This window comes from Thioalkalivibrio sp. ALE21 (assembly GCF_003208255.1).
Taxonomy (GTDB): Bacteria; Pseudomonadota; Gammaproteobacteria; order Ectothiorhodospirales; family Ectothiorhodospiraceae; genus Thioalkalivibrio; species Thioalkalivibrio halophilus.
Window position 1 is genome coordinate 1 of record NZ_QKMA01000015.1, and the last position, 57671, is coordinate 57671.

Annotated in this window: 50 protein-coding genes (1 of these 50 running past the window's edge); 38 read left to right on the top strand and 12 right to left on the bottom strand. The window is 65.4% G+C overall.

Features of this window, described 5'->3' with window-relative positions:
- Both D893_RS13825 and D893_RS13830 read left to right on the top strand, forming a co-directional pair.
- Positions 1-264 (top strand): integrase core domain-containing protein (locus tag D893_RS13825; protein ID WP_168409945.1); only part of this gene is annotated, 264 nt, incomplete at its 5' end.
- Between the two features lie 32 nt (positions 265-296).
- The gene (locus tag D893_RS13830) at positions 297-662 is read left to right on the top strand and encodes an integrase core domain-containing protein (RefSeq protein ID WP_168409946.1); all 366 of its coding nucleotides are present in this window, start codon (positions 297-299) and stop codon (positions 660-662) included.
- 182 nt (positions 663-844) lie between these two features.
- Here D893_RS13830 and D893_RS11015 read toward each other — a convergent pair whose 3' ends face one another.
- The 9 genes from D893_RS11015 to flgA all read right to left on the bottom strand — a co-directional run bounded on the left by D893_RS11015 (position 845) and on the right by flgA (position 16628).
- Positions 845-3616 (bottom strand): phospholipase D-like domain-containing anti-phage protein, encoded by a 2772-nt coding sequence (locus D893_RS11015; protein ID WP_110619822.1) that lies wholly within the window; start codon positions 3614-3616, stop codon positions 845-847.
- 3 nt (positions 3617-3619) lie between these two features.
- Complete coding sequence (locus D893_RS11020; RefSeq protein WP_110619823.1) at positions 3620-6631, bottom strand: anti-phage-associated DUF1156 domain-containing protein; 3012 nt, start codon at positions 6629-6631, stop codon at positions 3620-3622.
- 2 nt (positions 6632-6633) lie between these two features.
- Positions 6634-7278, bottom strand: coding sequence for an anti-phage-associated DUF3780 domain-containing protein (locus tag D893_RS11025; protein ID WP_246863918.1), 645 nt, complete (start codon positions 7276-7278; stop codon positions 6634-6636).
- Positions 7279-7288: 10 nt separating this feature from the next.
- Positions 7289-10408, bottom strand: coding sequence for an anti-phage-associated DUF499 domain-containing protein (locus D893_RS11030; protein ID WP_110619825.1), 3120 nt, complete (start codon positions 10406-10408; stop codon positions 7289-7291).
- A gap of 2436 nt (positions 10409-12844) precedes the next feature.
- Positions 12845-14029: a site-specific integrase gene (locus D893_RS11040; RefSeq protein WP_019568720.1), complete on the bottom strand. Its 1185-nt coding sequence runs from the start codon at positions 14027-14029 to the stop codon at positions 12845-12847.
- Between the two features lie 237 nt (positions 14030-14266).
- Positions 14267-14983, bottom strand: coding sequence for a flagellar brake protein (locus D893_RS11045; RefSeq protein WP_077243475.1), 717 nt, complete (start codon positions 14981-14983; stop codon positions 14267-14269).
- A gap of 79 nt (positions 14984-15062) precedes the next feature.
- Positions 15063-15545, bottom strand: coding sequence for a flagellar protein FlgN (locus D893_RS11050; RefSeq protein WP_018945704.1), 483 nt, complete (start codon positions 15543-15545; stop codon positions 15063-15065).
- Between the two features lie 4 nt (positions 15546-15549).
- A complete protein-coding gene (gene flgM, locus D893_RS11055) occupies positions 15550-15867 on the bottom strand; it encodes a flagellar biosynthesis anti-sigma factor FlgM (RefSeq protein ID WP_018945705.1) in 318 nt (105 codons plus the stop codon).
- Between the two features lie 92 nt (positions 15868-15959).
- Positions 15960-16628, bottom strand: coding sequence for a flagellar basal body P-ring formation chaperone FlgA (gene flgA / locus D893_RS11060; RefSeq protein ID WP_018945706.1), 669 nt, complete (start codon positions 16626-16628; stop codon positions 15960-15962).
- A 222-nt stretch (positions 16629-16850) separates the two neighbouring features.
- Between flgA and D893_RS11065 the strand changes: the two genes are divergently transcribed.
- The 14 genes from D893_RS11065 to D893_RS11130 all read left to right on the top strand — a co-directional run bounded on the left by D893_RS11065 (position 16851) and on the right by D893_RS11130 (position 30478).
- Complete coding sequence (locus tag D893_RS11065) at positions 16851-17780, top strand: chemotaxis protein (RefSeq protein WP_018871225.1); 930 nt, start codon at positions 16851-16853, stop codon at positions 17778-17780.
- A gap of 195 nt (positions 17781-17975) precedes the next feature.
- On the top strand, positions 17976-18791 hold the full coding sequence (locus D893_RS11070; RefSeq protein WP_019022256.1) for a protein-glutamate O-methyltransferase CheR: 816 nt from the start codon (positions 17976-17978) through the stop codon (positions 18789-18791).
- Positions 18792-18978: 187 nt separating this feature from the next.
- Positions 18979-19389: a flagellar basal body rod protein FlgB gene (gene flgB, locus D893_RS11075; RefSeq protein WP_018945708.1), complete on the top strand. Its 411-nt coding sequence runs from the start codon at positions 18979-18981 to the stop codon at positions 19387-19389.
- Between the two features lie 21 nt (positions 19390-19410).
- Positions 19411-19833: a flagellar basal body rod protein FlgC gene (gene flgC / locus D893_RS11080; RefSeq protein ID WP_018871222.1), complete on the top strand. Its 423-nt coding sequence runs from the start codon at positions 19411-19413 to the stop codon at positions 19831-19833.
- A 10-nt stretch (positions 19834-19843) separates the two neighbouring features.
- Positions 19844-20539 (top strand): flagellar hook assembly protein FlgD, encoded by a 696-nt coding sequence (locus D893_RS11085; protein WP_110619826.1) that lies wholly within the window; start codon positions 19844-19846, stop codon positions 20537-20539.
- A 33-nt stretch (positions 20540-20572) separates the two neighbouring features.
- Positions 20573-21817 carry a flagellar hook protein FlgE gene (gene flgE, locus D893_RS11090; RefSeq protein ID WP_110619827.1) on the top strand — a complete coding sequence of 415 codons (1245 nt, stop codon included), beginning with the start codon at positions 20573-20575 and terminating at the stop codon, positions 21815-21817.
- Between the two features lie 35 nt (positions 21818-21852).
- Entirely contained in the window at positions 21853-22593 is a 741-nt protein-coding gene (flgF, locus tag D893_RS11095; RefSeq protein WP_110619828.1) for a flagellar basal-body rod protein FlgF, read from the top strand.
- Positions 22594-22636: 43 nt separating this feature from the next.
- Entirely contained in the window at positions 22637-23425 is a 789-nt protein-coding gene (gene flgG, locus D893_RS11100) for a flagellar basal-body rod protein FlgG (RefSeq protein ID WP_018945711.1), read from the top strand.
- Between the two features lie 82 nt (positions 23426-23507).
- On the top strand, positions 23508-24134 hold the full coding sequence (gene flgH / locus D893_RS11105) for a flagellar basal body L-ring protein FlgH (RefSeq protein WP_246863919.1): 627 nt from the start codon (positions 23508-23510) through the stop codon (positions 24132-24134).
- Between the two features lie 19 nt (positions 24135-24153).
- Entirely contained in the window at positions 24154-25368 is a 1215-nt protein-coding gene (locus D893_RS11110; RefSeq protein ID WP_026288828.1) for a flagellar basal body P-ring protein FlgI, read from the top strand.
- The gene (gene flgJ, locus D893_RS11115) at positions 25368-26450 is read left to right on the top strand and encodes a flagellar assembly peptidoglycan hydrolase FlgJ (protein WP_110619830.1); all 1083 of its coding nucleotides are present in this window, start codon (positions 25368-25370) and stop codon (positions 26448-26450) included. Before D893_RS11110 ends, flgJ begins: the two co-directional genes overlap by 1 nt.
- 59 nt (positions 26451-26509) lie before the next feature.
- On the top strand, positions 26510-28414 hold the full coding sequence (gene flgK / locus D893_RS11120) for a flagellar hook-associated protein FlgK (RefSeq protein ID WP_110619831.1): 1905 nt from the start codon (positions 26510-26512) through the stop codon (positions 28412-28414).
- A gap of 66 nt (positions 28415-28480) precedes the next feature.
- Positions 28481-29725, top strand: a complete 1245-nt coding sequence (gene flgL / locus D893_RS11125; RefSeq protein ID WP_018945716.1) for a flagellar hook-associated protein FlgL — start codon at positions 28481-28483, stop codon at positions 29723-29725.
- A 54-nt stretch (positions 29726-29779) separates the two neighbouring features.
- On the top strand, positions 29780-30478 hold the full coding sequence (locus D893_RS11130) for a hypothetical protein (RefSeq protein WP_018871212.1): 699 nt from the start codon (positions 29780-29782) through the stop codon (positions 30476-30478).
- A gap of 34 nt (positions 30479-30512) precedes the next feature.
- On the opposite strand, the gene D893_RS11135 is transcribed toward D893_RS11130, so the two are convergent.
- Positions 30513-32147, bottom strand: a complete 1635-nt coding sequence (locus tag D893_RS11135) for an alpha-D-glucose phosphate-specific phosphoglucomutase (protein WP_110619832.1) — start codon at positions 32145-32147, stop codon at positions 30513-30515.
- Between the two features lie 115 nt (positions 32148-32262).
- On the opposite strand from D893_RS11135, the gene D893_RS11140 reads away from it, so the two are divergent.
- The gene (locus tag D893_RS11140) at positions 32263-32766 is read left to right on the top strand and encodes a DUF1249 domain-containing protein (protein ID WP_018871210.1); all 504 of its coding nucleotides are present in this window, start codon (positions 32263-32265) and stop codon (positions 32764-32766) included.
- 12 nt (positions 32767-32778) lie between these two features.
- Here the strand turns inward: D893_RS11140 and D893_RS11145 are convergent, their stop codons facing one another.
- Positions 32779-33270 (bottom strand): Lrp/AsnC family transcriptional regulator, encoded by a 492-nt coding sequence (locus tag D893_RS11145; protein WP_110619841.1) that lies wholly within the window; start codon positions 33268-33270, stop codon positions 32779-32781.
- A 155-nt stretch (positions 33271-33425) separates the two neighbouring features.
- Between D893_RS11145 and D893_RS11150 the strand changes: the two genes are divergently transcribed.
- The 4 genes from D893_RS11150 to D893_RS11170 all read left to right on the top strand — a co-directional run bounded on the left by D893_RS11150 (position 33426) and on the right by D893_RS11170 (position 38700).
- Entirely contained in the window at positions 33426-35126 is a 1701-nt protein-coding gene (locus D893_RS11150) for a 2-isopropylmalate synthase (protein WP_077243465.1), read from the top strand.
- Between the two features lie 182 nt (positions 35127-35308).
- Positions 35309-35833 carry a DUF302 domain-containing protein gene (locus D893_RS11155; RefSeq protein WP_077243464.1) on the top strand — a complete coding sequence of 175 codons (525 nt, stop codon included), beginning with the start codon at positions 35309-35311 and terminating at the stop codon, positions 35831-35833.
- A gap of 357 nt (positions 35834-36190) precedes the next feature.
- Positions 36191-37426, top strand: coding sequence for an organoarsenical effux MFS transporter ArsJ (gene arsJ, locus D893_RS11165; RefSeq protein ID WP_077243463.1), 1236 nt, complete (start codon positions 36191-36193; stop codon positions 37424-37426).
- Positions 37427-37518: 92 nt separating this feature from the next.
- On the top strand, positions 37519-38700 hold the full coding sequence (locus D893_RS11170; protein ID WP_110619833.1) for a GGDEF domain-containing protein: 1182 nt from the start codon (positions 37519-37521) through the stop codon (positions 38698-38700).
- Positions 38701-38706: 6 nt separating this feature from the next.
- On the opposite strand, the gene D893_RS11175 is transcribed toward D893_RS11170, so the two are convergent.
- Positions 38707-39597 carry a LysR family transcriptional regulator gene (locus D893_RS11175; protein ID WP_110619834.1) on the bottom strand — a complete coding sequence of 297 codons (891 nt, stop codon included), beginning with the start codon at positions 39595-39597 and terminating at the stop codon, positions 38707-38709.
- 297 nt (positions 39598-39894) lie between these two features.
- Between D893_RS11175 and leuC the strand changes: the two genes are divergently transcribed.
- From leuC to iscR, 17 genes are all read left to right on the top strand, one after another.
- Complete coding sequence (gene leuC, locus D893_RS11180) at positions 39895-41304, top strand: 3-isopropylmalate dehydratase large subunit (protein WP_018945725.1); 1410 nt, start codon at positions 39895-39897, stop codon at positions 41302-41304.
- Between the two features lie 3 nt (positions 41305-41307).
- Complete coding sequence (leuD, locus tag D893_RS11185; RefSeq protein ID WP_077243459.1) at positions 41308-41946, top strand: 3-isopropylmalate dehydratase small subunit; 639 nt, start codon at positions 41308-41310, stop codon at positions 41944-41946.
- A gap of 152 nt (positions 41947-42098) precedes the next feature.
- Complete coding sequence (leuB, locus tag D893_RS11190; RefSeq protein ID WP_208854533.1) at positions 42099-43175, top strand: 3-isopropylmalate dehydrogenase; 1077 nt, start codon at positions 42099-42101, stop codon at positions 43173-43175.
- Between the two features lie 29 nt (positions 43176-43204).
- A complete protein-coding gene (locus D893_RS11195; protein WP_018870826.1) occupies positions 43205-44230 on the top strand; it encodes an aspartate-semialdehyde dehydrogenase in 1026 nt (341 codons plus the stop codon).
- 155 nt (positions 44231-44385) lie between these two features.
- On the top strand, positions 44386-46863 hold the full coding sequence (locus D893_RS11200) for a FimV/HubP family polar landmark protein (RefSeq protein WP_110619835.1): 2478 nt from the start codon (positions 44386-44388) through the stop codon (positions 46861-46863).
- 89 nt (positions 46864-46952) lie between these two features.
- On the top strand, positions 46953-47639 hold the full coding sequence (locus D893_RS11205) for a hypothetical protein (RefSeq protein ID WP_110619836.1): 687 nt from the start codon (positions 46953-46955) through the stop codon (positions 47637-47639).
- A gap of 37 nt (positions 47640-47676) precedes the next feature.
- Entirely contained in the window at positions 47677-48504 is an 828-nt protein-coding gene (truA, locus tag D893_RS11210; protein ID WP_077243455.1) for a tRNA pseudouridine(38-40) synthase TruA, read from the top strand.
- A gap of 57 nt (positions 48505-48561) precedes the next feature.
- Entirely contained in the window at positions 48562-49197 is a 636-nt protein-coding gene (locus D893_RS11215; RefSeq protein WP_077243454.1) for a phosphoribosylanthranilate isomerase, read from the top strand.
- On the top strand, positions 49190-50401 hold the full coding sequence (trpB, locus tag D893_RS11220; RefSeq protein WP_018945732.1) for a tryptophan synthase subunit beta: 1212 nt from the start codon (positions 49190-49192) through the stop codon (positions 50399-50401). Before D893_RS11215 ends, trpB begins: the two co-directional genes overlap by 8 nt.
- Positions 50398-51231 carry a tryptophan synthase subunit alpha gene (gene trpA / locus D893_RS11225; protein ID WP_110619837.1) on the top strand — a complete coding sequence of 278 codons (834 nt, stop codon included), beginning with the start codon at positions 50398-50400 and terminating at the stop codon, positions 51229-51231. Before trpB ends, trpA begins: the two co-directional genes overlap by 4 nt.
- Positions 51232-51263: 32 nt before the next feature.
- Complete coding sequence (accD, locus tag D893_RS11230) at positions 51264-52229, top strand: acetyl-CoA carboxylase, carboxyltransferase subunit beta (protein ID WP_018945734.1); 966 nt, start codon at positions 51264-51266, stop codon at positions 52227-52229.
- Positions 52230-52233: 4 nt separating this feature from the next.
- A complete protein-coding gene (locus tag D893_RS11235; protein ID WP_110619838.1) occupies positions 52234-53592 on the top strand; it encodes a folylpolyglutamate synthase/dihydrofolate synthase family protein in 1359 nt (452 codons plus the stop codon).
- Positions 53568-54224: an SPOR domain-containing protein gene (locus tag D893_RS11240; protein ID WP_110619839.1), complete on the top strand. Its 657-nt coding sequence runs from the start codon at positions 53568-53570 to the stop codon at positions 54222-54224. The genes D893_RS11235 and D893_RS11240 overlap by 25 nt, the downstream gene beginning before the upstream one ends.
- 54 nt (positions 54225-54278) lie before the next feature.
- Positions 54279-54869 carry a CvpA family protein gene (locus D893_RS11245; protein ID WP_077243452.1) on the top strand — a complete coding sequence of 197 codons (591 nt, stop codon included), beginning with the start codon at positions 54279-54281 and terminating at the stop codon, positions 54867-54869.
- A 90-nt stretch (positions 54870-54959) separates the two neighbouring features.
- Positions 54960-56471: an amidophosphoribosyltransferase gene (gene purF / locus D893_RS11250; protein WP_018945738.1), complete on the top strand. Its 1512-nt coding sequence runs from the start codon at positions 54960-54962 to the stop codon at positions 56469-56471.
- Between the two features lie 5 nt (positions 56472-56476).
- Complete coding sequence (locus D893_RS11255; RefSeq protein WP_026288831.1) at positions 56477-57034, top strand: L,D-transpeptidase; 558 nt, start codon at positions 56477-56479, stop codon at positions 57032-57034.
- Between the two features lie 431 nt (positions 57035-57465).
- Positions 57466-57671, top strand: the 5' end (the start) of a protein-coding gene (iscR, locus tag D893_RS11260) for a Fe-S cluster assembly transcriptional regulator IscR (protein ID WP_018936055.1). The gene runs 274 nt beyond the window's last position; the window shows 206 of its 480 coding nt (coding positions 1-206); the start codon lies at positions 57466-57468; its stop codon lies beyond the right edge, outside the window.

The window sequence follows — 57671 nt, forward strand, 5'->3', positions numbered from 1 at the left end:
AAGGGCTTTGCCACTCTCGAACAGGCTCGTGAATGGATGCTCGGCTTCGTGCACTGGTACAACGAGCAGCATCGTCACAGCGCGCTGAACTACGTGACCCCCACCCAGCGCCACAACGGCGAGGCCGCTCGGATCCTGGAACGCCGCCGAGCCACATACGAGCGGGCACGAGACGCCCATCCCGAGCGTTGGTCCGGCCCCATCCGGGACTTCGGTCTGCCAGAGACGGTGACCCTCAACCCGGAGACAGCCGCCAGTTGTTAAAGAACCCTGAACTCCATCAGGCGACATCTGCCTTGACAGATAGCGATCCGGGCCGGTTCGAAAACGCGTCCCACGCCCGTCAGTGGTGCGAGGCGTACTTCGACTGGTACAACTTCCAACATCACCACAGCGGCATCGGCGGCTACACCCCGGAGCAGGTCTTCACCGGACGCTTCGAGCTCGTCCATGCGCAGCGCCAGCAGGCGCTAGACGCCCAATACCGCCGTCACCCCGAGCGCTTCGTCCAGGGCGCCCCAGTCGCCCCACGACCACCCGAGTGGGTGACCATCAACCCGGTAACGCCCGAAGCGGCTGACACCGGTGAGTCGTTAGGCGTGAACTTCCCAACCCTGAGCGCCGCCAGGGCACGGGTAGACAATACGTTATCCTCCGCGTGACGTGTTCAAAACAGGTTGACAGGTTCCGGGATCGTTTCTTGGGAAGTTAGGAGAATCGTTCGATAGTTTTGTAGTGGGCACGAGAACGACGCAACTGCTTAGTGCGTTATTGCGAGTGGTTCAGATCGGGGTTGGTAGAACCTGTTTTTATCCCGTTACGAAACGATTGGCGCGTCGATTCGCTATGACCACGAGTTGCGCATGATATCGTCCAGCTCGGTACGGGACAGGACCGCTGTGCAGTCCCTCCAAGGATCGTCTCCCGCGACTAGCACGCTGTCGTTGTAGCGCAGATCGAACCCGTTTACCTTCTTCCGGTTCTCGATGCGCTTGTCCATCTCCTCCGCTAGCTTTTCCTCGTCCTCGATCCACTCGTCCTCTATCGTGTCGGGAAGGGAACCGAATAGGTCGTAGCGATCCTGCATGCGCTCAGAGAGGCGGTCATAGATCGTTGCGTCCACGGTGTCCTGGTACACCAGGTTGAGCATGTCTACGTTGTCGCGGGTCTGTCCGAATCGCTTGATGCGACCAATTCGCTGTTCCAGCTTGACCGGGTTCCACGGTAGATCGACGTTGATTAACGTGCCGAGCGTTTGCAGGTTGAGCCCCTCGCAAGCCGCGTCTGTGGCGACCATCAGCCGAATCTCGCGGTCCTTGACCATCCGCTTGAGACTTTCTCGATCTGCCGAAGTGGATTGCGAACCTCGAATGAGCTTGCTTTTGCCGGCCCCGGCGTAGAGGCCGATCGGCTCATCCGGGAATAGCTCGGCCACCTGACGGCCGATCCATGCGGCCGTGTCGTAATACTGCGAGAAGATGATGCAGCCTAGGTCGGCCCAGCCCTCGTCTGCAAGGTAGTGGCGCACGGCGGCGACTTTCGGGTCCTCTCCACCCAGAAGGTCGACCTGCTCGATCAGGTACTTCAGGGCATCCCGCTCCTCGTCGGTTGGGATGTCGACCTCACTTTCTCCGTCCTCCAGAAGGTCCTCTTCGAGTTCCTGCCCCTTCAGTAGCTTTTCGGCCGTCGTGCGGGCGGCATGGGGGCTGGAACAGAGCCGTTGGCGCATGAGGTTGGTCATGAACCCGGCTGCCTGCTTTCGCTGTCCGTAAGCCTTCCCGAATCGGTTCGCTGCTTCATAGGCATTGTCGAAGGCGTCGCGAGTGCGCAGCGCGTTGCCCTCGAAAAGCGCGTAATACCCGCTTTCCTGCGTGACCCGGTCAGGGTCGGGGTGGAGGATCACGCCGACCTTCTGAAGCAGGCCCTTCTCCTCCAGGTCCGCACGCTTGCGCAGGACCACATGCCGCACGATCGGGTTGTGTCGCTGGAAGAAAGTGGTGCCTTGGATTCGACGTTCGAGTTCGTCCTCGACCTTCTCCTTGGTGTCGCGATCCAGATCGGCCGCAGACGTGTTGCGGGGTGGCTCAAACTCGTGCAGCTTCATCCCGAAATCCCGCCGAATCTTTTCGTTCATCAGCCGATAATTGGCAAACGGCGAACTGTCCGTAGGTGGGATGGGCGAGCGCAGGTAGGACCAGGCGTCTTCGAAGTCGAGCGGCTGTTCCTGTCCGGTAAGGAGCGGGATCACGCGATCCGGTGTATGCCAGGGGCTTAACTCGGTCCCAAGAACAAACCGGCCCTTGCCCTGGTGCAGAACCCCGAGCTGGCCCCACAGGTCGGCGATCTCCGTCTGCATCGGCGTGGCGGTGCCGAGCAGGACGTTGTCAGCCTGTTGCGCAAACCGGCGGGCGTACTGAAGCAGCACGTTGGCTTCGCCCGCGCCCTTGCCAAGCCCCTGGCGCTCACGGGCCTTGTGCGATTCATCTAACACCACGGTCTCGAATTGGAGGTTCTCCAGTATCTCGCGCTCCCTCGTGGGCTGGGAAAGCAGCCCCGTGGAGACCACCCCGATCCGGAATGGACAACGAGCGATCTCTTCCGGCCCCTTCGGTGAGACGATGTGCCCTTGCGGATCGATCCATGCCTTGTGGAAGGAGCTCCAGCGACCCACCGGAATGCCGAGCTTGTCCAGCAACTCGACCTGCCACTGTTCGGTGAGTGTCGCGGGCGCGAAGATCGCGATAGGCTTGGCCCGGCGTCGTTTCGGGGTGCTCTTGTCCGCGTGAGATTGCAGGGCGAGCACAATGGTGGCCGTCGCCAGCGACAGCGTCTTGCCAAGGCCGACTTCATCGGCCAGCAACAGTCGGACCACCCCGAACCACTCCCGGTGTTTCAGGGCTTCGCTGACGAAGGAGCGCTGCCACGGGCTCAGAGAGAACCCTTCCTGATACATCGGAGACTCGACGACAGCCGCAGGCCCAATGTCCTCGGGGTCCTCGATATCCTCAATCAAGGCCTCGACGCGCTTGGATCGGCGTTGGATTTCCTGAAGTACGACGCGGGGGAGGGGAGTCGATCGCTCCCATAGCCAGTCGAATTCGTCCTGCACCCACTTAACCCCCTCAGACGATTCATCCGACCAGAGGATCTCGTAGTTGCCCTTCCAACCCATGCGGGTCTCATTCATCGAACCGATGAACGCCAATTGGCTGCCGTCCTCGCGCTCGATCACCCCGGCTTTCCCGTGGACCAGGCCACAGACCGTGTTGGGCACCACACGAATTGCATTAGGGTGCGCGTGAAGGAACTCGTCCAGAAGGCGATAGCGATCCTGGTGGAGCAGCGCGTCAAGCCCCGGGTCCTCATGGAGACGGCCGAGCAACGCCGCCTCCCGGTTCTTGGCGACCTGAAGGTCTTCGGCGGCCACATCGGCATTACAGACGATGCGCACCTGCCCGATTCGGGATAGTTGCTCCCCCGCGATCTCGAACAGCGATGAGGTGAAGTACCCCGCGATCCGGTCGTAACGCCGCGCCTGTTGCAGTTCGTTCGTCAGGACCGTCACATCGATTGGGTCCTGGCGGGTGGAGTAGCGCCGGATCGGGGACTCCGTCATGCCTTACCAGCCCTCGTTCCGAATCCGGTTCGCGAGGATCTCTGCCTTTTCTGCTTCCTCGGGGCGCCGTTCAGCGACCATCTTGGCGATGAATTCGGCTACGGCCATCATGTGGGGGCGCTGTGGGATGTAGGTGGCTCCAAGGTTCGACTGCATCTCCGCCAGCACCGTCTTTGGGTCTTTGTCGCCCATCAGCTCCCGGATTGCCAGCAGCACTTCTCCGAGGCGGGTTCCGGCCAGATCGCCGTTCAGCAGCTCCCGGCCCCTGAAATCCTGAGCGCCCTTCAGTCGTGCGCTGTTCGCGGCGGTCGATGCCATCAACGGCTGGTAGTCCACGCGGAACGCCCGGCTGAAGTTCTGGTAGTTGTCCAGCTTGAACTGACCGGTCTCCTCGATCGCCAGCAGCCGCGTGTAGAAACGTTCGATGCCGGACAGGTGCTCCCAGGTGTCCTCGTTGATCACCTTCAACGCTTCGGGAATGAGCGCGTTGTTGGCGATCTCGGCGGCGTACTCGACAATCTCGTCGACGACGTTCTTCTCGCCCCTGCGCCTTGGCTGAAGCGCGAAACTGGTGACTTCCTTGCCATCGATCTTGGTGTAACCCGTGAGCACCTTCAGCGCAGCGGCGTAGCCAGCCATCTGAAGATCGGCGTCATTGAATACACTCTTGCCATGAGCCTTGGCCTGGTCGTTGAGGCGCATCATTTCGGCGACCTGTGCATCGACCTCGTTGCGGATCTTCGGGAAAAGCTGGCGTTTGAAGGTTTCGCCGGAACCCTCGCCACGCTTACGCAGAATCAGGGTCACTGTGCCCTGCACGTAAGCACCCGAGCGTAGGGCGGTGCTCGCTTCTGTCGCGATATACCAGGCCCCGACGACCTGAAGCCCGGCCGCCCAGAAGATCGAGATCATGTCGCCCCAGACACTCGTGTCCTGGTGCGTAAACATAACGCACTGGAGGCCGTTGTCCGGCATGTTATCGGCCATGGCGGAGTAGGACTCGACCATTGATCGGCGGAACTCTTCTCCAGCCCCCTGAATCGCGAGGGCTCGACGGGAATCCCAGTTCCATTCGTTGAACGGAGCGGGCGGGTTCTTGCGGAGCCAAGCGATGAAAAACTCGGTGATTTCGTGGTAGTGGACCGCATCGGCGTACGGCGGGTCGGTAACCCAAAGCTCGCAGTTTTCAGAAAGTTCAGCAGCGGATTTCGTTTCGGACTTCACCCTGTCCGCATGAATTTCTGAGTGTTCGGGCAGTGTGAAGGTAGTGCTGGTTACACCCCACCCGCGAACGCCGTAGTTCATGAGCGTATTGAGGGCCTGGTTGGAGAAGACATGATTGGTGTTTTCGTATCCTGACTGACCAGCCCAATCATTCAGCTTTGAATTGAAGTCCAGAGCCCTCGCCATCCAGACGAGATTATCCGGGGCTTTGGCGTTTTGTTTCCAAAGGGCGAACTGGAGGATCTGCCTCGGATTGAACAACTGATGCCAATACCGCCAGCCGCGCTCACGTATTGGCTGATCCGTGTTGTAGCCGCTCTCAATTGGCATATCTGGAACCAGTCCCTGCGCCTGCCAGTCCACGAGGTTCTCCCGTACGATGCGCTGCACGGTGGCTTCACGCTCCATATCTTCGTCTGTGACCGAGGCGAAGAAGGTCTCAGGTCGTGAGCGGTCGGCGGTGCCAGCCTTTATCCACTGGATGGCATAGAGTCGCTCCTGAAGGATATCGTCTTCCCGGGGCATGAAGTCGTGCAGTTCCCATTGCCGGAGGCGATTGCGGCGAACGCCGTCCTTGTCCTCGTAATCCCCGCGTAGTGTGGGAATTGGCGTCGTGTATCGCTTGCCGCCCAGCTCGTAGTCCAGCTTGCCGTCCCTCGCGGTGCCGTTTGCGGCGGCCTGCATTTCGGCCTTGGATGCCCCGGTAACGACCTCAAGGTCGAAGCGCTTCTGTTGGTTATTCGGAACGAGCTTGGCGACCACCTTACGGTCCTTAGAGATCACCCAGCTTGGCGCCATGGGGACCATCCAGCCGGTTTCCGGACACTTGGTCTCCAGACAATAGAGGTACGCCTTGGCCCGGTCGCCATGTTCGTTGTGCTCGATGCCCAGTTCCGTGATCTCGGCATCGACCGCGTCCGCGACTTCCTGCTGGGTACGCTCGATCTCAGTGCGGCGGGTCTCGTCGGCGCCAATAATGTTGAACGCGCCCCAAGTGAGCATGCAGGCGATGGGATTGAGGTCTGAGGCATGGACGTCACATCCGAGGCGGGCCGCTTCAAACGGGATGGAACCCCCGCCGCAGAACGTGTCGCCCACACGCGGCCGATGCCCGTAGCGCAGCATACCGAGCTGCTCGACCAGTTCTTCGTGGGAATGCGCCTCGATTCCGAAGCGCCCGAGGTGTGCGTTCACCTCCGGCCAGATTGGCCCATAGAGGACGTCCGGATCAACATCCTCCGGGCGCTTGGTCATCGCGACCTTGCTCTCGTAGGGCATGTCGGCCATGGCCTTAGCCAGGATGGAGGCCTTGGCATCCGCATCCAGTCCGCGCTTCCAGCGAATACGCAGGCCGGGGTAATCCTCCAGATCGATGGGGAAAGTCACATCTTCGATGTCTTCCTCGCCCAGGTCCCGACCGGTGACCGTGAAGCCGAAGAAGGCCCGGGGGTTTTGCAGAGCGACCGTTTCAGCGACCTCCATAGGACTCAGCTTGGGTTCTCGGCGCCCGAAGGCCGCATCGTCCATAGCCATCAGCTTCTCAAAGACCGCCAGATCCGCTTCCACATCCTCGGTCACTGGCAGGAGACTCGCCAGAACCACGGCTCGCACCATGATCAGCGGTTTGCGCCCCTTCCAGTAGGAACCCAGCGCTGTGAGGGTCTGGCCGGATCCGGCTTTCCTCTCCTTCTGCGCCTCCGCCGACACCTTCTGCGCCGGGAATGCCCGCTCAATCAGCGCCGGGGCGTCCTTGAGGCTTAGGGGTTCAAGGTTCGCGTGCTTCGCTTCCATGCTCATTCCTTGTCATCCGTAAACAGGCCCAGGGTCGGTTCCGACTTGGCCTTGCTAGAGGTTTTCGCGTCGTCCCCGAAGCGCGCCGAGCGTACGGTGGCCTCGGGGGTATCGCCCAGGGCGTACCGAAGCGCCATGCGCCAGCCGCGCCCCTTGCCGTCCGGGCCGCCGACCGTGGCCGCGACCATGTCAAACAGCCACCAGCGTTCCTCCGGTCGCAGCGCCAGCCAGTTCCGCAGCGCGTAGGGCACATCTTCCGGGGGCATGTCTTCGATGGCCCAGGCCAGTACGCACAACTCCTTCCCGAGCATGCGGTCCACGGGGGTCGTGCCGACCTTCCACTGCGCCGTCGCGAGATTGTGCATCTTCAAGCGTTCGTTGAACGCGCGCTTCACCGCCGCCTGGATCTCGGTCCAGTTGCGGCGCGGGACCGTTACCCGATCCAGCACCTCGTGGCCTCGGTGTTCCACCGCAACGCCCAGATCCTCGGTAATGAGAACGGGCTGACTGTTGCCGCGCGGGATCTCGACCACGAAGTGATGCGGTGCCAGCGTCTTGGGGACCCCGAAACCGGCCGTGTCGTGCGCGTACTGCTTGGTTTTCTTGCTGCGGGGCATCGACTCCACCTTTTCCATTGCAGCGGCCATGACAACCACCTTATTGGCTCACGTTGTCGTGCTTGAGCTGAAGGCCCGCAATTTCCGCGAAGCGCTTGAGGTCCTCGCCCGTGGCGAAGTCCCCGCCGCCGTTGCGAATGAACATCTGAACCTCGGCATCCGAGTCGTTCGTGGCCTTTCGCAAGGACTCGATGGTCGACTCGATGATCGCTGGCGTGACCGCCCGCGAGTTGAAGTTCACCTCAATGGCGTCCTCGCCCTCACCGACTTGAAGCCTTACCTGCGTGAAGCTGACGTTCCGGTCCTTGAAGTCTACGAGCACCTGAAAGACCGACTGGGTCGTATCCAGGCGAACCTTGGAGTTTTGAAGCCGAACGGGTTGGTGGGGGTCGATCTCTGGGCGCCCATCGTTGTCGCCGCTGGGCTGGATCGTGAACTTCTCGGTTTGCTCGGATGCGCCGGCCTTGGCGTAGACCTGAACCAGGACACGACCGTCCTCGATCGGGAACGGACCGGTGTACTCGAACCCCTCGCGCGGGCCAGAACCGTCCGTGGTGTAGTAGAGCGCCGCCTTGGGTGTGGATTGAAGCTCGACCACGCGATGGTCCGGCTTGGTGTGGACTTCGTGCCGGATCTTGATCGGAGCCTTCCAGAGCGTGGCATCACCGGTTTCGTGATTGCCGTCTGGGTCGACTGCCAGGAAGTACAGCGTGGGCTCGGTGGTTCGGAATTCTTCGAGGCTGTCCGCCACAGGATCCTGCTCGGAGACCCCTTCGTCGGTGCAGTAGTGAACCCGAGGTGTATTGCCGGAATGCTTGGGAACAAGCTGAAGAATCAACTCACCGGTTGCCTCGTCCGTGGACTTCGGGGTCACACTGACGCTGGTCTGCTCCTTTGCGAAAGGCCCTTTTTCGATGTAGCCATCGTTACCTTCGCGCCACATACCCCGCGCGAACGCACTGGCCTTGACCTGATCCAGACCTTTGCTCCCCGGAAGCCACGGCCACTCGGGCTTTGCTGCCGCCCGCATGCGGATGTCTTTCCAGGGCTCACGCTTTTGCCCCTCACGCCAGAGCATCGACTCAGCCATCGAGATCACGGAGTCCATCTCGCCATCCAGATCCATAATGAGCTTCTGGTCGCACCGGGTTGAAGCCAGATATTTCTCGATCTGCGCTTCGGGTGCTTGCTCGTCCTTTCCGAACTTCAGCCCATTGTCGATCGTGGCTGGGGCCAAAAACCCCTCTGAACCCGGGTAGTACAAGCGGTTGAACACGCTTTGGATGCTTTGAATGAACCCTTCTTCGGTCGTCTCCTTTAGGTCTCCCGCCTCCCGGATCTGGGCCTCATTGCCTCCTTGGTGGATGTCCTTCTGAATGCGCTCCAGGGCCAGTAGCTCGCGGAAACGCGATTCCGCATCCCCAAGGAGATGACTGTCGTGACTCGTCAGGACCAGGAGGTTGTTCTTGTGCTCCACGCTGTCGAAGAACCGTTGGATGTCCTCCGGCGGCGTACCGCCGTCCGGTTTTGCTACGACCAGCACGCGGTCATGCTTGATAGCATCGGCGATCGCATCTAGGGATGGCATCACCAGTACATTCTGGTAGGCCTGCTTCGACCGGGGTTCCAGAGCGCGCTCCAGCCACTTGCGCAGTTGGTCGTCCACCCAGTCCTGCGGCAGTTTGCCCGAGTCATTCTGTAGCCGTTTGATCAGGTTTTCCGTGTCCTTGAACCGCAGGTTGTCACTGGCATCGGTGTGCAGATACCACGCGGTTTTGCGCAGCTCCGTGATGGCCGCCTTGAACTCGTCGGGTTTTCGCTGCGGGTCGATGAGGTACTCAATGACCTCGTGCTCGTGGAGGCCGGTGTGCCCCTGAACCGACTCGGACAGCGAAGCGGACAGAATCAGATTGGCGACCTGCGTGCCGGCATCGCTGTTGAGCTGATCGTTGATCGCTTCGGCATGCGACGAGCCCTTGTCCGAGATATCCCGGGCTACGGCGTTTCGCAGTCCCTGATTGATGGCGTTCACCTGGGAGAAAACCAGGGAATCGTTGAGATCGAGGTGCTGGGTGCCGATCAGGTAGACATCGTTGGTGTCGCGATTCCAGACCGAGCGCACCAAGCGCGCCGAGAATTCGAGCAGTCCGCGAGTCTCGCGAAAATTGGGGTTGTCCTTGAACAGGGCCGCCAGATGTTTGAAGCGCGGATGGAAAGGATAGGTCGAACGGATCTCTTCCTCGATCTGCACGATCGATCGCGCCGTGAAGTAGCCGCTGTCTTCGGCCTTTCGAACTTGGTCGGCAAACGCCTCGGCTACCTCGCCGATGGTGGATTCATCCGGGAGTTCGATGAACAGCCGCTTTCGGATGATCGCGTAGATTTCATCCCCATTCAGCGCCACCGGCGTAATCGACGTGGCCTGCCGGTTGGTTTCCGACTGAAGGTTCTTCACCAGCCTGCTGATTTGTCCGGAGTTCTCGGTGTAGGTATTTGCGAGGTTCGAGAGAACGACGCAGCAGTTGGGCTTCGCCAGCGCGGCCTCGAAGAGGTTTGCCACGGCACGCGTCACCACATCGGCCAGGGTCCCCGCGCCCATCGCCCGCGTTGAGGCGTACAGGAGGTAGGGCGGAAGCTCGTCCATGAGGATCAGCGCGGGCTCGTCACCCAGTGCCTGAATCCAGTCATCCTTGCCCGGCGCGGCATTGTCTTCCCAGAACGGCTTGAGGACGGAAACGGCCTCGTCGCCCAACTGTTCTGCCAGGCTTCCCCATAGATGCTTTGGATGGGAGTTGCGCCCGTCGAACACGGCGACGCGCGCCGTTACATCACCCACCAGTGATTGCGTCTCGTTGGACAGGATATCGGCGCGATGCTCCGGGTACCGAGCGAGTAGCCCAAGGGCGCTCATGAGGTGGGTTTTACCCCCACCCATGGCCTGCGCCAGCTCGAAGACGGCCTGCCCACTCTGCCCCGCAAGGCGCCGTAGTCCGCCATCCAATAGCGCCTCCATCCCCTGCGTCATGTAGTTGCGCTGGAAGAAGGCAGCGCCACGATCATCGCTGCGGACGGTAGAGGCCAATTCTTCAACCCCCTCCGCGCTCTGGTACTCCATCGTGGCGGGGTGGAGGGTGCACGCGTCTTTAACGGTCTTCAGCATGATATTCCTCGGCTTGAGACTGGGATTCCGGTAATGCGCCGCATTATGCATTATCGGCATCTCAAGCTCCGACCCGACTGGGGCGCGCTCGGTGTCTACCATGCGGCGTCTCCGGTCGTAGCCAACGCGTCAGTTTGCCCCGGGCCGTTGCGGTAGGCGACGCAAGTACCGTGGCAGTGAAGGCTGGCATGGCGCCGCCCCCCGACAATGGCGCTTCCACTCGCCACGTGCTCGCCGGATAACGTCCCAGGCGCCCTGTCGAACTCCACGGAACCCGGGCATCCGCCTGATCGACCAGCAGAATTGCCGCCACAGTTGAGCGCGTTTATCGCGGTCTTTCTCGGTGACGGCCTCTCGGATCCGTCGGCGCCATCGACTTATCGCGAACTGGGTAAGGCGCCATGTCCAGCGTCCGTCTACTCGCACCAGTTCGTAGTCGGGCTCGGTGCCGTCGACCCCCGACGCGATCGTAAGGCGAGTCGGGCGGTCGCCTGCATCGCTCATCTGTTCCACCGCCTGAGCAGCGTGTCCATTCTCCGCCAGTAGCCACCAGCGCGCTCGAACTGAGCCCTTGGGGCACCAGACGACGAGGTACGCATTCCCGACTCCATGTCGCTTTCTACGCTGCCGCCGAACTCTGTCGGCCTCTGTTCCATATTTCTCGTCAAACTTGACCCTCAGATGCTTGACCCTCTCGGCAGGGATTGTCCCGCCGGTCCAGTACCTGTATCCCACCCTGACCAGATCCTGAAGCCGCTGCATCACTACTATTTTACGCGACTGCATGCGCTATGTCCATGTTGTTGTCCTTGGCCGTCCGGTATTGGCGGCCGCACTCGAAGGAGACGTTGTCAACCAGTCGCGGGAGCGAGGAGAACAACGACGACTCCTACTCTCCGTATGCAGGCCTGAATGACACCTCTGTGATCGGATAAGAACTGATTACGCGCAGGACGGTGTGTCTGAAGGTCTAGAGATTCCGATAGCTGTCACGTAACGCCGCATAGGGAGAGTGAATGCCGGGTGTGCCAGCCCCATGAAGTTCGGGGCTGCCACCCCGCTTGCTGTACCAACAAGCATCCAGGCGCCACCTGGATTGCTTGTTCTGCTGTAGCGCAGTGCCCGTAATTGGGCTCGCTGCGATGCGATGGGCGCTCAGCGATGAAATGCGCTGTTCGACCCAATCCCAGGGTGAGTTTGGGCGACGCGGAAACGGGGCTCCTGGTGACAGGAGAAGACCCTGCTAGTCGACGAAAGGCGGTAATCAGTCCGCCCCGTGGGCGGCTCGAGAGAGTCGAACGCGTGCTGCACACGATGGCTTCAGCGATATTGGAAACGGTATTGAGCCGACCAGGTGAAAACTCGGGCCGGCGGCACTTCCTGGCGCAAGCCGGGAAGGTCGATGTATAGCTCAAACGTGTAAATGCACCGCAGGACGGTGCTATGCAGAGCGAGCAGTAGCCATGGGCTGAGGGCCCTGGTTATGTGCGTTGAAGTGATCCGGGAGTAGGGGAGGCGCTTTGGAATCTCGGCCCCCCGAAAACCACGACCGAAAGGCGAGGTGAGGTGCATAGCACCAGTTATCTGGATGACGGAGCACAGTGGCGATTGCTCGTGTAGTAGTGGCTAGCTAACGCGGGAACTCCTAAGCCTCTTCGACTCGGGTGGCACCGATGAGAGGCAAGGAGGGGAGCGGTTCTGAGTAGAGTCAGACGGATGTCGCGATATAACCGAAGCGACTCTGGAGCCAGGATGGCACTCGAAAGGAACCAGCGGAAGCGATGGGTACTTCCCGTCGATTGGTATAGCAAGAGGCATTCAACTGAACGGTTTTGCAGGCTGGCACCTGCAGGTAAACCACGACGCTTGGCGGGCTGGCACCCGCTTAATTCACTATCGGACCAAGAGGAGGTTCATATTCGAACCCGGGCATCATTGCCCGGGTTTTTTCGTTTCGTCAGGACTGCTGTCACTGAGGCCTCAATAGGGGGATGAACCCCAAACCGAGGAGTACTCATGAGAAGCTTGCGTCCAAATGAATCATCGTCACTGCCTGGCACTTCCAACCGCCGCGGGAAACTAGTCGAGCGATTGGCTCGTGCTCAGTTGCTGAGTAGCGGGAGGGCCGATGCGTTCGCGTCACAGCTCAAGGCTCATGGGATCAGTGTCTATGATCGACGCATTCCTAGTGACGACTGGAGGCAGGTCGGCATCCAGATTCAGATCGTTTTGCACCTGGATGATGATGACGACCAGTGGATTTCATCCGAGATCTGGCTACCAGCGGGGAGATATTCCCCGGAAGAGCAACAGCAGTATGCGGACATGATATTCCGGATGTTAGGCGGAATAGCTTGATCCATTCCCCTTCAGCCCCGGCTAGCGCCGGGGTTTTTTCGTGGTCCAAATCGGAATGGTTCCAGGGAGGGGGCGATCTTAGCCACCAGTAGTCAGGTAATCAGACCATTCCTGCATCATCCTTCGCCGTTTTTCGAACAGGTCGCCTCGACGGTAGGCGGCCTCCACCTTGTTTTCGATGACGTGCGCGAGCGCCATCTCGGCGACATCGCGGGGGAAGTTGGAGATTTCCCCCGACCAATCGCGGAAGCTGGATCGGAAGCCGTGAGGTACGTAGTTGCCCTGCTCACCGTGCACCCCGAAACCCTGCCTCCTCATTGCCTGCAGCAGTGCCATGTTGGACATCGGACGACCGGGTCGCGTGCCAGGAAATACATACGGATTACTCTCGATGACTGGCAGGGCCTCGAGAAGCTCCAAAGCAGCACTCGACAGAGGCACTCGGTGCTCTTTGCGAGCTTTCATGCGGGATGCTGGTATGGTCCACACGCGGTCTTGCTTGTTGATTTCTTCCCACTGGGCCTGCAACACCTCTTTGGTACGGACGGCGGTAAGTATCAGAAACCGTAGGGCGGAGGCAGCCATTGCCTCCTGTGCTTCAAGAGTGTGGATGAAGCTCGGGACCTCGTGGTACGGCATTGCCGGGTGGTGCTTCTGTTTTTTCACCCTCGATGGCTTGGGTAGCAGTTTGTCGAGGTGTCCGCGCCAACGCGCGGGATTGGGTTCCTCGCGGTGATTGTGTGCGGCTGCGTAATCCAGGACGTTTTCGATCCTGCCCTGAACGCGTTTGGCCGTTTCAGTCTTGGTCGTCCAGATCGGGGTCAGGATTTCGAGAATGTCTTCAGTAGTTATGGTGTCAACGCGCTTCTTCCCGATCTTCGAGCGCGCGTACTGCTTGAGCGTCCTGACCCACTGTCGTTGGTGTTTCGGGTTCTTCCATCCGCTTCGGTGAGCGCGGATGAAGCTTGCTGCGCATGATTCGAACGTGGGGATCTCCTTGGTGCAAGCAGAGCGGGTAGCGATCGGGTCGACACCATTGCGGGCGAGGGTGCGGTAGGCAGATGCATTTTCGCGGGCGGACGCCAAGGAAACGTCGGGATATGCGCCCAGGCCCATTTCTCGCCGCTTCCCGTTGACCATGAGCCGCAATACCCATTTCTTCGAGCCGCTGGCGGAGGCGACAAGGCGCAGCCCACCACCGTCCTCGTGCTTGCCGGTTGTCGCGGTCTTGACCTGGCGCGCGCTCAACTTGTTCAGAGCCATTTGTTCTTCCTGTGCTGATAGTGGTCCCCCATCTGGTCCCCCATTTAGAATGGATTGGGACAGCCTCTGTTGGACACTATAACACAGTAAGTCACTGAAAAACAGTGCAGTATAGGACCTTATAAGACCCCGTTGGACTATATATCGGCGGACTCACTCTCCGCCAGAACGCAAAAGGCCCGCACGGCAAGTGATGCTCGTGCGGGCCTTTTTTGTGGGCACGCAAGCCGGGGTCAGTCAGTTCATCGCGCGGCGGCGTTCCTCACGCTGATAGAACAGCAGGGCGACGTTGATGGCACGTTCCAGGCGGGCCGACATCTCGATGATCGCGCAGCCGGCATACGAGTGGCCTTTGCGAGTGGAAGGGCGCGAGTTGGCCAGCCTGGCCGCGCCGGAGACCCTTTCCTGCACGTCCGGGAGCATCAAATTGGTGAACTCCAGTCGGCTTCCATAGGGGATGTCCTGCAGCACTTCATTCGGCAGTTCCACGCACATCCCTTCGGCCGAAAGGTCCACCACCGATCCCTCGATCGGTTCTTCGTGCATCTCGCCCTGGATCTGCAGGGTCGGGCGATTGCTCAGGGGGATATGAACGCGGAAGGTTTCCCGACGCTGCAGGTATTGCAGTTCGGCGGGATACGGACATTCGTAGAGATCCCCCGGCGATTCGCTCACGATCTGGCGGACCTCGGTTGTAAACCGCACGGCCACCCCGCGCAGGGTCGCGAATACGCGCAGGGGCTGGCCGGGTCGGATCCGCTGGTGCAGGGAGGGAGGTTGCAGCTGGTCGAGGTAGAGACGCCGCGCGTCGGCATCCAGACGGATCAGCGCCGAGGTGTGCAGCGGGCCGCTTTCTTCCAGGCGGATACTGACCAGGGTCAGGCCATGGTCCAGGTCGCGCAGGATCTGGCCGATGCGTTCCGGGGTGTCGACGGTATAATCGTTGTCATCCATGAGGGCACGTCGCGTCCGAAGTGGGTTCGCGCATCATACACCCTGTGACGGAGTTCACGCCTGTTCGGTCCCGTTCGGGCTAGGCGCGGGTGATGGTCTGGCCGGTGGTACGGCGGTGACGGGCCTTGCCGTAGGGGTCGTAGGTCGTGGCCGGTCCGTTGTCTTCGCCACGCAGGATCTGCATGGACATCTGCACCCGGCGCTGGTTGCGTTCGATCAGCCGGGCGTTGCCCTGGTTGAGTTCGTTGCAGCGTTCGATCGTCGCCCGCAGCGCCTGCCAGCGGTCGTTGAGGTGCTCCCCTCCCTCCAGACGCGCGAACAGCCGTGCTACCCCTTCCGGGGTGAACTCGGCACCGCGGGCTTCGATCCATTGCTGCTGTTTGCGGGTTTCGGTTTCCAGTGCCTGCAGCAGTTCCTGCTTGCGCTGGACCGCGGCCTGCAGCCGATCCGGTTCGCGTGACTCAATGGCCCGGGTTTCCTCCAGCAGGATATCCTCCAGCCGTTGTCCGAGACGGATGGATTCCTCCAGGGAAGGACGAATTCCGGTTTCGTCGGTCACCACCGGATCACCGCAGCAGGCCTTCGATTTCCATCATGCGATCGGCCAGTTCTTCGTTGTCGATCGGGTAGTTCCCCTGAGCGATCGCCTCGCGGATCTCGGCCACCTTCGCCTCGTTGAACGGTGCGGCCTCGCTGGCTTCGCCGCTGCCGTTCATGGCCTGGGCGGCACCGGTCAGGGTGACGGCGTCGCCATTGGCGGCATCGCCATTGCCGGCGCGATCCACCCCGTTGCCGCCGGTGCGGGCGTCGTCGTCACGGCCGCGGACTCCGCCGTTCTGGCTGTCGGGGCGCAGGCCGTTGATGTTGGGGCCTTTGATATCCATGACTTTGTCCTGTCGTTTTACTGGTCTACCGCGTGTATCGGCCGGAATGCCCGAAACTGTAGGGTCAGTTGCGGGATTTCCGTCACATTTTACTACAGGGCGACGCGGACCGTGCCCGATGGCTGGACCTCGCCCTCGATCTCGCGTCCCGAGGACGTGTTGCGCACGCGGATCCAGTCGCCGGCCGTGGCGTCCTCCAGGGCTTCGCCCTGCATGCGGATAGTGACACTGCCGCTGCTGGCGAGGATGGTAACGCGCTGGCCGCGCTGGATCACCTGGCGTTCGTTGACGTGCTGCTGGCCGATGACCTGGCCCTGGCGGATCGCGCGGCGGGTCTGCAGACCGACGACCTCGGATGCGTCCTCGAAATAATGGGTGGCCTGGCGCGACGTCTCGATGCGTTCCATGCGCAGATCGCCCGGTCCCAGGGTCTGCTGGCGCGACAGGTTGCGTCGGGCCACCACCACCTCGGCGTGGCGTTCCACGGCGGCCGGAACGTACACCGACCAGGTCACCGGCCCGGGGCAGCGGATGTTGACCGCGGTATTGCCTCTCGGGCGTCCGCCGGGCGGCAGCGAGGCCTCCAGGGGCTCGTCGCAGCGCTTGAGGCGCAGGCGCTCGTCGACATGACCGAGTTGCACCTCCACATCGTCACCGTTGTGCTCCCCCAGCTGCTGGTGCAGGAACCGTTCCGCGCTGTCACGGATGTTCTGCACCGGCTCGATCTCCGCTTGCGCGCCCGGGGCGAGGAGCGCGAGCATCAGGAGAAGCGCACCCCCGCTGCGGCCCGGGCTGCGGTACGGGAGCAAAGCCTGTAACTTGAGAAGGTGCATGTCCGGTCACCGTTGACCCTGTGTCTTCGTAGCGGGATGCATGCAGATTCCGTGCCATGGTATCCGGGCCTGTCCTGCACGCCCGATGCGTGGTTCAAGCTCCCGCCGGCGCGGCCGTTAGCAGGGAGAACAACCCAGGGGGCGAGAACCGTGAGTCAGTTTATTGACGACGTGAACCAGCGCACGCAGATGGTCGGGCAGAACCGGATGGAGCTTCTGCTGTTCTATCTGGGCGGCACGCAGACCTTCGGGATCAACGTGTTCAAGGTGCGCGAGGTGATTCCGCTGCCGCAGTTGCGCCAGATTCCCGGCTCCGCCGGGGTGGTGCGGGGTGTCACGACCCTGCGGGACAAGACCGTGCCGATCATCGATCTGGCGCGGGCGATGGGCATGCAGTCGACCCGGGCCGGGGCGGACGGGCAGCAGAAGGTTGTGATCACGGAGTTCAACCGCTCGGTGCAGGGCTTCATGGTATCGGCGGTGGATCGGATCGTGAACGTCAACTGGGACCAGGTGAAGTCGCCCCCGCGCGGCACCGGGCGCGAGTCGTTTCTGGTGGCGGTCACCGAACTCGACAACAAGCTGGTGGAGATCATCGACGTGGAGCGCGTGCTGTCGCTGGTCAATCCGCTGCCCACCGAGGTGTCGGAAAGCGTGCGTTCCGCGGTGGCCGAGCAGACACCCGAGCGTCGGGAAATCGTCATCGCCGACGATTCGGTGGTGGCCCGCCGCCAGATCGAAAGCGCCATCCAGGGGCTCGAGTGGCCCTACGTGCTGTGCAAGGACGGGCGTGAAGCCCTGGATTACCTGGAGGAGAAAGCCGCAGAGGGCCCGATCCACGACACGGTCGAGCTGGTGATCTCGGATATCGAAATGCCGCGCATGGACGGTTACACCCTGACGGCAAAGATCCGCGAGAACGAGCGGCTGCGACCGCTGCGGGTGCTGCTGCATTCCTCGCTCAGCGGCGAATTCAATACCGACATGGTGCGTCGGGCCGGTGCGGATGCGTTCCTCTCCAAGTTCAACCCGGACGAACTGGCCAGTGCGGTCCTGGAACAGATCAACAAGACCGCCTGAGATGTCGGTGGTTGCCGGGGGCGAGGGGTTGCCGGCCCGGCCGGGGCGGGTGGCCGGCGCTTGCCGCCCCTTTGCAGGCTGCGGACTCCCGCAAGGCCGCCTCGAAGCCCTATACTGTGGCGGCATGGAATCATCGAACCGAACAACCAGCGGACGGCGGACGGGCCCGGCACGCGTCAAGGCGGAGATGTGTGCGTGATCGATTCCCGTGACTACGAAGAATTCGCGCGCTTTCTCTCCGAGTGCTGTGGCCTGGTGCTGGGGGACAGCCGCCAGTACCTGGTGTCCAGCCGGCTGTCCCGCCTGCTGGATGAATTCGGCTACAAGGACGTGCCGGAGCTGCTGCACGCGCTGCGCAAGGCCCCCAGCCCGAAGCTGCGCACGCGCGTCATCGACGCGATGACCACCAACGAAACCTCCTGGTTTCGCGACGGTTTTCCGTTCGAGATCCTGCGCCACGTGATCCTCCCGGAGCTGGCGTCCACTCGGTCGTCGATCAAGGTCTGGTCGGCCGGGTGTTCCAGTGGCCAGGAGCCCTACAGCATCTCGATGGTGGTCTCGGAATGGGAGGCGTCGCGCCCGCGCCGGGTGGTGCCCGTCAGCATTCTCGGGACGGACCTGTCCGAGGGCGTGCTGGAAGATGCCCGCAAGGGAGTCTATGACGGTCTGAGCATCGTGCGCGGGCTCAGCGAGTCGCGGCGGTCCCGGTTTTTCCAGACCGTGCCCGAGGGGCACAAGATCATCCCCGAAGTGCAGCGCCGCTGCCGGTTTCAGAAACTCAACCTGGTCGACAGCTACGCGGCGCTGGGCAAGTTTGACATCGTGTTCTGCCGCAACGTCCTGATCTATTTCTCGGCCGAGACCAAGCGTCAGGTCCTTGACGGTATAGCGAAGCAGCTCAACCCCGGTGGCTATCTGTTTCTTGGCGCTTCCGAGACGGTCGGGCCCTACAGCAAGGCCTACGAAACCGTGCGCACCGAGTACGGCTCGGTCCTGCGGCTGAAGGGCTGAACCCCTCCACGCCGGGCCTGCAACGGGCCCGGTGCTCGTTTCCCAGCGCGGCGATTCGCCGCGCGGCCGGCCGCGCGCCGGCATCCCTCCCAATCCTTTTCCCTTTTGCCGGCAGCCAATGGCACGGCGATTGCATCGTCGTGGTCAGGCAACGGATGCCCGCCATGTGCGGGCCGGACGGAACGGGATGAGCATATCGCTGGACAAGGCACTCGGGATTCTGCCGGAGTCGGTGAACCTGCGTTCGCAGCGCATGGAGGTTCTGAGCTCGAATATCGCCAATGCCGACACCCCCGGCTACAAGGCGCGCGATCTGGATTTTCGCAGCCAGCTGGAGGCGGCCGACGGGGGCGGTGGCGGGCAGCTGGCGATGAGCCAGACCCGGGCAGGTCATCAGGATCCAGGGACGGCCGCCGCGGGCACCGGGGCCGAGCTCAAATACCGCATTCCTTCACAGCCATCTCTGGACGGCAACACCGTGGATCCGCAGATGGAGCGGGCGGCGTTCGCCGAGAACTCGGTCAAGTACCAGAGCAGTCTCGAATTTCTTAACCGCCGGGTTTCCGGCATTCGCGATGCCTTCCGGGGCAATCGCTGAACCTGACGGGAGGCCACCGCCGTGAGTGATCTGTTCAACCTTTTCAATACCTCGGCCTCGGCGCTGACGGCGCAGTCGGCGCGGCTGAATACGGTGTCCTCGAATCTGGCCAACGCCAATACGGCGGCTGGCAGTGCCGAGGAGGCCTATCGCGGAAAGCATGTCCTGTTTCAGGCGGTGATGGACCAGGCCAACCGCGACGGGACGGCGACACCAGTGCAGGTGGCGGGCATCGAGGAATCGGATGCCGAGCCGCACATGCACTACGAGCCGAACCATCCGAAGGCGAACGAAGAAGGCTACATCTTCCGGCCCGCAGTCAGCGTGGTGGAGGAGATGGCCAACATGATGTCGGCCTCGCGCAATTACGAAGCCAACGTCGAAGTCATGGACACCACCCGCCAGCTGATGCAGCGCACGCTGCAGATGGGCGGACAGGGCTAGGAGAACGCAGATGACCGGACTGACTCCCGACATGCTTGAAGGGGCGGGCATTCGCACCGACCGCCAGGCCCAGCGCGACCGCCAGGAGGCGGAGGGGCCGAGCGAAGAACTGGGACAGGAGGACTTCCTCAAGCTGATGACGACCCAGCTGCAGAACCAGGACCCGTTCGAGCCGATGGAAAACGGGGACTTCATCGCGCAGATGGCGCAATTCTCCAGCGTCACCGGAATCCAGGAGCTGAACGAGTCGTTCGAGGGCTTCGCCCAGTCGATGGGCCAGAACCAGGCGGTGCAGGGCGCCAATCTCGTTGGCAAGGACGTGCTGGTGCCGGTGGAGTTCGGCCAGCTGGATCCCGAGGGCGGCATGAGCGGCGCGTTCGAGCTGGGGGCCTCGGCCGAGTCGGTGGAGGTCGAGATCATGAACGGAGCTGGTGAACGCGTGCGCAGCATGAATCTCGGCGCGATGGGCGCCGGGCTGCAGGACTTCCAGTGGGATGGCCTGACCGACAACGGACAGCGCGCGCCGGCCGGGGTCTACGAGGTACGGGCGACCGCGCGCAGCGGGGAGAGCACCGAATCGCTGGAGACCTTTCTCAACCAGCGCGTGGACAGCGTCTCCATGGGCGGCGAGAAAAACGGCCTGGCACTGAATGTGCAGGGTGTGGGCGAGATCGACTTTTCCGACGTACGCCGGATCTCCGGCTGACGTTCGACCCAAAAACAACCGGAGGAACGGAACATGCCCTTCAACATCGGATTGAGCGGACTGAACTCGGCCCAGGCCGACCTGGACGTGACCGGCGACAACATCTCCAACTCGGGGACCACCGGGTTCAAGAAATCGCGTGCGGAATTCGGGGACGTCTATGCGCAGTCCTTCGGCGGGACCTCGCAGACGGCCACCGGTGCCGGTTCGCGCCTGCTGGCGGTGACCCAGCAGTTTAGCCAGGGGCAGACCGAGTTCACCGAGAACGGTCTGGACCTGGCCATCGACGGCGAGGGCTTTTTCCAGCTCAATGATGACGGCAATACGGTCTATTCGCGCGCCGGCGAGTTTCAGGTCGACCGCGATGGCTTCCTGGTGAACAGTCAGGGCCAGAACCTGCAGGGATACATTGTCGAGGACGGTGATACTGACCCGGCAGATCTGGGAGGTGCTCCGGGCGACCTGCAGCTGCAGACCGGCGAGGGTGCACCTCAGGTGACCTCCGATATCGAGGCCCGGCTGAATCTGCAGTCGGATTCCCCCGTGATCGACGGTGGATTCCAGACCGATGACGGCGTGGCCGTCCCCGACAGCTACAACTTCTCCACGTCGCTGACGGTGTACAACGGCCAGGGGGAATCCCAGGACGCGGAGGTCTATTTCACCAAGACCGATGACAACGAGTGGGAGGCCTATGTCTCCGTCAACGGAGAGGTCGTCAACGAGGGTGATCCCAAGCAGCTGGCGTTCGATGGCAACGGCGAGCTGGATTTCGACGCGATGGATGACGACGACGCGACCTTTACCTTCACTCCCGGCGGCAACTTCGAGGATGACCACGAGATCACCATCGATTTCGCCGGAACGACCCAGTACGGCTCCGATTTCGGGGTCAGCGACCTCAACCAGGACGGGTTTGCCCCGGGCACGCTGACCGATATCGATATCGACAACGAGGGCGTGGTGTTTGCGCGCTACAGCAACGGGCAGTCGGACGTGCTGGGCCAGGTGACGCTGGCCAATTTCGATAACCCGCAGGGTCTGGAACAGCTGGGCAACAACAACTGGGCCGAGACCTTCGCCTCCGGCGGGCCCACCCTGAACGCGCCGGGTTCGGGCGGCACCGGGCAGATCCAGGCCGGGGCCCTGGAGGCCTCCAATGTGGATATTGCGCAGGAGCTGGTGAACCTGATCACGGCCCAACGCAACTTCCAGGCCAACTCCCAGACCATCTCCACGGCCGACACCGTGACCCAGACGATCATCAATATCCGCTAGGGCGGTAACCGGAGGATCCTGCGGGAGGTCAAACCATGGACCGTTTTCTCTACATCGCGATGTCCGGGGCCCGGGAGACCGAGCACGCCCAGTCCGTCAACAACCACAACCTGGCGAATGCCAATACCGATGGCTTCCGTCAGGCGCTGGCAACGGCGGATACCGTCCCGGTTCGCGGACCGGTGTACGACACCCGCGACTACGTGCAGGTGGGGACCGAGGCGGCGGACTTCTCCAAGGGCACGCTGCGCAGTACCGGGCGCGACCTCGACGTGGCGATCAACGGCGATGGCTTCATCGCGGTGCAGGGTCCGGACGGTCAGGAGGGCTACACCCGCGCCGGCAATCTGCAGGTGGACGGCTTCGGTCTTTTGCGCACCGCCGACGGCATGCAGGTGATGGGGGACGGCGGCCCGATCGCGATCCCGCCATCGGAGAAGGTCGAGATCGGCACCGACGGGACCATCAGCGTGCGCCCGCAGGGGGCGCCGGCCGATGCGCTGGCGGCAGTCGAGCGCATCCGCCTGGTCAACCCGGACGTGGAGGACCTCGAGCGCGGGGATGACGGCCTCTTCCGCATGGCGGACGGCGGCGAGGCGCCGGCGGACGCCGACGTGACGCTGACCTCCGGCGCGCTGGAGAGCAGCAACGTGAACACCGTGGAGGCGCTGACCCGCATGATCGAGCTGTCCCGGACCTATGAGACGCAGGTCAAGATGATGGACACCGCCAACACGCTGGAACAGAGCAGCAACCGGCTGCTCGGCATGGGCTGATCCGGGGTATCCCGGAGACACCCCGACTGACAGGAGAAACGCCATGAACCAGGCACTGTGGATTGCCAAGACCGGTCTAGACGCGCAGGACACGCGCATGTCGACCGTGTCCAACAACCTGGCCAACTCGAACACGACCGGCTTCAAGAAGGACCGGGCGGTGTTCGAGGACCTGATTTACCAGACCGTGCGCCAGCCCGGCGCCCAGGCCACCCAGGATCAGCAGCTGCCCTCGGGCCTGCAGATCGGCACCGGCGTGCGCACGGTCAGCACCGAGAAGATGTTCGAACAGGGCAACCTGCAGCAGACCGAGAACTCTCTGGACGTCGCCATCGAGGGCGACGGCTTCTTCCAGGTGCTGATGCCCAACGGTGACGTCGGTTACACCCGCGACGGCAGCTTCCAGGTCAATTCCGACGGCCAGGTGGTGATGTCCAACGGCTATCCGCTGCAGCCGGGCCTGTTTGTCCCGGATGATGCCGAGTCGATCGACATCGGCAAGGATGGCACCGTGACCGCGCGCATTACGGGGCAGGCCGAACCGGTGGACCTGGGGCAGATCCAGCTGGCGGACTTCGTGAACCCCGCGGGCCTGGAGGCGGTGGGCGAGAACATCTTCAAGGAGACCGCGGCTTCCGGCGTGGCGCAGCAGGCCAATCCCGGGCTCAACGGCGTGGGCACGGTGATCCAGGGGTCGCTGGAGACCTCCAACGTGAATATCGCCGAGGAGCTGGTGAACATGATCGAGACCCAGCGGGCCTACGAGGTGAACTCCAAGGCCATCTCCAGTGCCGACCAGGCGCTGCAGTTCATCAACCAGACCATCGGGTGACGCCATGAACGCCATGATTCCCGTCGCCTTCCGCCGCATGGCGGTCCCGCTGGTCTTCCTGCTGCTGGGCGGCTGCGCCAGCATGCCGCACGACGAGCGCCCGGGCGATGCGCCCGAGTATCAGGCGGTGGAACCGCCCGAGCCGGTCTCGCAGGCCGAGAACAACGGCAGTATCTTCCAGGCGTCGCAGTCCCAGGGACTGTTCACCGACACCACTGCCAGCCGGGTGGGAGACGTGCTCACCGTGATCCTGGCCGAAAGTACGGATGCGCAGAAATCCTCCTCGACCAGCACCTCCAAGGACTCCGACCTCGACCTCGGCAATCTGGAGGCGTTCGGCGGCGAGGCCACACGCTCCGGGCGTCCCCTGTTCGGCGCCAGCAACAACAGCTCGCGGGAATTCGATGGCGGGGGCGACTCCAGCCAGAGCAATCAGCTCGAGGGCGAGATCACCGTCACCGTGGCCGAGGTGCTGTCCAACGGCAACCTGGTGGTGCAGGGCGAGAAATGGCTGGGCATCAACCAGGGCGAGGAATACGTGCGGCTGCGCGGCATCGTGCGGCCGCAGGACGTGAGCGCCGACAACACAGTGCTCTCCGGCCAGCTCGCGGACGCCCGCATCTCCTACGGCGGGACCGGCTTCATCGCCGACAGCAACACCCCCGGGTGGATCACCCGGTTCTTCAACAGCCCGATCTGGCCTTTCTAGCATAAGGACGAGGTGACGCATGCAGGCAGGAATCCGACAGGCGATGCGCAGGAGGCTTCGGCAAGTCGCGGTGGCGGCCCTCTCCGCCGGGCTGCTGGTCACCCTCGGGGGCCAGGGTGTCTCCGCGCAGACCGCGATTCAGCAGCAGGCCCAGCAACAGGCCGGGGCCCAGCAGGGTGGCTCCGGCATCGTGGAACGGGTCAAGGATCTGGCCAGTGTGTCCGGGGTGCGCGAGAACCAGCTGATCGGGTACGGCCTGGTGGTGGGACTGGACGGCACCGGTGACCAGACCACGCAGACGCCGTTTACCGTGCAGAGCCTCAACAATATGCTCACCCAGCTCGGTCTGAGCCCGGATGAGGATGCCAACCCCCAGCTGCAGAACACCGCGGCGGTGATGGTCACCGCCGACCTGCCGCCGTTCGCCCGGCCCGGGCAGGACATCGACGTCACCGTGTCGTCCATGGGCAACGCCGACTCCCTGCGCGGCGGTACCCTGCTGATGACCCCGCTGAAGGGGGCCGATGGCGAGACCTACGGCATCGCCCAGGGCAACCTGATCGTCGGCGGTTTTGATGCTGAGGGCGGCGACGGGTCCAGCATTACGGTCAACGTGCCCAGTGTCGGGCGAATCCCAAACGGGGCCACGGTGGAACGCGAGGTGCCCACTGCGTTCGCCGAGGGGGACACCGTGACCCTCAACCTCAATCGCCCGGACTTCACCACGGCCACGCGCCTGACCGAGGCGGTCAACGAGACCTTCGGCGCCGGCACCGCCCGGGCCGAGGACGGCTCGTCGGTCACGGTGCGTGCACCGACCGATCCCAGCCAGCGGGTCAGTTTCGTTGCCGAACTGGAAAACCTGCCGGTGGAACGCGGTGAGGCCCCCGCACGGGTGATCGTCAATTCGCGTACCGGCACCGTTGTGATCGGGTCCAGCGTGCAGGTGTCGCCGGCCGCGGTGTCGCACGGTAGTCTGACCGTGACGATTACCGAGTCACCGGAGGTGGTGCAGCCGCTGCCGCTGGCCCCGGGCGAGACCGCGATCCAGCCGGAGACCGACATCGCGATTGAGGAGGAGAACAACCCGATGTTCCTGTTCGACGCGGGAACCTCGCTGGACGAGATCGTGCGTGCGGTGAACAACGTGGGCGCGGCACCCAGCGACCTGGTGGCCATTCTGCAGGCCCTGCGCGAGGCGGGCTCGCTGCGGGCGGAGCTGGTGGTGATCTGATGATCGGACCGAGCGATCAGGGCCGGATGCAGGCCAGTCAGGCGATGGCCTCCGATCCCTCGGGCCTGCACGATCTCACGCGGGCCGCGCAGGGTGGCAGTCGCGAGGGCATGGAGTCGGTCGCGCGCGAGTTCGAGGCCATGCTGGTCGGCCAGATGCTCAAGCAGATGCGCGAGGCCTCGCTGGGCGACGGGATGTTCGAGAACGAACAGACCGAGATGTACCAGGAGATGTTCGATCAGGAGGTCGCGCGTTCGGCCAGCGAAGGCGAGGGTCTGGGGCTGCGCGAGGTGATCATGCGCGAGCTCGAACAGAACGCGCCCACCGATCCCGAGGTGCTGCACGACCCCGAGCGCCTGGACAACCTGGAGGCACCGCGGCGCAACGATTCGCTGCCGCCGCGCCGCGGCATTGATGACGATGCCGGCACGCAGGTCGATCCCGCCGAGGCCCCCGCCGGAACACGGACCGAGACGCCGGCCGAGGCGCCGGCCGCGGTCCCGCAGGCTTCCGAGGCCGGCCGTCCGGAGCCCGTGGCACGGCCGATTGCCGCCGGCGACTGGCCACCGCGCAGCCCGGAGGAATTCGTGAACCGTCTGGGGCCGCTGGCGGAGGAGGCCGCGGAGGAGCTGGGCGTCGATCCATCGGTACTGCTGGCGCAGAGTGCGCTGGAGACCGGTTGGGGCCAGCACATGCCGAGTCGGGGGGACGGTGACCCCAGCTTCAACCTGTTCGGCATCAAGGCCGACCGCTCCTGGGACGGGGATGCGGTGTCGGTGGGAACGCTGGAATTCCGCGACGGCGTGGCCCAGCGCGAGCAGGCCCGCTTCCGTGCCTACGACGGTCCGGAACGGTCGTTCGCCGATTACGTTGATTTCATCCGCAGTAACCCGCGTTACGAAAAGGCGCTGCAGGCCGGCGACGACGCCACCTACGTGCGCGAACTGCAGGCGGCGGGGTATGCGACCGACCCGGAATACGCGGACAAGATCCTGGACCTGCGCGAGCGGGTCGCGCAGGTGCGCGAACCCGTCCATGCTCAAGTTTCGGCGGGACCCGCCGATAACCCGGCCGAGGGGTAGAACATGCGTAACGGTGACAGACTGATCAATGAACCCCGCGGGTCACGGAGGATGGCGTCATGAGCTCCCTCAATATCGGGACGTCGGGCCTGCTGGCCTATCAACGGGCCATCGGCACCACCAGCAACAACATCGCCAATGCCTCCACCGAGGGGTATTCGCGCCAGGATACCTCGCTGGCCAACCGCCCGCCGCAGTTCCTGGGGGGTAACTTCCAGGGCCAGGGGGTGCAGGTCGACAACGTCCGGCGCATCTCCGACGAGTTCGTGAACCGCCAGCTCACCGACGCGACCACCACCGCCGCCGGCGCCGAGACCCGGGTGCAGATCGCCAATCGCATCGATGACCTGCTCGCGGACGAGTCCTCGGGCCTGCAGCCGGTGCTGGACAGCTATTTTGACGCGGCGCAGGACGTCAGCAGCGATCCGACCTCCAGTTCCGCGCGCGAGGTGTTCCGCACCGAGGCCGAATCGCTGGTGGAACGCCTGGGTTCCATTGACAGCCGCCTGCAGGAGCAGCGCGAGATCGTCAATGGCCAGATCGAGACCGGGGTGCAGGAGGTCAACGACCTCGCCGAGTCACTGGCCGACGTGAACCGCGCAATCGTCTCCGGGTCCACCCAGGCCTCCCCCAACGACCTGCTCGACCAGCGTGACCGCCTGGTCAACGAACTGGCCGAAAAGGTGGACGTGCGTACCGTGGAACAAGATGACGGCGCGCTGAACGTGTTCGTCGGCAATGGCCAGTCGCTGGTGCTCGGCGGGGATGCGCGCGAGCTGCGCGCCGAGGCCCTGTCGGGAGACCCCGACCAGCTGGATATCGGCGTGCCCAGCGGTGACGGCACCGCCAGTATCTCGCGGTTCATCCAGGGCGGCGAGCTGGGGGCCCTGCTGGAGACGCGCGGCGGCCTGATCGACGAGGCGCAGAACACCCTCGGCCAGATCGCGCATTCCCTGGGTGAAAGCTTCAACCATCAGAACCAGCTGGGTCTGGACCTCAACGGTGAGCAGGGCGGGCCGATCTTCTCGCTGGGTGAGCCACAGGTGTGGGGTGCGGGGGATCCGAAGCCCGGTGCCAATCCCGAGGTGAGCATCGAGGACGCCTCGGCCCTGACCACCGACGACTATCGCCTGCTGCGTGATGACGAAGGGGAATACGAAGTTCGGCGCGCCTCGGACAACCGGGTTCTGGACGACTTCGAGATCGAGGATGAGGTCCTGCGGATCGATGGGCTGGCGGTGGATCTGTCGGAGCTGGAAGATCAAGACATCACCGGGGAATGGCTGATCCAGCCCACGCGTACCGGCGTCGGGCAGATGGATGTGCTGATGGAGGATGGCGACGAACTGGCGGCTGCGGCGGCCCTGCGGGCCGAGGAGGGCGCGGAAAACGTCGGCTCGGCGCAGGTGAGCGAGATCGCCGCGACGGACCCGGACCCCGATGGTGAGGCGTTTGACGGCAGTATCGACGGGCTGGAGATCACCTTCGACGGGGACGAGTTCGTGCGCTCGGACGGCGAGGAGCTGGAGACCGAGGAGGTGGACGACGGGGTCTATCGCCTCACCGGTGACGGCTGGGAAATGGAGATCCGCGGCACCCCTGAGGAAGACGACAGCTTCCAGGTCTTCACCAACGAGAATCGTGAAGGCGACAACCGCAACATGAAGGCGATGAACGAGCTCGCCGAGGCGGATCAGGTTGAAGGACGCCGCAATTTCGGCGACGCCTACAACAGCCTGATCGCCAGCGTTGGCACGCAGACCCGCCAGGCGCAGGTGGCCGAGGAATCGGCCAGCGCCCAGCTGGACCAGGCGCGTGAGCAGCGCGAGTCGGTATCCGGCGTGAACCTGGACGAAGAGGCGGCGGACCTGCTGCGCTATCAGCAGGCCTACCAGGCCTCGGCGCAGGTGATCCAGATCGGCAACAGCCTGTTCGACAGTCTGCTGGGCGCGGTGCGCGGCTGATGGGCCCGCATCCGAACGACGGTGTACAGAAGTTGACGGGATGCCGCGGCATCCGGGGATGAAACGATGCGCATATCGACCACCCAGATCTTCCAGACCGGGATCGACCAGATCCAGCGCAACCAGTCCGAGATGAACCGGACGTCGCTGCAGCTGGGCTCCGGTGAGCGGATCCTCAGGCCCTCCGATGACCCCAGCGGCGCGACCCAGACCAACCAGTTCGAACGCATCATCAGCGCCACCGAGCAGTACCAGCGCAACATCGACAACGCGCAGCCGCGCCTGAAACAGCAGGAGTCGCTGCTGCAGTCGGGCACCGATGCCCTGCAGCGGGCGCGCGAACTGGTGGTGGCCGGCAACAATGACAGCCAGACCGACGAGACCCGGCGCTACCAGGCGAACGAGCTGCGCCAGCTGCGCGACGAGCTGTTCGAGATCGCCAATACCCGCGATCCCAACGGCGAGTACATCTTTGCCGGGACCAATTCGCTGGAGCAGCCGTTCAAGCAGGACGGCGAGGGCACGGTCCGCTACGAGGGTGCTCAGGGCACCGGCAGCGTGCGTGAGGTCGAGATCTCGCCGACCCGCTCGGTGCCGGTCGGCGACACCGGTGCGGACGTGTTCATGAACGTCGCGGAGAATGACGGCCGCGCCACCGCCGAGGTGGCCAACCGCGAGAATGACAGCTCGCTGGTGATCGACAAGGCCGAGGTGTACGACGTTCGCGAGCTGGACCGCGAGGAGTACACCATCGAGTTCGCGGAGAATGCCGATGGCGAGATGGCCTACAGCGTGCGGGATGCGGATGGAAACACCGTCGACGGACCCGACGGAGAGCCACTGGACGGGCAGCCGTTTGTGTCCGGGGAATCCATCGATTTTGCCGGGCGGTCGGTGACCCTCAGCGGGGATCCTCAGGCCGGTGACGAGGTGCTCTCGCGTCCGGCGGGCAACAAGGACATCTTCTCCACCCTGGATGACATCATCGGCGCACTGGAGGACGGCACCGGTACGCGGGAGAACCGGGCCAGCCTGGCGACCGCCACCAACACCGCCCTGGCTGACCTGGATGCCTCGCTGGAAAACTTCAACGAGACCCGGGCCGACGTGGGCTCACGGCTGAAGACCATGGACGACCAGACCGAGCTCAACGAGGACCGCCTGCTGGATCTGGAAACCGCGGCCTCCGATATCCGCGACCTCGACTATGCCGAGGCCATCAGTCGCTTCAACCAGCAGCAGGTCGCGCTGCAGGCGGCGCAGCAGACCTACAGCGAGACCAGCCGGCTGTCGCTGTTCGATTTCATTTGACGCGCCGCGACCCGGCGGCGACGATGCCGGCGGACCTACACCGAGACCCCTGACATGGCCCAACGCGATTCCACCGGCAAGGGTGTGGCCGGTTCTACCGGGCGCCCGCCGCGCTACCTGCTGATCCTGCTCGGCCTGGCGATCATCTGGGCCGGATTCTGGGGCTGGGTGCAGCTGCAGTCGGGCGAGCCGAAGTCCGTGGAACTGGATGTCGAGGAGCAGCAGGCACTGGACGACAAGCTGCAGGCCCTGGAGCGCACGCGGGAACCGGCCGTGCCGCGTCCGGACGCCGAACGCGGCGGGGCGATCGTGGAACTGGACGACCCGGACGCCGAGCCGCTGATCCCCGAACTCTACGAGGAAGACGACGCCGCGCGCCGGATCGCGTTTTCCGAACGCGAACTCAACGCGCTGATCGCGCGCGATCCGGATCTGGCCAATCGCGTGTCGGTGCGCCTGACCCCGGGGCAGGTCAGCACCCGGGTACGGGTGGATGTCCCCGCCGAGGTCCCGCTGCTGGGCGGACGCACCCTGAACGTCAATTCCGGGGTGCACTTCGAGACCACCGAGGACGAGGGCGTGCGCGCGCGCCTGGTCGGGGTCAGTGTGGCCGGAATCCCGCTCCCGGATGCCTGGCTGGGCGGGCTGAAGGACGAAGACCTGCTGGCCCTGGAACCCTTCCGGGGCCTGCAGGCGGGGATCGAGTCGGTGGAAGTGGACGAGGGGGCGATGACCCTGCAGCTCGCCCCCTGACCCTTCCGGCCCGGACGGATCAGGCCCTGAAGGGTCAGGTGATGACGTCGGGGCTCCGGCGGCCGGTCAGCCCGGGGATATCGCCCAGTTCGCCGGCGGCGTCGATCAGCGGCCGCAGCACTTCCTGAGGATCCAGGTCGAGCCGCTCCGGGGCGGTTTCGTGCTGTTCGATGTACAGGCGCAGCGTTGCTCCCTCGGTGCCGGTGCCCGACAGCCGGAAGACGATGCGCGCACCGCTCTCGAACATCACCCGCAGGCCCTGACCTTCGGCCACTGATCCGTCCACCGGGTCGGTGTAGGCGAAATCGTCGGCGGCCCGGACCGTCTGTCCGGCGAGCGACTGTCCCGGCAGGGTGGCCAGCCGGTCGCGCACGCGATCCATCACCGCCTCGGCGTGTTCACTGCGGATCCCCTCGTAATCGTGCCGGGTGTAGTAGTGCCGGCCGAAACGCTCCCAGTGCTCGCGCACGATGGTCTCCACCGACTGCCGGCGCACGGCGAGCAGGTTAAGCCAGAACAGGACCGCCCACAGGCCGTCCTTCTCGCGCACGTGGTCGGAGCTGGTGCCGAAGCTCTCCTCGCCGCACAGGCGGATCCGCCCGTCGTCCAGCAGGTTGCCGAAGAACTTCCAGCCGGTGGGGGTCTCGTAGCAGGGGATGCCGAGGGCCTCGGCGACGGTGTCCACCGCCTGACTGGTGGGCATGCTGCGGGCGACGCCGCGCAGACCATCGGCGAAGGCCGGAATGTGGTGGGCGTTGGCCGCCATCACCGCGAGGCTGTCGGACGGCGTGACGAAAAAATGCCGCCCGAGGATCAGGTTGCGGTCCCCGTCGCCGTCGGAGGCGGCACCGAAGTCCGGGGCGTCGCGGCCGAACATGGCTTCGCGCAGCAGCCGCGCATGGGTCAGGTTGGGATCCGGGTGTCCGCCGCCGAAATCGCCCAGTGGTTCCGCGCGCAGGATGCTCTCCGGCGCAGCCCCCAGACGGTCCACCAGCAGGGCCTCGGCATACGGGCCGGTCACCGCGTGCATGGCGTCGAAGCGCAGGCGGAAGTCGCCGGCCAGCAGTTCACGGATCGCGTGGAAATCGAACAGCTGATCCATCAGGTCGGCGTAAGCGGCGACCGGGTCGACCACTTCCACGTCCATGCCGTTCAGGGCGGTCGCATGCAGGTGGTCCAGATCCGCGTGCACCGCTTCCTTGAGGATGCGGTAATGGGTGATGGCCTGGCTGCGGGCGTGGATGGCGTCGGTGACCGCGGGCGGAGCCGGTCCGCCCGCTGCGGTGTTGAACTTGATGCCGAAGTCGCCTTCCGGTCCCCCGGGGTTATGCGAGGCGGACAGGATCAGGGCCCCGGTGGCACCGCGGCTGCGGATGAGGTGGCTGGCGGCCGGCGTGGACAGCAGCCCGCCGCGCCCGACCACCACCCGGCCGACGCCGTTGGCGGCGGCCATGCGCAGGATGGTCTGGATCGCCTCGCGGTTGTGGAAACGGCCGTCCCCGCCCAGCACCAGTTCGGCCCCTTCCAGCGCGGGCTGGCTGTCGAATACGGCCTGGACGAAGTTCTCCAGGTAATGCGGCTGGCGGAAGCGGCTGACGCGCTTGCGCAGACCCGACGTGCCTGGCTTCTGGTCTTCGAACGGATGGGTGGTGACGACGCTGATGTCCATGTGCTGCGTGACTCCCCTGACTTTATCCCGACGGTAGCAGAAACGTACGGGGGTGTCCGCTCTGAGCGCCGGGATGCCGGACGGTGGCGGCGCAGGGCTGTTAGACTCCGCCGCCATGTTGCTGGACAGCCGTACCCCCGCGTACCTCCAGCCGCGGCCCGTCACCTTCGCCGCGTTGATGGAGCTCTACGAGGACAACTATCTGCAGTTGCGCCGCCTGTGTCCCGATCCCGCCGCCGTGGGCGGACGGGCCGTATCGCGCGTGGACGGGGCCCTCGATCTTCATCTGGAGGTGCTGGAGCGCACCCGTTACACCACCACGCTGCGCCTGACCTACCGCTTCGGCGAAGGCGACCGGGTGCGCGAGCAGCCGGACGTGCGGGTGCGCATGTTCCACGACGCCCGCCAGGCCGAGGTGCTGGGGCGCTACTGCCGCAGTACCGGGGAAGACCGCATGATCGATACCCTCGCGGGTCAGCCGGGCCTGGGCTGTCGCTGGCGGCACAACCGCTTCCTGTACAAGTGGCTGCGCTACTGCCTGCGCCAGGGGCATCGTTTTGTCGCCGACGGCTCGGCGGCCCCGGCCGCGCCGGTCAGTGGCGAGACCCCGGAGGTCTGAGCGCCGCCCGGATCATCCCGGGGAATAGTCCAGCGGGAGCGCGGTGCGGTCCAGCACCCGGCGCAGCACGAAGCTGGAGTGCACGCTGTCCACCCCCTCCAGCCTTGTGATGCGCCGCAGCAGGAATTCCTGATAGGCATCCATGTCCGGGACCACCACCTGCAGCATGTAGTCGGCTGCCTGGCCGGTGATCAGGTAGCAGCGCTGGACCTCGGGGTAGGTGGCCACCGTCTCCTCGAAATGGGCGAAACGTTCCGGGGTGTGCCGATCCATGCCGATATGGATCAGCGCGGTCAGCTCCAGGCCCAGGCGCCGACGATCCAGCAGCGCGACACGCTGCAGGATGATCCCCGCATTCTCCAGCGCGCGTACCCGACGCAGGCAGGGTGACGGACTGAGCCCCACGCGCTCGGCCAGCGCCTGGTTGGAGATGCCGGCGTCCTCCTGCAGGATCTCGAGGATGTGGCGGTCGTAGCGATCGAGGCGGTGCAGTTCGTTTTCCATGAGCCGAATCTTGCGCGCACGGGCCATCCGGCGCAATCTCGTGGCGAAAAGAAAGCGGCATGGGGGTAATTCGCAATTCCCTGCGGCGAACTCTGCGTTATTCTGTTGTCCCAAGAAGAAAGCCGTAAGTATCCGGATTCAGGAGACCGATCGTCATGAGTTTCGATCACACCAAGTACGCCCCCTTCCCGCCGATCGACAAGGCGGACCGGCGCTGGCCGGCGCAGCGCACGACCGCGGCCCCGCGTTTCTGCGCGGTGGACCTGCGCGATGGCAACCAGGCGCTGGTGCACCCGATGAGCGTGGAGCAGAAGATGCGCTTCTTCGAGGTGCTCGTGGACATCGGGCTCAAGGAGATCGAGATCGGCTTCCCGGCCGCTTCGCAGATCGACTTCGACTTCACCCGCCGACTGGTGGACGAGCAGCGCATCCCCGAGGGCGTGTACGTACAGGTGCTGACCCAGGCGCGCGAGGATCTGATCGCGCGGACCTTCGAGGCCCTGGAGGGCGCGCCGCGCGCGGTGGTCCATGTGTACAACTCCACCAACCCGGCGCAGCGCGAGCAGGTCTTCCGCATGGACCGCGACGGCATCCGTGGCATCGCCGAGAACGGCGCGCGCTGGGTGCGCGACTACGCCGCGAAGTACCCGCAGACCGACTGGATCTTCCAGTACTCGCCGGAGAGCTTCTCCACCACCGAGCTGGACTACGCGGTCGAGGTGGTCGACGCGGTGACCGCGATCTGGCGCCCGGATCGGGGCCAGAAGGTGGTCATCAACCTGCCGGCCACGGTGGAGTCGGCCACGCCCAACGTGTTCGCCGACCAGGTGGAGTGGTTCTGCGACCACGTGCAGCACCGCGAACATATCTGCGTGTCGCTGCATACGCACAATGACCGCGGCACCGGCGTGGCCGCGGCCGAGCTGGGCCTGCTGGCCGGGGCGGACCGCCTGGAGGGCACACTGTTCGGCAATGGCGAGCGCACCGGCAACATGGACCTGGTCACCGTCGGCATGAACCTGTATTCGCAGGGCATCGACCCGACCATCGACCTGTCCGACATGGAGCGGTTGATGGAGGTGTACAAGGAATGCACCGACATGCCGATCCATCCGCGCCATCCGTGGGCGGGCGAGCTGGTCTACACCGCGTTCTCCGGCAGCCATCAGGACGCGATCCGCAAGGGTCTGGCGCATTACCGCGAGCATGGTGGCCACTGGAACGTGCCCTACCTGCCGATCGACCCGGGCGACCTGGGCCGGCGTTACGAGGAAGTGGTGCGCATCAACTCGCAGTCCGGCAAGGGCGGGGTGACCCACGTGCTGGAGCGCGACTACGGCATCGAGCTGCCGCGCTGGCTGGCGGTGGAGTTTGCCCGCATCGTGCAGCAGGACGCCGAGGCCTCCGGCGAGGAAGTGACCTCGCAGCGCATCCACGAGCTGTTCGAGAAGCACTACCTGGCGCCGGTGCCGGGCTGGGATCTGGTGCGCTACGAAATGGAGAAGGAAGGCCCGGTGGTGCGCCTGGATGCCACCGTGGGCCCGCCCGGACAGGAGACCCGCCTGAACGGGGCCGGCCACGGCGCGGTGGAGGCGCTGGCCGAGGCGCTGCACGCCAGCCGCGGCGTGGAGGTGCGCGTCAGCCACTTCGACGAGCACGCGGTGGAGGCCGGGACCGAGGCGCGCGCGATGGCCGCGGTGGATGTCTCGGTGGACGGCGAGCGCTCGGTGGGCGTGGCCCTGGGGGAGGACACCACGGCCGCGACCCTGCAGGCGGTCCTGAACGCCGCCGGCCGGCGCCTGGGTCACGAGGCCCCGCGCATTCCGGATGCGGTTATGGCCGCGGCCAGCGCCTGACCCCCCCCCCCCCCGCCGCAGACGGCCCGAGCGATCGTGGTGCCGCGGTCGCAGGGGCTTCATGGCAAACCCCGTGTCGCACGAGCGGCACGGGGTTTTTTGGTGGTCTGGCGCCCGTGTTCCGGTGAGTGGTCTACCTTCGATAAAGCGGCCGGGGGCCGCGCAACGGCGGGAGGTGGAACATGAAACGGTGGATTCTGTTTTTGCTGCTGCTGGGCTGGACTCCGAGCCTGATGGCTTCGGCGCCGGATGCGGCGCCGGAACCGGAACTCGATCGCGAAACGCTTCAGCAGATGGTACGGCACAGCGCCGAGGTGTTCCGGATCGAGGACGGGGTGAGCGTCGAGGAGGCGGTGGAGTCAATGCAGCTGCGGGCCAATCTGCGCAACTTTCAGGAAGTGGCGAACCTGCCGCTTTCCGAGCAGGTGACGGCCATGGGCGGCGAGGGCAACTACATGCGCATACTGGCGTTCTGTGATGCCCTGATCGCGAATCAAATGGTGCAGCACGACATCATCTTTGCCAGTTTCCTGCCGTGTCGCATCGCGGTGGTGGAGGACGACGAGGGCCAGGGCTGGATCGTGACCACCAACATGGACATGATGATGCATGCCACGGATCTGCCCGAGGATCTGGAAGAAGTTGCCCGCGAGGTGAGAGACACCATCTACAGCATCGTCGAAGCCGGCCGCACCGGCGATTTCTGAGCATGAGTCGACGGCCACGGCGGGGTGCGCGTTGCCCCGCCGTGGCGTAATGCGGCGTTCATGCTTTTTCTCTACACTCCCCGCCGCGATGAGCAAGGCGGCCCCCAGGGAAACACTGATCCATGTACACGCTCGCGTTGGCACCCCGGGTTTCCCGGACAAGGCGCGGTGCGCAGCCGGTAGTGGTTCTACCGGCAAGGGCCGCAACGCAGGATCGGGGAACCCGGGGTGCCAACCCCGAAGGGGCTCGGCCGCTTTGGCGCGCGCACGGCGTTGCGGCTGCCTTGTGCAGAATGACTGCATGGCGGTCGCCGCGCCTTGTTCGCACGCAAAAGCGACTCGAGCGCGAGCGTGTACATGAATCAGTGTTTCCCTGGTCCCGATTCTGACGCTTCGCCGGTACTCGGCGTGGGCGCCTACGCGCGCATCACCGCGAACTACTGGGCGTTCACCATCACCGACGGCGCGATCCGCATGCTGGTCGTGCTGTTCTTCCACCAGCTGGGCTACAGCCCGCTGGAGATCGCCTTCCTGTTCCTGTTCTACGAGCTGTTCGGGGTGGTCACCAACCTGACCGGTGGCTGGCTGGCCGCGCGGCTGGGGGTGAACATCACGATGATCGGCGGGACGCTGTTGCAGGTAGCGGCCCTGTTGATGCTCACGGTGCCCGAGGCCTGGCTGGGGGTGGCGTACGTGATGTTCGCGCAGGCCCTGTCGGGGATCGCCAAGGACCTGAACAAGATGAGCGCGAAATCCGGCGTGAAGCTGGTCGCCGGCGACGGCGAAGGGCGTCTGTTTCGCTGGGTCGCGGTGCTCACCGGCTCCAAGAACGCGCTGAAGGGGGTCGGTTTCTTCGTCGGTGGGGCGCTGCTGTACTCGATCGGATTCCAGCTGGCGCTGGTGGTCCTGGCCGGGATGCTCGCCTTGGTGATGCTGTTCTCGGTGGTCGGGCTGCCGCGTGGCCTTGGCAAGGTCGGCGGCAAGCCGAAGTTCACCCGGATGTTCTCCAACTCCAGCACGATCAACGTGCTGTCGGCCGCGCGCTTTTTCCTGTTTGGCGCGCGCGATGTCTGGTTCGTGGTCGCGCTGCCGGTGTTCCTGAGCGCGACCCTGGACTGGAACCACATGCAGGTGGGGGCGTTTCTGGCGCTGTGGGTGATCGGCTACGGCATCGTGCAGGCCTCGGTGCCGCGCCTGCTGGGCAGGGGCGGGGTGCATCCGACCGGGCTGACCGCGCGCCTGTGGGCGTTCGTTCTGATGCTGCTGCCGCTCGCCATCGTGATCGGCCTGGAGGCCGGCCTGGACCCGGCGTGGGTGCTGATGGTCGGGCTGGGCCTGTTCGGCGTCGTGTTCGCCATCAACTCCGCCGTGCACTCCTTCCTGATCCTCGACTACGCCGAGGCCGACCGCGTTGCGATGAAGGTCGGCTTTTACTACATGGCCAATGCCGGGGGGCGTCTGGTCGGGACCGTCGCCTCCGGTGCCATCTTCATGCTCTGGGGGCTGGAGGGGGCGCTTGTGGCCTCCACGCTGTTTGTCTTTGCCGCCTGGATGATTTCCTCGGCGCTGCCGCGCGAGGCCCTGCACGCCTGAACGAACGCCCGTGCCGAGCACGGTATGGCTCTGGTGCGCTCACACCTGTTGTGGGATCCTGCGCTGTCAATATCCATTCGAAGGGGAAGCGGGTGGCCGATCATCGAGGCTACATGACGCACGGCCACCTTCCGGTTCCGCTGCCGCGACCGTCACCCTGGACTGCGGCGTTCGCCGACGATGCGCTGGAGGCGCGGTTCCGCAGCGAGCGATCCCGCGGGATGCGAGTGACGTTTCTGGTGGTGCTCGCACTGATCCTGGCGATGCTGGCGGCGCTGGTGCCGCTGGATCTGGCGCAGCTGGAAGGCGGGTGGCTGGAAGTGGCGTTCGTGTTGCGGGGGGTATTCGCGGCGATGCTGCTCGGGGCGGCTCTGAGCGTATGGCGCTGGCCGGAGGGCCTGCTGACCATCGCGCCGCTGACGGGGCTCGGGGTAGCGTTGCTGACGCTGGCCCTGACTTTCGTCCACGGACTGGAGCACTCCAGTCCGGTCCTGGATACCAGCCAGTTCGCCTTTGTCGGGATGGTGTTCGTGCTGCTGTTGCCTAACACCGGGCGCTGGCGCTGGGGCCTGACCGGAGTTCTGCTGCTGGCGACGTGGGCGGTTGCGCTGGGCAAGACCGACGATGTGCAGGGGAGCGAGGCCCATCTGGCGGGACTGTTCGTCTCCTTCGTGCTGCTGGTCCTTCTGGCCATCGCCCATCGCGAGGACGTGCTGCGGCACTGGCAGTTTGCGGCGCTTGACCGGCTGGTGCGCATGTCCACCACGGATCCGCTGACCGGAGTGGCCAACCGGCGCGGATTCTTCGATGCCGCCGAGGCGGCCCGCCATCGCGCGCTTCTGGAGGAGGAGCCGCTGACGGTCGTGCTGCTGGATCTGGACCACTTCAAGGGCGTGAACGATCGTCACGGTCATGCAGTGGGCGACGAGGTCCTGCGCAGCGTGGCGCGCGTGCTCAGAGATACCCTGAAGCCCGGGGAGACCCTGGCGCGGCTCGGCGGTGAGGAGTTCGGCGTGCTGCTGCCGGGGATGTCCCTGGAGCAGGCGGAAAAGCGCGCCCAGGGCCTGCGCTCGGAGGTTCAGGCCCTTTGCGTACAGAGCGGGAGCGCGGTGGTGCGCATGACCGCGAGCGTGGGGGTCGCCGCCTGGATGCCGGAGGAGTCGATCGATGCGGCCCTCGGTCGGGCGGATCTGGGCATGTACGAAGCCAAGTCCGCCGGACGCAACTGCGTGCGCGCGGCTGCCGGAGACGCCGCCAGACCCATGGCCAACTGAGCCGTGTCAGGCGGGCGGGCCGGAACCCTCCAGTTTCTCGATCACCGCCTGCAGGGCCCGCGAATGGTAGCGCGCGGCATGACGCACCCAGCCCAGTGAACGCAGGACGGGCGGCCCGGGCCAGTCGAGCACCGCGAGCTCCTCGGTGGCCATGTCGCGCGGGAGAAAGCCGATGCCGAGGCCGGCGGCGATCATCATGCGGATGACCTCCAGATAGGGACTCTCCTGGGCGGCGGCCGGGCGCAGCTCCGCCGTGGCCAGGGCCTGTTCAATCCGCCGACGGGTGGTGGAATCCACCGGGGGAAGGATGGCCGGCCAGTCCCGCAGGCGCGCGAGGATGTCGCCGGGCGTACGGATGGCCTGCGCGCGGGCGATCATGGGCACCAGTTCGTCGGTCCACACGGTCCGGGCCTCGATTCCGTCGGGCAGCGACTCGGGCAGCGTGGCGAGGGCCAGGTCGGCGTCGCCGTGCAGCACGGCCTGGATACCCGCTTCGGAGTCCATGAATGCCAGCTCGAGTTCGAGGTCCGGGTAGTGCCCGCCCAGCGCGGCCAGCGGGTCGGGCAGGCGGTGCAGCGCGATGTGATGGGAAGTGGCCAGGCGGATGCGACCGCGTACCACGGTGTCCAGATCGGCGATCTGCTGTTCGATCGCACGCAGCCGGGCGAGGATCTCGCGCGCCTCGGGCAGCAGGCGTTCGGCCACCTCGGTCGGGCGCACGCGCCGTCCCTGGCGCTCGAACAGCGGGCGTTCCAGGGTGGCCTCCAGGGCCTGAATGCGCTTGCTGATCGCTGGTTGCGTCAGGTGCAGACGTTCGGCTGCGGCGGAGAACGCACCCGTGTCGACCACCGCGACGAAGGCCTGCAGGGATTCGACACTCAGTTGTTCCGGGCGCATGCCTGTCTCTCCGGGGGTTGCGTGCGATAATGGCCGATTCGATGGCGGAATCCGGCTCGTCTGCCGCCGATGGATAACCGCATGGAATGATACGGATAAGAAATCGGATTTGAAAGAATATCGCGGCAGCCGCAGAGTGACGATGTGATCGGTAGGCCCGCCCGTAGGAGGCCAGCCCTCTGGCCGATTTGCCCCAACGTCGAATCGGCCAGAGGGCTGGCCTCCCACAGGGGGCTTTTACGGCCGTTCAGCGAAGATATGGCTCGGAATATCGCGGCGCGGCCGCGGGAGTGAGGAATGGCAGGCAAGACCCTGTACGACAAGTTGTGGGAGGCGCATGTGGTACGCGAGGAGCCGGATGGCTCCACGCTGCTCTACATTGATCGCCATCTGGTGCACGAGGTGACCAGTCCGCAGGCCTTCGAGGGTCTGCGCCTGGCCGGGCGCAAGCCGTGGCGCGGCGATTCCGTGCTGGCGGTGCCGGACCACAACGTGCCCACCACCAACCGCGATGCCGGGATCGAGGATCCGGTCTCGCGCACCCAGGTGGAGACGCTGGAGAGCAACGTGTCCGGCTTCGGGCTGAAGTTCTTTCCGATGGCCGACGTGCGCCAGGGCATCGTGCACGTGATCGGCCCGGAACAGGGCGCGACCCTGCCGGGGATGACCGTGGTCTGCGGCGACTCGCATACCTCCACGCATGGCGCGCTGGGCGCGCTGGCCTTCGGCATCGGCACCTCCGAGGTGGAGCATGTGCTGGCCACGCAATGCCTGTGGCAGAAAAAGACGAAGGCGATGCAGATCCGCGTGGAGGGCGAGCTGCGCCCGGGCGTGACCGCCAAGGATATCGTGCTGGCGATCATTGGCCGTATCGGCACCGCGGGCGGCACCGGCTATGCGATCGAGTTTGCCGGGTCGGCGATCCGCAGCCTGTCGCTCGAGGGGCGCATGAGTATCTGCAACATGTCCATCGAGGCCGGGGCCCGCGCGGGCATGGTGGCGGTGGACGAGAAGACCATCGAATACGTGCGTGGCAAGCCGCAGGCGCCCACCGGCGAGATGTTCGAACGCGCGGCCGAGTACTGGCGTACGCTGGTTTCCGACCCGGATGCCGAGTTCGACGCGGTGGTGGAGCTGGATGCCGCCGGGATCGCCCCGCAGGTCAGCTGGGGCACCTCGCCGGAGATGGTCGCGCCGATCGACGGCCGCGTGCCGGACCCCGCAGCCGAGTCCGACCCGGTACGTGCCGAGGGCATGCAGCGCGCGCTGGAATACATGGATCTGCAGCCGAATACGCCGATGACCGAGATCCGCCCGGACAAGGTGTTCATCGGCTCCTGCACCAATTCGCGCATCGAGGACCTGCGTGCTGCCGCCGAGGTGGTGAAGGGCCGCAAGAAGGCCGATAACATCAAGCTGGCGATGGTGGTGCCGGGCTCCGGGCTGGTGAAACAGCAGGCGGAGCAGGAGGGGCTGGACCGCATCTTCCTGGATGCCGGCTTCGAGTGGCGCGAGCCGGGCTGCTCCATGTGCCTGGCGATGAACGCCGACCGCCTGGAGCCGGGCGAGCGCTGCGCCTCGACCTCGAACCGCAACTTCGAGGGCCGCCAGGGGCAGGGCGGACGTACGCATCTGGTCAGCCCCGCGCTGGCGGCCGCGGCGGCCGTCGCCGGGCATTTCATCGAACCGTCCGAGCTGGAGGGCTGAGCGATGCAGGCCTTTACCGTGCACAAGGGGATCGTCGCGCCGCTGGACCGCTCCAACGTCGATACCGACGCGATCATCCCCAAGCAGTACCTGAAGTCGGTGAAGCGCACCGGCTTCGGCCCCAACGCGTTCGACGACTGGCGCTACCTGGACCCGGGCGAGCCGGGCATGGACCACTCGCAGCGCCAGCCGAACCCCGACTTCGTGCTCAACCGGCCGCCGTATGACCAGGCGACCATCCTGCTGGCGCGCAAGAACTTCGGCTGCGGTTCCTCGCGCGAGCACGCGGTGTGGGCGCTGACCGACTTCGGCTTTCGCGCGGTGATCGCGCCGTCGTTCGCCGACATCTTTTTCTCCAACAGCTGCAAGAACGGGCTGCTGCCGGTGGTGCTGGCCGAGGACGAGGTGCAGAACCTGTTCGAGCAGGTCGAAGCGAATCCGGGCGCGCAGGTCGAGGTCAACCTGGAAGAGATGACCGTGACCGCGCCGGACGCTACGGTGTTCCGCTTCACGCTGGATGAGGACCGCCGCCACCGCCTGCTGCACGGGCTGGACGACATTGCCCTGACCCTGCAGTTCGCGGACGATATTCGTGCCTATGAAGAACGCCTGCGGCAGGAACGCCCGTGGATGGTGGAATAACGGTCTGGCCGACCGGGCGCCGGGACGGGGTTACCCCCGTAGGAGGCCAGCCCTCTGGCCGATCGGGCGCCAGGACAGGCTCCATCGGCCAGAGGGCTGGCCTCCTGCAGGTGGAAAAGAAATTCGATAGATCTGATGGTTAGGAGAGGTTTGTGAACCGAATTCTGGTATTGCCCGGTGACGGGATCGGGCCCGAGATCGTGGCCGAGGCGCTGAAGGTGCTGGAACGCGTCGCCGAGATCGGCGGCCTCGAACTGGAGATCGAACAGGGCCTGATCGGCGGGGCGGCGCATGATGCGGCCGGGCACCCCTACCCCGAGGCGACGCGGGAGCAGGCGCGCCGCGCCGATGCGATCCTGCTGGGCGCGGTCGGCGGCCCGCAGTACGAATCCCTGGAACGCGATCTGCGCCCCGAGCGCGGCCTGCTGGGGATCCGTTCCGATCTCGAACTGTTCGCCAATCTGCGCCCGGCGATCCTCTACCCGCAGCTGGCTTCGGCCTCCACCCTCAAGCCCGAGGTGGTGAGCGGGCTGGATCTGCTGATCGTGCGCGAACTGACCGGGGGTATCTACTTCAGCCAGCCGCGCGGCATCGAACAGCGCGACGGGCAGCGCTACGGTTACAACACCGCCGGCTACACCGAATCCGAGATCGAGCGCATCGCGCGGGTCGGATTCGAGGCCGCGATGAAGCGCAACAAGCGCCTGTGCTCGGTGGACAAGGCCAATGTGCTGGAGGTCTCGGAGCTGTGGCGCGAGGTGGTGGAGCGCGTGGGCAAGGAGTTCCCCGAGGTCGAGCTGTCCCACATGTATGTGGACAACGCGGCCATGCAGCTGGTGCGCGACCCCAAGCAGTTCGACGTGATGGTGACCAGCAACATGTTCGGGGACATTCTTTCGGATGCCGCGGCGATGCTGACCGGGTCCATCGGCATGCTGCCCTCGGCCTCGCTGAACAGCGAGGGCGTCGGCCTGTACGAACCGATCCATGGCTCCGCGCCGGACATTGCCGGGCAGGGCAAGGCCAATCCGATGGCGACCGTGCTGTCGATTGCCATGATGCTGCGGCACAGCCTCAACCGCAACGACCTTGCCGAACGTCTGGAAGCCGCGGTGGGGCGGGTGCTCGATCAGGGCCTGCGGACCCCGGACATCCATGGCGACGGCATGCAGCTGGTGTCGACCCAGGGTATGGGCGATGCCCTGGTCGCTGCGCTGGACGACGCCTGACACCCTTTTTAACGTTACAGGACCCCGACATGAGTGATCGCAAGTTCAACGTGGCCGTCGTCGGCGCCACCGGTGCCGTCGGCGAGACCCTGCTCTCCATCCTGGCCGAGCGCGACCTGCCGCTGGACCGGGTGCATGCCCTTGCCAGCGAACGCTCGGCCGGCAGCACCGTCTCCTACGGGAACCGCGAGCTGATTGTGGAGGACCTCGCGCAGTTCGATTTTTCGCAGGTGGATATCGGGCTGTTCTCGCCGGGAGCGTCGGTGTCGAAGGAATACGCGCCGAAGGCGGCCGCGGCCGGATGCGTGGTGATCGACAACACCTCGCAGTTCCGTTATGACCCCGAGATCCCGCTGGTGATCCCGGAGGTCAATCCGGATGCGGTGGGCGACTACGAGCGCCACGGGATCATCGCCAATCCCAACTGCTCCACCATCCAGATGCTGGTCGCGCTCAAGCCGCTGCACGACGCCGTCGGCGTGGAACGCGTGAACGTGGCCACCTATCAGGCGGTTTCCGGTACCGGCAAGGACGCGATCGAGGAGCTGGCGCACCAGACTGCGGCCCTGCTGAACGGTCGCCCGGTGGAATGCAGCGTCTACCCCAAGCAGATCGCGTTCAACGCGCTGCCGCATATCGATGTCTTCCAGGATAACGGCTACACCAAGGAAGAAATGAAGATGGTCTGGGAGACCCGCAAGATCATGGGCGACGAGTCCATCCAGATGAACCCCACGGCGGTGCGCATCCCGGTGTTCTACGGGCATTCCGAAGCGCTGCACATCGAAACCCGCGAGAAGATCTCGGCCGAACGCGCGCGCGAATTGCTGGCGGCCGCACCGGGCATCGAGGTGCTGGATCGCCACGAGGACGGAGGGTACCCGACCGCCGTGACCGAAAGCAGCGGCACCGATGCGGTGTACGTCGGCCGTATCCGCGAGGACATTTCGCATCCCCGCGGACTGGATATGTGGGTGGTTTCCGATAATGTGCGCAAGGGCGCAGCCTTGAACACGATCCAGATCGCCGAGGTTTTGATCCGCGATTACCTGTGATTAAATCCCACAATATGCCGGGGATCTGGTAGCCTCATTGTTCAAGGGGCCGGGCAACAGCCCGTGTCGGCAGAGACACGGGCGGCCCCGGACAGCAACCACGCACACACAGGGGGACGTTCGTGCGCAAGTTACTATTCGGGCTCATTATTCTTTTGCTGGTCGCGCCGGCCTCTTCCAGCTCCGTGGGGCTGGGCGATCCCCAGATCCGGTCCACGTTGAACCAGGCGCTGGATGTCCGGGTGGCGCTGCGCGGAGAGGCGGCGACCGATGAATCGCTGCAGGTGCGTCAGGCCTCCGAAGAACGGTACCGCCGGGCGGGACTGGACCGGGGCCGCGTGCCGGGGGACCTGCGGGTTGAACTGCGTGGCGAAGGGCAGGATCGCGAGGTCGTCCTGCGCACCCGCGAGCCCGTGCGCGAGCCCTACATCGGGATCCTTCTGGAAGCCCGCTGGGACGGGGGGCGCAGTTATCGTGAACTCAACCTGCTGCTGGATCCTCCGGGAACGCTTCCGGATGATCGTGCGGCGGCACGCACCACCGCGACCGATGACGACCGCCGGGCCCCGCAGGACACCTATCGCGTACGCTCCGGTGACACGCTGTATGCGATCGTGCAGCGGGCAGGGCTGAGCGGGGTCAGCAACGAGCAGGCCATGCTCGCATTCCTGCGGGAAAATCCCGATGCCTTTATCGATGGCAACGTCAATGCGCTGCGTGCCGACGCGGAACTGCGCACGCCGGACCGTGCGGCGCTGGAAGCGGTCGACGCCGCCGGTGCGCGTGAAGAAATCCAGCGTCAGACCGAAGCCTGGCAGGCGCGTACGCGTCCCGAACCGGAGCCCGAGCCCGAGGTCACCGAAGAAGAAGTGACCGAGGAGACGGATCCGGACGTGGCCGAGGAAGCCGTCGAGGAAGAGGCCAGGGACGAGCCCGAGGAAGATCCTGAAGAAGCTCGTGAAGAGGAAACCGAACGCGAAGACGACGAAGCCGTTGCGGCCGAAGACGACGCGGACGCAGTGGATGACCGTCTCGAAATCGTCACCGACGTGCTGCCGGAAGGTGAGGATGCGGCGCTGATCGCCGAATCGCCCGAAGTCGTCCAGGAGGCCCTGATCTCGCAGCGCGCCGAGATGGACGAAATGCAGGAAGAAATCGCACGGATGCGCGAATCCCTGCAGGATCGCGAACAGGTGGCCGAGATCGCCAGCGAGGAACTGGCCACGCTGGAAACCCAGCTCGCGGAGCTGCAGGACGAGCGGGCGGAACTGCGGGCGCGCATGGAAGAGGCCGAGGCCGAACGTGACGCTCCGCTGCACCAGCGGATCATGAACGATCCGCTGCTCATGATGATGGCCATCGCCCTGGTGGTGCTGCTGGTGCTGGTTCTGCTGGCATTTGCCCGCGGCGGTCGTGGTGGCGGCCCGGGTGGCCCGGGTGGCGACCGCAATGCCCGGGTGGACAACTCCGGCGTCAAGGCGACCCCGGATCCGCGCAGCGGTTACGAGGCCCGCGAGGAGGCGTCCGAGCCGTCCGTTTCGGGCGCCGCGGTGGCGGGTGCCACGGGGGTGGCTGCTGGAGGCGCCGTTGCCGCCTCGGCCGGTGGCACCGGTGCGGAACCGCAGGACGAGACCCCGGCCACGCCTGCGCGCCCGGGCGACGGGGACGATGGGGGGATGAGCCAGGCGGAAGAAGCGGTGGGCGAGCCGACCCCGGCTGGTGAAAGCGGGGCGTCGGAAACCGCGGGCATGAGCGCCGACGATGTGCTGGCCGAAGTGGATGTCTGCCTCGCCTACGGCATGAACGATCAGGCCGTCGATACCCTGTCCTCGGCCATCGACGATGAGCCCGGTAATCTCCAGTACCGCCTGAAGCTGGTGGAAGCCTTCGCGGCTCAGGGGCGCGACTCCGAGATGCGCCAGGCCGCCGCCAGCCTGCGCGAACGCCTGGGTCCGGAAGACGGCGAGATCCGCGAGAAACTCGCGGACCTGGAAGCCGGATCGGGCGACGCTTCTGCGGCCTCGGGTACGCCGTCCGCGGATACCGCAGCCAGCGATTCGGCCGACGAACCCGGGGAGTTTGACCTGTCCGGTTTTGCCGAGGAACAGGAGGCCTCGGGTGCGGACGAGCTGGCGGCGCCGGAAAAGGCGGCCGGTGAGCTCGATTCCGGTATGGATTTCGAGGCCGATACCGGGCTCGACGAAGAGCTGGCCGCTGCCAGTCAGGGTTCGGAAGCCGGGGATGCGGCGGGGGATCTCGACGACCTCGACAATCTGTCCTTTGATATCGAGGAATCGGATCTGCCCTCCGCCGATGACAGTCAGCCTGCCGGCGGCGATGCCGGCGGCGATGTGCCGTCCATGGATCTGGACGAACTGCTGGGCGACGAAGCCGGCGGCGACGAGCCACCGGTTGCGTCCTCCGAAGCAGACGAACCGGCGGCGGAGGAACCCGCGGCTCCGGCGGCCGAAGGCGAAGATGATAACGAGACCCGGCTGAACCTGGCCCAGGCCTATGCGGACATGGGTGATCAGGAAGGCGCGCAGGATCTGATCGACGAGATCATGGCCTCCGGGTCGGATGAAGAGAAAGAGCGGGCCCGGGCGATCCAGGACCAGCTGAAAGACGCCTGACGGGGTGGCCGGCCGACGGGTTCGCCCGCGGTCCGGACCGTACCGGCGAGAGGGGCCTGCGGGCCCCTTTTCGCGTTGGGGAGGTGGTCATGCAACCGGCGATGGGGGCCCTGGGGGCCGTTCTGCTCTTGTCGGGGGCCGTGCTGACGGCATCCCCGGTGGCTGTCTCCGTGACGGTGCCGGCTCTGCTGCTGGCCCCGGGGCTGCGGGCGTTCCCGTGGGAGCGTGCGCTGCGCATGTGGTGGCGCATGAAGTGGTTCTACCTGTCGCTGGCCCTGTTCTTCGGGCTGTGGCCCGTGGATGGAGGCACCGCGGCGGGGCTGCTGGAGGCAGCTACGCGGATCGTGGCGCTGATGCTGGTGGTGCTGGCCGTGGTCTGGCTGACGGATCGGTACGCGCGCACGGAACTGGTGCCGGCCCTGGGCAGCGTGCTGGGCGGTCGGCGGGGTTCAGCGCTGGGGGCCGGACACTCTTTCGCGCGCCGGCTGTTCCTGGCGCTGGAGGCGTTCGAACGCGACCGGGCCGGAATCGAAGCTCGGCGGGGCCGGCTGTCGGGGGACCGCAGGGCGAGGGTGGATGCGGTGCGTGAATGGCTGGTGCAGCGGCTGGACGCGGCCCTGGATCCGGCCCTGGATCCGGCCGAACGGGAACAGTCCGTTCCGGGCTCCCCGATGCCGGTGCGCGAGGATCGCTGGCGCGGAGTGGAGACCGGCTGGATGGCGCTGGTGGGAATGGTCGCACTGGGGTTGCAGTGGGGCGGTTGGGTGACGGGATGAACCGGCACCGAGGAAAGACGGGGAGTACGGGCAGCGGATGGGCGAGACAAGGGAACCGGAGGCGGGCTTGCAGCGCTGGGCGGCCGGGGTCGAATACGACGGTACGCCGTGGCTGGGCTGGCAGCGGCAGAAGGACGGGCCCAGCGTGCAGGAGAAACTGGAGAAGGCGCTTGGCTTTGTCGCGGATCACCCGCTGGAACTGACCTGCGCCGGAAGAACCGATGCGGGGGTGCATGCCACGGCTCAGGTGGTGCATTTCGACACCGCGAGCCGGCGTGAGGCGCATGCCTGGATCCTGGGGGGCAACACCAACCTGCCGGATTCGATTGCGATTCGCTGGGCGCAGCCGGTCGCACCGGCGTTCCATGCCCGTTTCGCGGCGCGTTCCCGCCGGTATCGCTACGTGATCGCGAACCGACCCGTGCGGCCGGGTCTGGAGGCGGGCCGCGTGGCCTGGTGGCGGCGGCCGCTGGATGTCGCGCGGATGCAGGAGGCGGCGCGGCATTTTGTCGGCGAGCAGGATTTCACCAGTCTGCGCGCGGCGGCCTGTCAGGCGAAGTCGCCGGTGCGCCGCGTGCACGAAGTGACGGTCCGGCGGCGCGGTGAGTACGTGCTGGTGGACGTGCATGCCAATGCGTTTCTGCATCATATGGTGCGTAACATCGCGGGCGTACTGCTGGCGGTGGGCGACGGCCGAGCGGAGCTGGACTGGCCCCGCGAGGTGCTGGCGGCGCGGGATCGGCGCCAGTCGGGGATCACGGCGCCGGCCGGGGGGCTGTACTTCGTGCAGGTGGAATACCCGCCGGAATTTGCGATGCCGGACCAGGAGGCGCCGGTTCTGGGACCGGTGCCGGCCAGTGTGTAAGGGTGATCCCGGGCAGGGTATCCGCGGGAATCCGGCGCGTTCTGGTAGGCTTGGCGAATGCGTTATCGGATCAAGATCTGCGGGGTCACGACCCCGGAACAGGCGCGCGCGGCGGCTGAGGCCGGGGCCGATGCCGTGGGCCTGGTGTTTCACCCGGCCAGTCGGCGTTGCGTGGGCGCGGAGCAGGCCGCAGGGATTGCCGCGGCGCTGCCGCCGCTGGTGAGCGCCGTGGGTCTGTTCGTGGATCCGGATCCCCGGCGGGTGGAGGAGGTCCTGGACGTCGTGCCGCTGGACTGCCTGCAGTTCCACGGGAACGAGGAGGCGGCGGACTGTACGCGGTTCGGCCGGCCGTATCTGAAGGCGGTCGCGATGGCCGGCGATGCGGATCCGCGCCGGGCGATGGACGCGCACCCGCAGGCACGCGGGTTCCTGCTCGACAGCCACGGTGGCGGGCGTACCGGCGGAACCGGCCACCGCTTCGACTGGTCGCGGATCCCGCCCGACCTGCCACGGCCGTGGCTGCTGGCCGGCGGGCTGGATCCCGAGTCGGTACAGGCGGCATTGAACGTAACGTGCCCCTGGGGGGTCGACGTGAGCTCCGGGGTGGAGTCCGCACCCGGGATCAAGGAACCGGAACGCATGCGCGCCTTCGTGCGCGCGGTGCGACGCAACGAGGTGACACTGAATGAGTGAAGCGATCGACTGGGGGGCGTTCCCGGATGCCCGCGGGCATTTCGGCGTGTACGGCGGGCGGTTCGTGTCGGAGACCCTGATGGGGGCGCTGGACGAACTGCAGGACGTGTACGAACGCTACATGAAGGACCCGGCATTTCTGGCCGAGCTGGATCGCGATCTGCGGCAGTTCGTGGGGCGGCCGAATCCGCTCTATCACGCGGAGCGGCTGTCGCGCGAGCTGGGCGGCGCGCAGATCTATCTCAAGCGCGAGGATCTCAACCACACCGGCGCGCACAAGGTGAACAACACCATTGGCCAGGCACTGCTGGCGCGGCATCTCGGCAAGAAGCGCATCATCGCCGAGACCGGGGCCGGGCAGCACGGCGTGGCCACCGCCACCGTCGCGGCTCGGCTGGGGCTGGAGTGCGTGATCTACATGGGCGAGGAAGATACCCGCCGTCAGGCCCCCAACGTCTACCGCATGCGCCTGCTGGGCGCCGAGGTGGTGCCGGTGACCTCCGGGACCCGCACCCTGAAGGATGCCCTGAACGAGGCGATGCGCGACTGGGTCACCAACGTCGACGACACGTTCTACATCATTGGCACGGTCGCCGGTCCGCACCCGTATCCGGCCATGGTCCGCGACTTTCAGGCGGTGATCGGACGCGAGGCCCGCGAGCAGCACGTGGAAGCGACCGGTCGCCTCCCCGATACCCTGGTGGCCTGCGTGGGTGGCGGTTCCAACGCCATCGGTCTGTTCCATCCGTTTCTGGCGGATGAGTCCGTGGAGATGGTCGGCGTGGAAGCCGGCGGCGAGGGCGTGGACACTGGCCGCCATTCCGCGCCGCTGGGCGCCGGGCGCCCCGGCGTGCTGCACGGCAACCGCACCTACCTGATGGAAGACGACAACGGCCAGATCATCGGCACGCACTCCATCTCGGCCGGGCTGGACTACCCCGGCGTTGGGCCGGAGCATGCGTGGCTGAAGGACATCGGCCGGGCGAGCTACGTGTCGGTGACCGACGATCAGGCTCTGGCCGGCTTCCATCGCCTGACCCGCACCGAGGGCATCATCCCGGCGCTGGAAACCAGCCATGCGATCGCGCACGTCCTCGAGCTGGCGCCCACCATGCGCCCGGACCAGAGCATCATCGTCAACCTGTCCGGCCGTGGCGACAAGGACCTCGCCACCGTGGCCGACCGCGAGGGGATCACGCTGTGAGCCGCATCCAGCAACGTTTCGAACAATGCCGTGCCGCCGACCGTGCGGCCCTGGTGCCCTACATCACCGCCGGCGACCCGGAACCGGGCGCCACGGTCGACCTGATGCATGCGCTGGTCGACGCCGGCGCGGACCTGGTCGAACTCGGGGTCCCGTTTTCCGACCCGATGGCCGACGGGCCGGTGATCCAGCGCGCGCACGAGCGGGCCCTGCAGCATGGCACCGGGCTGCGCGACGTGCTGGAGATGGTGCGTCAGTTCCGGGAACGCGACGCGGATACGCCGGTGGTGCTGATGGGGTATCTCAACCCGGTGGAACGCATGGGCTTCGAGGCATTCGCCGAGGCTGCGGCTGCCGCTGGCCTGGACGGCCTGCTGACGGTGGACCTGCCGCCGGAGGAATGCGACGAGGTGACCGGCCTGCTCGATCGGGCGGGAATTGACCCGATCTTCCTGGTGGCACCGACGACCTCCAGCGAGCGTATCGGTCACCTGGCCCGCGCTGCGCGCGGGTTTGTGTATTACGTCTCGCTCAAGGGTGTAACCGGTTCGCAGAGTCTGGATCCCTCGGCGCTGAATGAGCGTCTGGACGCGATCCGCCAATACACCGATCTGCCCCTGGGCGTAGGCTTCGGGATCCGCGATGCGGAATCTGCGGCGGCCGTGGCGCGGGTGGCCGACGCGGTGGTGGTTGGCAGTGCGCTGGTCAGTCTGGCGGAGGCCCATCCGGGGGATTCGGCGGGCTTCATCCGTGCGGCGGCGGACAAACTCGGTGAGATGCGTCGCGCGATGGATGCGGCACGCTCCACGAGTGCCGCCGGCTCGGTGTAGAATGCGCGTTTTGCGTCCGTGACGGAGTCGGCATGAGCTGGTTCGAAAAGTTGATGCCCTCGCGCATCCGCACCGACAACGCGAACAAGCGCGGGGTCCCGGAAGGTCTGTGGGTGCGTTGCGAAGGTTGTGATGCCACGCTCTACCGTCCCGAGGTGGAGCGCAATCTGGATGTCTGCCCCAAGTGCGGGCATCACCGGCGCATGCACGCGCGGCGGCGTCTGGAGACCTTCCTCGACGAACAGGGACGCGAGGAGATTGCGGAAAACATCGAATCCTCGGATGTCCTCAAGTTCCGCGATTCCAAGAAATACAAGGACCGCCTCGCGGCCGCGCAGAAATCCACCGGTGAGCGCGACGCCCTGGTGGTGATGGAAGGGCAGCTGCTGGGCCGGCCACTGGTGGCCTCGGCCTTCGATTTCCGCTTCATGGGCGGCTCCATGGGCTCGGCGGTCGGCGAGCGCTTCGTGCGCGGTGCGGATCGGGCGCTGGAGAAACAGATCCCGCTGGTCTGCTTCAGCGCCTCGGGCGGAGCGCGCATGCAGGAGGCGCTGTTCTCGCTGCTGCAGATGGCCAAGACCAGCGCGGTACTGGCGCGCCTGCGCGAGGAGCGCATCCCGTTCGTCTCGGTGATGACCGACCCCACCATGGGCGGGGTTTCGGCCAGTCTGGCCATGCTGGGCGATGTCAACGCGGCGGAACCCCAGGCGCTGATCGGTTTTGCCGGTCCGCGGGTGATCGAGCAGACGGTGCGCGAGACCCTGCCGGAGGGCTTTCAGCGCTCGGAATTCCTGCTGGATCATGGCGCCATCGACATGATTGTCGACCGTCGCGAGATGCGCACCCGCATGGCGTCCATTCTGGGCATGATGATGCACGCGCCGGCCCCGGGCGAGGATCCCGAGCCCGGAAGCCGCGAAGCCCATTCCGGTTCCGTGGACGCGGCCGTGCCGGCCACCGCGGGAGCGGACGAAAGCCGCGGCCGGCCGGCCGACTGAGGCCGTGCGCTTCGAACGTCTCGACGACTGGCTGAGCTGGCAGGAGACCCTGCACCCGGTCGCCATGGATCTGACCCTGGAGCGGGTGACCCTGGTCGCCGATCGCCTGGGGCTGTGCCGGCATGCGCCGCGTACGGTGCTGGTGGCCGGGACCAACGGCAAGGGCAGTGTGGCCACGCGAACCGCGGGCCTGCTGCAGGCGATGGGTCTGCGCACCGGTCTGTTCACCTCCCCCCATCTGGTTCGCTACAACGAACGCATTCGCATCAACGGCGTCGAAGCCGAGGACGATGCGCTGTGCCGGGCCTTTGACGCGGTGGATCGGGCGCGGGGCGAGGACTCGCTGACCTATTTCGAATTCGCCGCGCTCGCCGCCGGCTGGCTTTTTCGCGAGGCCGCGGTGGACGTGCAGGTGCTGGAGGTGGGCCTGGGCGGGCGGCTGGACGCGACCAATATCTGGGACGCCGACATTGCCGTCATTACCGCGGTGGATCTGGATCATCAGAAATGGTTGGGTGACACCCGCGAGGCGATCGGGGCCGAAAAGGCGGGGATCCTGCGCGAGGCTCGCCCGCTGATGCTGGGCGACCCGGATCCGCCCGACAGCGTGCAGGCCAGGGCTCGCTTGCTCGACGTGCCGGTACGTCGGGTGGGCGAGGACTACGACCTGCAGCCTGCCGTGGGACGTGCGGATGCGCTGCAGTGGTGCTTCGAAGCCGAGGAGACCCTGCTGGAACTCGCGCCGGAGGCGGTCGCGAGCGTGGATGGTGCGGCACGCGTGAACCTGGCCACGGCCATGGCCGTGGTGGCGGGTCTCGGGCTGGAATATCGCCTTGACGGCGCCGTGGTGGAAGCCGCGTTGCGCAGCCAGGCGCCGGGTCGGCTGCAGCGGGTTCGCCCGGGTGGGGCCGAGCCCGAATGGTTGCTCGACGTAGCCCATAACGGGCATGCGGTCGCGGAACTGGCCCGCTGGCTGCGGGCGCGACCGGTATCGGGTCCGGTGGTCGCCGCCGTGGCGGTGATGGCCGACAAGGAGCGCGCCGCGATGTGGGCGGCCCTCGACGAGGTGGTCGACCACTGGGTGCCGCTGTCCCTGGATCTTCCGCGCGCGCTGCCGGCGGCCGATATGGCCGCGGAACTGGCCGCAGCCGGTGTCGACCGGGTCGAAGCCCCGGCGGCGAGCGTGGCGCAGGGGCTGGACCGGGCGCGGGAGCTGGCCGGGGCGTCGGGTCGCGTGGTGGTGTTCGGGTCGTTCCACACCGTGGCTGCCGCCGCGACCGAAGGGCCCGCGTTCCTGGCCGAGGCGGCGGCCACGGCGACGCGCCCGGTGGAGCCGGTATGCACGGGCGAGGTGTCACCGTGAGCGACGAGCCGGTTGTGCGTTATCGCCTGGTCGGCGCGGTGATCCTGATCGCGCTCGCGGTGATTTTCCTGCCATGGGTGTTCGACGGGGCGGGTTACCAGTACATGACGGACGCGGAAGACCCGGTCCCCGAGGCACCGCAGTTCGCCGAGCCGGACGTGCCGTTGCCGTCGGAACGTGACATGCGCATGCGCGATGAAGCACCGGAGGACGAGATGGAAACGCCCGGTATGGATACGTCGCGCGTTGCGGAGGCGCGGAGATTGCCATCGGACCGTGACGCGGAAGATGACGAAGATGACATGGCCGGGGACGACTCTGTGGCCAGTCCCGAAACCGAGGCGGCGCAGGGGCCGGAGCCGCTGCGGCGCGAGGGGGAGCCGACGCAGGAGGTCACCAGTGGATGGGCGGTCCAGGTCGGCAGTTACCGGGACGGGGACAATGCGCGCGAACAGGAACAGGCCCTGCGGGATGCCGGTCTGGCGGCGTTTGTCGAGGACGTGACGGTGGACGGCGAGACCGTCTACCGGGTCAAGGTCGGGCCTCGGGCCGATCGCGAAGCGGCGATCCGCCTGCGCGAGGACCTGGAAGAAGAACGGGATTTGTCCGGGATCGTGGTGACCTTCCCCTGAAGGCCGCCACGCATCGATGTACGTGTTCCAGCAAGCCTGCGATAGACTGACACCGTGAACTGGATCGACCTTGTCATTATTGCCCTGATCGCCGTATCAGGGGTGATCAGCCTGTTCCGCGGATTCGTGCGCGAGACCTTCTCGCTGGCGACGTGGATCGTGGGCGTATGGGTGGGCATCCGCTTTGCCGCTGACGTCGCCGTGATCCTGCCGGACGCCGTCCCGGACGAGACCGTGCGGCTCGCAATCGGCTTCGCGGTGCTGTTCATTGCCGTGCTGATCGTGGGCGGCCTGCTGGGCGTGCTGGCGGGCAAGCTGGTGAAGGGGACCGGGCTCACCGGGACCGACCGTGCCCTGGGCATCATCTTTGGTGCTCTGCGCGGTGTGGTGCTGGTGGCCATGCTGGTGTTCCTCGCCTCGCTGACCCTGATGCCGGAGGAGGGCTGGTGGGAGCGCAGCATGCTCATCCCGCATTTCGAGCGCGTGGTCGACTGGATGCTGGGACTGCTCCCCGAAGACTGGCGGGAACATCTGGAGGGTCTGCTGTCCGGAGGCGAGACGGACGCGGGCGCCCACGGGGAGGCCCCGTTCCCGTTCGAGTCCGGGGTCGAACCGGATGCCGGACCGCCGGATACGCCGCAATAGGACGTCAGCCGTAAATTACATCACCCGTCGAAACGAATCACCGATCCGGCCCGATCACGCAAGGGCCATCCCGAACCCCCTGGAGTCAGTATGTGCGGAGTTGTCGGAATCGTTGGCCGTTCCCCGGTCAATCAGCCCATTTATGATGCCCTGCTGGTGCTGCAGCACCGTGGCCAGGATGCCGCGGGCATCGTGACCTGCGACGATGACGGGCGGCTGCATTTGCGCAAGGACAACGGGCTGGTGCGCGATGTGTTCAACAATCATCACATGCAGACGCTGACCGGCAACATGGGGATCGGCCATGTGCGTTATCCCACCGCCGGTTCCTCGTCTTCGGCCGAGGCCCAGCCCTTCTACGTGAATTCGCCGTTTGGCATCACGCTGGGGCACAACGGTAATCTGACCAATGCCGGGGAGCTCAAGCACGAGCTGTTCGCCACCGACCGCCGCCACATCAATACCGACTCCGACTCCGAGATCCTGCTCAATGTCTTCGCCCAGGAGCTGCTCCGGTTCATCGACAACGGCCTGACGCCGGACTCTGTCTTTGATGCGGTGGAACGGGTGCACCAGCGGGCGCGCGGGGCGTACGGCGTGGTGGCCATGATCGCCGGCCGCGGGATGCTGGCGTTCCGCGACCCGCAGGGGATCCGGCCGCTGGTCTACGGCTCGCGCGAAGCCGAAGACGGGCAAGGCCTTGAATGGATGGCGGCCTCGGAAAGCGCAGCGCTGGAATCCCTGGGTTTCGAACTGGAGCGCGATCTGGCACCCGGCGAGGCTCTGTTCATCACCCCCGACGGCGAGGTGTACACGCGGGAATGTGCGGAAAACACGCGGCTGACGCCCTGCATCTTCGAGCACGTCTATTTCGCCCGGCCCGATTCGGTGATCGACAACGTATTCGTTCATCGCGCACGCATGCGCATGGGCACGGCGCTGGGCGAGAAGATCCGCCGCGAGTGGCCGGATCACGATATCGACGTGATTGTGCCCATCCCCGACACGGGGCGCACCGTCGCGCTGGAGATGGCCCACGAGCTGGACATCAAGTACCGCGAGGGCTTCATCAAGAACCGCTACATCGGCCGGACCTTCATCATGCCGGGGCAGACCAAGCGGCAGAAGTCGGTACGGCAGAAGCTCAATGCCATCTCGCTGGAGTTCCGCGGCAAGAACGTGATGCTGGTGGACGATTCCATCGTGCGCGGGACCACTTCGCGCGAGATCGTGCTGATGGCACGCGAGGCCGGGGCGAGGAAGGTGTATTTTGCCTCCGCCGCGCCGCCGGTGCGCTATCCCAATGTCTACGGGATCGACATGCCGGCCGCGCAAGAACTCATCGCCCACGGACGCGACGAGGACGAGGTCTGCGAGGCCATTGCCGCCGATCGGCTGATCTACCAGGACCTGGATGACCTGAAGGCTGCGGTGTGGCGCGGAAACCGCTCGATCGACGAATTCGACTGCTCGGTATTTACCGGCGAATACGTGACCGAGCTGCCGGATGGCTATCTGGACCAGCTGGCCGCGGCACGGGCCGACGGCGTGAAAAACACCCCGGTCGCGGGCGAAGTCCTCGATCTGGCCAACAAGAAGTAGGCGACGTGACATTGCCCTCGCTCGAATGGATCGAACCGGTGGTGGCCGACGCCCGCGAGCGGGCGCGGGCGTCGGCCGATCTGCCAGTGGTCGTGGTCCGCGTCGACCAGCAGCGCCTCTACGTGTGGGAGGACGGCCGGGTGACCGACATCTTCGAGGTGTCCACCGCCGAGAACGGCGTGGGTAACGAGGACGGGAGCCTCAAGACCCCGCCGGGTCTGCATCGCATCGCCGAGCGCTTCGGCGAGGGGGCCCCGAAGGGCACCATCTTCCGCGCCCGGGGCAATACCGGGCAGACGGCCGAGATCCTCACCGGCCCTGATGAGCGCAGTCCGCGTGACAACATCACCTCGCGGATCCTGTGGCTGGAAGGTCTGGAAGATGGCGTGAACCGGGGCGAGGGCATCGACTCGCTGCAGCGTTACATCTACATCCACGGTACCGATGAGGAGGGCCGCATCGGACAGCCGGCCTCGCACGGGTGTGTGCGCATGCGCAATGACGAGGTGATCGAGCTGTTCCCGCGGCTTCCCGTGGGGACCCCGGTCCAGATCCTCCCCTGACTCGATTTCGTCCCGCCGCACGGCGCTCTCCGTTAGGGAAACACTGATCAGTGTTTCCCTGGTCGGGCGCGGTTGCGCTGCAGTTGGTCCCCGACTCCTCGTTCGATTCCACTCCCTCCCCGGCAAGGGTTCGATTGCCGAGGCCGCGGCGTCGAAAAACTTTACGCATTTTGTGCCTTTCTGTATTGCGTCCAGCATAGTCTCGGCCTGAAAGAGGAAAAAAGTCCCTTCTACCTCTGGAACTTTGGCGATTTTTGAATATCCTAATGAGTAGAACCGTTAGAAAAGCGTGAAATCTGTCAAAACGCTTGTTAGGATAGCGGAATTATTCCTGACCATGGTTGTCGGGAACTAGGAACGGAATCTGTTGCCATAAGGACTGGGAAAAGGAACAAGGCGACATACCGACCACGATTTCGGAGGCGAAAGACATGAAACTCTCGACCAAGGGCCGCTATGCGGTGACAGCAATGATGGACCTGGCGATTCACGACCGGATCGGTCCGGTGACCCTCGCCGACATTTCCCAGTGCCAGGGGATCTCCCTGTCCTATCTGGAGCAGCTGTTCGCGAAGCTGCGCAAGGCGGGTCTGGTCGAAGGGGTCCGCGGTCCCGGCGGTGGTTACCGCCTGGCCAA

What these genes read in the sequence shown, in the direction of transcription:
- D893_RS11015 (WP_110619822.1), bottom strand. Translation starts at nt 3,616, where the DNA reads ATGACGGAGTCCCCGATCCGGCGCTACTCCACCCGCCAGGACCCAATC.
- D893_RS11020 (WP_110619823.1), bottom strand. Translation starts at nt 6,631, where the DNA reads ATGGAAGCGAAGCACGCGAACCTTGAACCCCTAAGCCTCAAGGACGCC.
- D893_RS11025 (WP_246863918.1), bottom strand. Translation starts at nt 7,278, where the DNA reads ATGGCCGCTGCAATGGAAAAGGTGGAGTCGATGCCCCGCAGCAAGAAA.
- D893_RS11030 (WP_110619825.1), bottom strand. Translation starts at nt 10,408, where the DNA reads ATGCTGAAGACCGTTAAAGACGCGTGCACCCTCCACCCCGCCACGATG.
- D893_RS11040 (WP_019568720.1), bottom strand. Translation starts at nt 14,029, where the DNA reads ATGGCTCTGAACAAGTTGAGCGCGCGCCAGGTCAAGACCGCGACAACC.
- D893_RS11045 (WP_077243475.1), bottom strand. Translation starts at nt 14,983, where the DNA reads ATGGATGACAACGATTATACCGTCGACACCCCGGAACGCATCGGCCAG.
- flgM (WP_018945705.1), bottom strand. Translation starts at nt 15,867, where the DNA reads ATGGATATCAAAGGCCCCAACATCAACGGCCTGCGCCCCGACAGCCAG.
- flgA (WP_018945706.1), bottom strand. Translation starts at nt 16,628, where the DNA reads ATGCTCGCGCTCCTCGCCCCGGGCGCGCAAGCGGAGATCGAGCCGGTG.
- flgB (WP_018945708.1), top strand. Translation starts at nt 18,979, where the DNA reads ATGAGCATATCGCTGGACAAGGCACTCGGGATTCTGCCGGAGTCGGTG.
- D893_RS11085 (WP_110619826.1), top strand. Translation starts at nt 19,844, where the DNA reads ATGACCGGACTGACTCCCGACATGCTTGAAGGGGCGGGCATTCGCACC.
- flgE (WP_110619827.1), top strand. Translation starts at nt 20,573, where the DNA reads ATGCCCTTCAACATCGGATTGAGCGGACTGAACTCGGCCCAGGCCGAC.
- flgF (WP_110619828.1), top strand. Translation starts at nt 21,853, where the DNA reads ATGGACCGTTTTCTCTACATCGCGATGTCCGGGGCCCGGGAGACCGAG.
- flgG (WP_018945711.1), top strand. Translation starts at nt 22,637, where the DNA reads ATGAACCAGGCACTGTGGATTGCCAAGACCGGTCTAGACGCGCAGGAC.
- flgH (WP_246863919.1), top strand. Translation starts at nt 23,508, where the DNA reads ATGCCGCACGACGAGCGCCCGGGCGATGCGCCCGAGTATCAGGCGGTG.
- D893_RS11110 (WP_026288828.1), top strand. Translation starts at nt 24,154, where the DNA reads ATGCAGGCAGGAATCCGACAGGCGATGCGCAGGAGGCTTCGGCAAGTC.
- flgJ (WP_110619830.1), top strand. Translation starts at nt 25,368, where the DNA reads ATGATCGGACCGAGCGATCAGGGCCGGATGCAGGCCAGTCAGGCGATG.
- flgK (WP_110619831.1), top strand. Translation starts at nt 26,510, where the DNA reads ATGAGCTCCCTCAATATCGGGACGTCGGGCCTGCTGGCCTATCAACGG.
- flgL (WP_018945716.1), top strand. Translation starts at nt 28,481, where the DNA reads ATGCGCATATCGACCACCCAGATCTTCCAGACCGGGATCGACCAGATC.
- D893_RS11130 (WP_018871212.1), top strand. Translation starts at nt 29,780, where the DNA reads ATGGCCCAACGCGATTCCACCGGCAAGGGTGTGGCCGGTTCTACCGGG.
- D893_RS11135 (WP_110619832.1), bottom strand. Translation starts at nt 32,147, where the DNA reads ATGGACATCAGCGTCGTCACCACCCATCCGTTCGAAGACCAGAAGCCA.
- D893_RS11140 (WP_018871210.1), top strand. Translation starts at nt 32,263, where the DNA reads ATGTTGCTGGACAGCCGTACCCCCGCGTACCTCCAGCCGCGGCCCGTC.
- D893_RS11145 (WP_110619841.1), bottom strand. Translation starts at nt 33,270, where the DNA reads ATGGAAAACGAACTGCACCGCCTCGATCGCTACGACCGCCACATCCTC.
- D893_RS11150 (WP_077243465.1), top strand. Translation starts at nt 33,426, where the DNA reads ATGAGTTTCGATCACACCAAGTACGCCCCCTTCCCGCCGATCGACAAG.
- D893_RS11155 (WP_077243464.1), top strand. Translation starts at nt 35,309, where the DNA reads ATGAAACGGTGGATTCTGTTTTTGCTGCTGCTGGGCTGGACTCCGAGC.
- arsJ (WP_077243463.1), top strand. Translation starts at nt 36,191, where the DNA reads ATGAATCAGTGTTTCCCTGGTCCCGATTCTGACGCTTCGCCGGTACTC.
- D893_RS11175 (WP_110619834.1), bottom strand. Translation starts at nt 39,597, where the DNA reads ATGCGCCCGGAACAACTGAGTGTCGAATCCCTGCAGGCCTTCGTCGCG.
- leuC (WP_018945725.1), top strand. Translation starts at nt 39,895, where the DNA reads ATGGCAGGCAAGACCCTGTACGACAAGTTGTGGGAGGCGCATGTGGTA.
- leuD (WP_077243459.1), top strand. Translation starts at nt 41,308, where the DNA reads ATGCAGGCCTTTACCGTGCACAAGGGGATCGTCGCGCCGCTGGACCGC.
- D893_RS11195 (WP_018870826.1), top strand. Translation starts at nt 43,205, where the DNA reads ATGAGTGATCGCAAGTTCAACGTGGCCGTCGTCGGCGCCACCGGTGCC.
- D893_RS11205 (WP_110619836.1), top strand. Translation starts at nt 46,953, where the DNA reads ATGCAACCGGCGATGGGGGCCCTGGGGGCCGTTCTGCTCTTGTCGGGG.
- truA (WP_077243455.1), top strand. Translation starts at nt 47,677, where the DNA reads ATGGGCGAGACAAGGGAACCGGAGGCGGGCTTGCAGCGCTGGGCGGCC.
- D893_RS11215 (WP_077243454.1), top strand. Translation starts at nt 48,562, where the DNA reads ATGCGTTATCGGATCAAGATCTGCGGGGTCACGACCCCGGAACAGGCG.
- trpB (WP_018945732.1), top strand. Translation starts at nt 49,190, where the DNA reads ATGAGTGAAGCGATCGACTGGGGGGCGTTCCCGGATGCCCGCGGGCAT.
- accD (WP_018945734.1), top strand. Translation starts at nt 51,264, where the DNA reads ATGAGCTGGTTCGAAAAGTTGATGCCCTCGCGCATCCGCACCGACAAC.
- D893_RS11240 (WP_110619839.1), top strand. Translation starts at nt 53,568, where the DNA reads ATGCACGGGCGAGGTGTCACCGTGAGCGACGAGCCGGTTGTGCGTTAT.
- purF (WP_018945738.1), top strand. Translation starts at nt 54,960, where the DNA reads ATGTGCGGAGTTGTCGGAATCGTTGGCCGTTCCCCGGTCAATCAGCCC.